The 56,495-nt window shown below is 72.9% G+C and carries 51 protein-coding genes and 2 pseudogenes; 21 read left to right on the top strand and 32 right to left on the bottom strand.

From position 1 onward, the window contains the following. Nucleotides 1–77 precede the first annotated feature (77 nt). Nucleotides 78–1,478, bottom strand: a complete 1,401-nt coding sequence (locus RKE29_RS02960; protein ID WP_312003464.1) for an extracellular solute-binding protein — start codon at nucleotides 1,476–1,478, stop codon at nucleotides 78–80. Nucleotides 1,479–1,781: 303 nt separating this feature from the next. Here RKE29_RS02960 and RKE29_RS02965 point away from each other — a divergent pair, with 303 nt between their 5' ends. Further along, nucleotides 1,782–3,248: a hypothetical protein gene (locus tag RKE29_RS02965; RefSeq protein WP_312003465.1), complete on the top strand. Its 1,467-nt coding sequence runs from the start codon at nucleotides 1,782–1,784 to the stop codon at nucleotides 3,246–3,248. 209 nt (nucleotides 3,249–3,457) lie between these two features. On the opposite strand, the gene dusB is transcribed toward RKE29_RS02965, so the two are convergent. Then, nucleotides 3,458–4,597, bottom strand: a complete 1,140-nt coding sequence (gene dusB / locus RKE29_RS02970) for a tRNA dihydrouridine synthase DusB (RefSeq protein WP_312003418.1) — start codon at nucleotides 4,595–4,597, stop codon at nucleotides 3,458–3,460. 137 nt (nucleotides 4,598–4,734) lie between these two features. On the opposite strand from dusB, the gene RKE29_RS02975 reads away from it, so the two are divergent. Further along, nucleotides 4,735–6,216: an MFS transporter gene (locus tag RKE29_RS02975; RefSeq protein ID WP_312003419.1), complete on the top strand. Its 1,482-nt coding sequence runs from the start codon at nucleotides 4,735–4,737 to the stop codon at nucleotides 6,214–6,216. A 108-nt stretch (nucleotides 6,217–6,324) separates the two neighbouring features. Here RKE29_RS02975 and RKE29_RS02980 read toward each other — a convergent pair whose 3' ends face one another. The 4 genes from RKE29_RS02980 to RKE29_RS02995 form a co-directional block, all read right to left on the bottom strand. Continuing rightward, a complete protein-coding gene (locus tag RKE29_RS02980; RefSeq protein WP_312003420.1) occupies nucleotides 6,325–7,356 on the bottom strand; it encodes a hypothetical protein in 1,032 nt (343 codons plus the stop codon). 152 nt (nucleotides 7,357–7,508) lie between these two features. Next, nucleotides 7,509–8,249, bottom strand: coding sequence for a hypothetical protein (locus tag RKE29_RS02985; RefSeq protein ID WP_312003421.1), 741 nt, complete (start codon nucleotides 8,247–8,249; stop codon nucleotides 7,509–7,511). A gap of 340 nt (nucleotides 8,250–8,589) precedes the next feature. Then, nucleotides 8,590–8,910 (bottom strand): MazG-like family protein, encoded by a 321-nt coding sequence (locus tag RKE29_RS02990; RefSeq protein WP_312003422.1) that lies wholly within the window; start codon nucleotides 8,908–8,910, stop codon nucleotides 8,590–8,592. 53 nt (nucleotides 8,911–8,963) lie between these two features. After that, entirely contained in the window at nucleotides 8,964–9,635 is a 672-nt protein-coding gene (locus tag RKE29_RS02995) for a hypothetical protein (RefSeq protein WP_312003423.1), read from the bottom strand. Between the two features lie 268 nt (nucleotides 9,636–9,903). Here RKE29_RS02995 and RKE29_RS03000 point away from each other — a divergent pair, with 268 nt between their 5' ends. The 5 genes from RKE29_RS03000 (at nucleotide 9,904) to RKE29_RS03020 (ending at nucleotide 13,657) form a co-directional block, all read left to right on the top strand. Next, the gene (locus tag RKE29_RS03000) at nucleotides 9,904–10,776 is read left to right on the top strand and encodes a helix-turn-helix transcriptional regulator (RefSeq protein ID WP_312003424.1); all 873 of its coding nucleotides are present in this window, start codon (nucleotides 9,904–9,906) and stop codon (nucleotides 10,774–10,776) included. Beyond that, nucleotides 10,773–11,009, top strand: a complete 237-nt coding sequence (locus RKE29_RS03005) for a DUF397 domain-containing protein (RefSeq protein WP_312003425.1) — start codon at nucleotides 10,773–10,775, stop codon at nucleotides 11,007–11,009. The genes RKE29_RS03000 and RKE29_RS03005 overlap by 4 nt, the downstream gene beginning before the upstream one ends. A 297-nt stretch (nucleotides 11,010–11,306) precedes the next feature. Next, nucleotides 11,307–11,429, top strand: a complete 123-nt coding sequence (locus RKE29_RS03010; RefSeq protein ID WP_312003426.1) for a hypothetical protein — start codon at nucleotides 11,307–11,309, stop codon at nucleotides 11,427–11,429. 171 nt (nucleotides 11,430–11,600) lie between these two features. Further along, nucleotides 11,601–12,812 carry a cupin domain-containing protein gene (locus RKE29_RS03015; RefSeq protein ID WP_312003427.1) on the top strand — a complete coding sequence of 404 codons (1,212 nt, stop codon included), beginning with the start codon at nucleotides 11,601–11,603 and terminating at the stop codon, nucleotides 12,810–12,812. After that, nucleotides 12,746–13,657 carry an aldo/keto reductase gene (locus tag RKE29_RS03020; protein WP_312003428.1) on the top strand — a complete coding sequence of 304 codons (912 nt, stop codon included), beginning with the start codon at nucleotides 12,746–12,748 and terminating at the stop codon, nucleotides 13,655–13,657. The genes RKE29_RS03015 and RKE29_RS03020 overlap by 67 nt, the downstream gene beginning before the upstream one ends. Here RKE29_RS03020 and RKE29_RS03025 read toward each other — a convergent pair. Together RKE29_RS03025 and RKE29_RS03030 are read right to left on the bottom strand one after the other, a co-directional pair. Further along, nucleotides 13,585–14,406 carry a hypothetical protein gene (locus RKE29_RS03025; protein WP_312003466.1) on the bottom strand — a complete coding sequence of 274 codons (822 nt, stop codon included), beginning with the start codon at nucleotides 14,404–14,406 and terminating at the stop codon, nucleotides 13,585–13,587. The genes RKE29_RS03020 and RKE29_RS03025 overlap by 73 nt on opposite strands. Nucleotides 14,407–14,562: 156 nt before the next feature. After that, nucleotides 14,563–15,513: a helix-turn-helix transcriptional regulator gene (locus RKE29_RS03030; RefSeq protein ID WP_312003429.1), complete on the bottom strand. Its 951-nt coding sequence runs from the start codon at nucleotides 15,511–15,513 to the stop codon at nucleotides 14,563–14,565. A 200-nt stretch (nucleotides 15,514–15,713) separates the two neighbouring features. Here RKE29_RS03030 and RKE29_RS03035 point away from each other — a divergent pair. Then, nucleotides 15,714–17,123 (top strand): annotated as a pseudogene (locus RKE29_RS03035) (MFS transporter); the annotation flags it as partial. Between the two features lie 165 nt (nucleotides 17,124–17,288). Here the strand turns inward: RKE29_RS03035 and RKE29_RS03040 are convergent. Then, complete coding sequence (locus tag RKE29_RS03040) at nucleotides 17,289–18,671, bottom strand: glycine--tRNA ligase (protein ID WP_312003430.1); 1,383 nt, start codon at nucleotides 18,669–18,671, stop codon at nucleotides 17,289–17,291. Nucleotides 18,672–18,870: 199 nt separating this feature from the next. On the opposite strand from RKE29_RS03040, the gene RKE29_RS03045 reads away from it, so the two are divergent. From RKE29_RS03045 to RKE29_RS03060, 4 genes are all read left to right on the top strand, one after another. After that, entirely contained in the window at nucleotides 18,871–19,830 is a 960-nt protein-coding gene (locus tag RKE29_RS03045) for a metal ABC transporter substrate-binding protein (protein ID WP_312003431.1), read from the top strand. Nucleotides 19,831–20,158: 328 nt separating this feature from the next. Next, the gene (locus RKE29_RS03050; protein ID WP_312003432.1) at nucleotides 20,159–20,923 is read left to right on the top strand and encodes a metal ABC transporter ATP-binding protein; all 765 of its coding nucleotides are present in this window, start codon (nucleotides 20,159–20,161) and stop codon (nucleotides 20,921–20,923) included. Between the two features lie 7 nt (nucleotides 20,924–20,930). Continuing rightward, nucleotides 20,931–21,881: a metal ABC transporter permease gene (locus RKE29_RS03055; protein WP_312003467.1), complete on the top strand. Its 951-nt coding sequence runs from the start codon at nucleotides 20,931–20,933 to the stop codon at nucleotides 21,879–21,881. Between the two features lie 89 nt (nucleotides 21,882–21,970). Next, nucleotides 21,971–22,387, top strand: coding sequence for a Fur family transcriptional regulator (locus RKE29_RS03060; RefSeq protein ID WP_312003433.1), 417 nt, complete (start codon nucleotides 21,971–21,973; stop codon nucleotides 22,385–22,387). A gap of 169 nt (nucleotides 22,388–22,556) precedes the next feature. Here RKE29_RS03060 and RKE29_RS03065 read toward each other — a convergent pair whose 3' ends face one another. Together RKE29_RS03065 and recO are read right to left on the bottom strand one after the other, a co-directional pair. After that, nucleotides 22,557–23,381 carry an isoprenyl transferase gene (locus RKE29_RS03065; RefSeq protein WP_312003435.1) on the bottom strand — a complete coding sequence of 275 codons (825 nt, stop codon included), beginning with the start codon at nucleotides 23,379–23,381 and terminating at the stop codon, nucleotides 22,557–22,559. Nucleotides 23,382–23,560: 179 nt separating this feature from the next. Then, entirely contained in the window at nucleotides 23,561–24,307 is a 747-nt protein-coding gene (gene recO, locus RKE29_RS03070) for a DNA repair protein RecO (protein ID WP_312003436.1), read from the bottom strand. 33 nt (nucleotides 24,308–24,340) lie between these two features. On the opposite strand from recO, the gene RKE29_RS03075 reads away from it, so the two are divergent. After that, nucleotides 24,341–24,496, top strand: coding sequence for a hypothetical protein (locus RKE29_RS03075; protein WP_312003437.1), 156 nt, complete (start codon nucleotides 24,341–24,343; stop codon nucleotides 24,494–24,496). Nucleotides 24,497–24,533: 37 nt separating this feature from the next. Here RKE29_RS03075 and RKE29_RS03080 read toward each other — a convergent pair whose 3' ends face one another. From RKE29_RS03080 to leuA, 3 genes are all read right to left on the bottom strand, one after another. Next, nucleotides 24,534–24,908 (bottom strand): DUF4180 domain-containing protein, encoded by a 375-nt coding sequence (locus RKE29_RS03080; protein WP_312003438.1) that lies wholly within the window; start codon nucleotides 24,906–24,908, stop codon nucleotides 24,534–24,536. 86 nt (nucleotides 24,909–24,994) lie between these two features. Further along, a complete protein-coding gene (locus tag RKE29_RS03085; protein ID WP_312003468.1) occupies nucleotides 24,995–25,675 on the bottom strand; it encodes a TerB family tellurite resistance protein in 681 nt (226 codons plus the stop codon). Between the two features lie 197 nt (nucleotides 25,676–25,872). Next, nucleotides 25,873–27,654 carry a 2-isopropylmalate synthase gene (leuA, locus tag RKE29_RS03090; RefSeq protein ID WP_312003439.1) on the bottom strand — a complete coding sequence of 594 codons (1,782 nt, stop codon included), beginning with the start codon at nucleotides 27,652–27,654 and terminating at the stop codon, nucleotides 25,873–25,875. Nucleotides 27,655–27,963: 309 nt separating this feature from the next. Here leuA and RKE29_RS03095 point away from each other — a divergent pair, with 309 nt between their 5' ends. Both RKE29_RS03095 and RKE29_RS03100 read left to right on the top strand, forming a co-directional pair. Beyond that, the gene (locus tag RKE29_RS03095) at nucleotides 27,964–29,028 is read left to right on the top strand and encodes a M4 family metallopeptidase (protein ID WP_312003440.1); all 1,065 of its coding nucleotides are present in this window, start codon (nucleotides 27,964–27,966) and stop codon (nucleotides 29,026–29,028) included. Nucleotides 29,029–29,058: 30 nt separating this feature from the next. Continuing rightward, complete coding sequence (locus RKE29_RS03100) at nucleotides 29,059–29,325, top strand: protealysin inhibitor emfourin (protein ID WP_312003441.1); 267 nt, start codon at nucleotides 29,059–29,061, stop codon at nucleotides 29,323–29,325. Between the two features lie 103 nt (nucleotides 29,326–29,428). Here the strand turns inward: RKE29_RS03100 and RKE29_RS03105 are convergent, their stop codons facing one another. The 4 genes from RKE29_RS03105 to RKE29_RS03120 all read right to left on the bottom strand — a co-directional run bounded on the left by RKE29_RS03105 (nucleotide 29,429) and on the right by RKE29_RS03120 (nucleotide 33,141). Beyond that, a complete protein-coding gene (locus tag RKE29_RS03105) occupies nucleotides 29,429–30,490 on the bottom strand; it encodes a GTPase Era (protein WP_312003442.1) in 1,062 nt (353 codons plus the stop codon). A gap of 113 nt (nucleotides 30,491–30,603) precedes the next feature. Continuing rightward, nucleotides 30,604–31,602: an aldo/keto reductase gene (locus RKE29_RS03110; protein ID WP_312003443.1), complete on the bottom strand. Its 999-nt coding sequence runs from the start codon at nucleotides 31,600–31,602 to the stop codon at nucleotides 30,604–30,606. A 183-nt stretch (nucleotides 31,603–31,785) separates the two neighbouring features. Then, complete coding sequence (locus RKE29_RS03115; protein WP_312003444.1) at nucleotides 31,786–32,136, bottom strand: cytidine deaminase; 351 nt, start codon at nucleotides 32,134–32,136, stop codon at nucleotides 31,786–31,788. A gap of 114 nt (nucleotides 32,137–32,250) precedes the next feature. Next, nucleotides 32,251–33,141 carry a helix-turn-helix transcriptional regulator gene (locus tag RKE29_RS03120; protein WP_312003445.1) on the bottom strand — a complete coding sequence of 297 codons (891 nt, stop codon included), beginning with the start codon at nucleotides 33,139–33,141 and terminating at the stop codon, nucleotides 32,251–32,253. A gap of 362 nt (nucleotides 33,142–33,503) precedes the next feature. Here RKE29_RS03120 and RKE29_RS03125 point away from each other — a divergent pair, with 362 nt between their 5' ends. After that, the gene (locus tag RKE29_RS03125; protein WP_312003469.1) at nucleotides 33,504–34,904 is read left to right on the top strand and encodes an MFS transporter; all 1,401 of its coding nucleotides are present in this window, start codon (nucleotides 33,504–33,506) and stop codon (nucleotides 34,902–34,904) included. 87 nt (nucleotides 34,905–34,991) lie between these two features. Here the strand turns inward: RKE29_RS03125 and RKE29_RS03130 are convergent, their stop codons facing one another. The 11 genes from RKE29_RS03130 to hrcA form a co-directional block, all read right to left on the bottom strand. Then, complete coding sequence (locus RKE29_RS03130; protein WP_312003446.1) at nucleotides 34,992–36,338, bottom strand: hemolysin family protein; 1,347 nt, start codon at nucleotides 36,336–36,338, stop codon at nucleotides 34,992–34,994. A gap of 7 nt (nucleotides 36,339–36,345) precedes the next feature. Continuing rightward, nucleotides 36,346–36,843, bottom strand: coding sequence for an rRNA maturation RNase YbeY (gene ybeY / locus RKE29_RS03135; RefSeq protein ID WP_312003447.1), 498 nt, complete (start codon nucleotides 36,841–36,843; stop codon nucleotides 36,346–36,348). 187 nt (nucleotides 36,844–37,030) lie between these two features. Then, complete coding sequence (locus RKE29_RS03140; RefSeq protein WP_312003448.1) at nucleotides 37,031–38,053, bottom strand: PhoH family protein; 1,023 nt, start codon at nucleotides 38,051–38,053, stop codon at nucleotides 37,031–37,033. Nucleotides 38,054–38,224: 171 nt separating this feature from the next. Next, nucleotides 38,225–39,346 carry a PfkB family carbohydrate kinase gene (locus RKE29_RS03145; RefSeq protein ID WP_312003449.1) on the bottom strand — a complete coding sequence of 374 codons (1,122 nt, stop codon included), beginning with the start codon at nucleotides 39,344–39,346 and terminating at the stop codon, nucleotides 38,225–38,227. Between the two features lie 310 nt (nucleotides 39,347–39,656). Next, nucleotides 39,657–40,577 (bottom strand): ribonuclease Z, encoded by a 921-nt coding sequence (locus RKE29_RS03150; RefSeq protein ID WP_312003450.1) that lies wholly within the window; start codon nucleotides 40,575–40,577, stop codon nucleotides 39,657–39,659. Nucleotides 40,578–40,648: 71 nt separating this feature from the next. Then, nucleotides 40,649–41,008: a histidine triad nucleotide-binding protein gene (locus tag RKE29_RS03155; RefSeq protein ID WP_312003451.1), complete on the bottom strand. Its 360-nt coding sequence runs from the start codon at nucleotides 41,006–41,008 to the stop codon at nucleotides 40,649–40,651. 82 nt (nucleotides 41,009–41,090) lie between these two features. After that, entirely contained in the window at nucleotides 41,091–41,528 is a 438-nt protein-coding gene (locus RKE29_RS03160) for a hypothetical protein (protein WP_312003452.1), read from the bottom strand. Between the two features lie 89 nt (nucleotides 41,529–41,617). Further along, nucleotides 41,618–42,397 carry a 16S rRNA (uracil(1498)-N(3))-methyltransferase gene (locus RKE29_RS03165; protein WP_312003453.1) on the bottom strand — a complete coding sequence of 260 codons (780 nt, stop codon included), beginning with the start codon at nucleotides 42,395–42,397 and terminating at the stop codon, nucleotides 41,618–41,620. Further along, nucleotides 42,394–43,449, bottom strand: coding sequence for a nitronate monooxygenase (locus RKE29_RS03170; protein ID WP_369016018.1), 1,056 nt, complete (start codon nucleotides 43,447–43,449; stop codon nucleotides 42,394–42,396). Before RKE29_RS03170 ends, RKE29_RS03165 begins: the two co-directional genes overlap by 4 nt. A 342-nt stretch (nucleotides 43,450–43,791) precedes the next feature. Then, complete coding sequence (dnaJ, locus tag RKE29_RS03175; RefSeq protein ID WP_312003455.1) at nucleotides 43,792–44,928, bottom strand: molecular chaperone DnaJ; 1,137 nt, start codon at nucleotides 44,926–44,928, stop codon at nucleotides 43,792–43,794. Further along, the gene (gene hrcA / locus RKE29_RS03180; RefSeq protein WP_312003456.1) at nucleotides 44,929–45,945 is read right to left on the bottom strand and encodes a heat-inducible transcriptional repressor HrcA; all 1,017 of its coding nucleotides are present in this window, start codon (nucleotides 45,943–45,945) and stop codon (nucleotides 44,929–44,931) included. A gap of 351 nt (nucleotides 45,946–46,296) precedes the next feature. Here hrcA and RKE29_RS03185 point away from each other — a divergent pair, with 351 nt between their 5' ends. Next, complete coding sequence (locus RKE29_RS03185; RefSeq protein ID WP_312003457.1) at nucleotides 46,297–47,031, top strand: MBL fold metallo-hydrolase; 735 nt, start codon at nucleotides 46,297–46,299, stop codon at nucleotides 47,029–47,031. A 166-nt stretch (nucleotides 47,032–47,197) separates the two neighbouring features. Next, nucleotides 47,198–48,025: a DUF3097 domain-containing protein gene (locus tag RKE29_RS03190; protein ID WP_312003458.1), complete on the top strand. Its 828-nt coding sequence runs from the start codon at nucleotides 47,198–47,200 to the stop codon at nucleotides 48,023–48,025. Nucleotides 48,026–48,196: 171 nt separating this feature from the next. Here RKE29_RS03190 and hemW read toward each other — a convergent pair. The 3 genes and pseudogenes from hemW to lepA all read right to left on the bottom strand — a co-directional run. Further along, nucleotides 48,197–49,405, bottom strand: a pseudogene (gene hemW / locus RKE29_RS03195) (radical SAM family heme chaperone HemW); the annotation flags it as partial. Between the two features lie 181 nt (nucleotides 49,406–49,586). Then, nucleotides 49,587–51,473, bottom strand: a complete 1,887-nt coding sequence (locus RKE29_RS03200) for a long-chain fatty acid--CoA ligase (RefSeq protein WP_312003459.1) — start codon at nucleotides 51,471–51,473, stop codon at nucleotides 49,587–49,589. A gap of 248 nt (nucleotides 51,474–51,721) precedes the next feature. Continuing rightward, a complete protein-coding gene (gene lepA, locus RKE29_RS03205; RefSeq protein ID WP_312003460.1) occupies nucleotides 51,722–53,596 on the bottom strand; it encodes a translation elongation factor 4 in 1,875 nt (624 codons plus the stop codon). Between the two features lie 354 nt (nucleotides 53,597–53,950). Here lepA and rpsT point away from each other — a divergent pair, with 354 nt between their 5' ends. The 3 genes from rpsT to RKE29_RS03220 all read left to right on the top strand — a co-directional run bounded on the left by rpsT (nucleotide 53,951) and on the right by RKE29_RS03220 (nucleotide 56,354). Beyond that, nucleotides 53,951–54,217: a 30S ribosomal protein S20 gene (rpsT, locus tag RKE29_RS03210; protein ID WP_312003461.1), complete on the top strand. Its 267-nt coding sequence runs from the start codon at nucleotides 53,951–53,953 to the stop codon at nucleotides 54,215–54,217. Nucleotides 54,218–54,452: 235 nt separating this feature from the next. Then, the gene (locus RKE29_RS03215; protein ID WP_312003462.1) at nucleotides 54,453–55,538 is read left to right on the top strand and encodes a hypothetical protein; all 1,086 of its coding nucleotides are present in this window, start codon (nucleotides 54,453–54,455) and stop codon (nucleotides 55,536–55,538) included. Nucleotides 55,539–55,793: 255 nt separating this feature from the next. Beyond that, nucleotides 55,794–56,354 (top strand): hypothetical protein, encoded by a 561-nt coding sequence (locus RKE29_RS03220; protein WP_312003463.1) that lies wholly within the window; start codon nucleotides 55,794–55,796, stop codon nucleotides 56,352–56,354. Nucleotides 56,355–56,495: the final 141 nt, after the last annotated feature.

The raw sequence follows: 56,495 nt of genomic DNA on the forward strand, positions 1-56,495 counted from the left end.
CGGCTCGGGCGCCGCGCCCCGGCGCAGGGCCCGCAGCACGCGGGCGGCCAGCGGCGCCCGGCGGGGCGGCGGGCCGCTCACCGCAGCGACTTCGCGATCTCGGCGACCTCGTCCGCCGCGTCGCGCGCCGCCTGCCGCGGCGAGGTCTGCCCGCTCGTCATGGCGCCGACGGCCTTGGCCACCGGCAGCTCGCCGCTCAGCGCGCCGACCAGCGTGCCCTGGCCCTCGGCGATGCCCCAGCGGCGCATCCTGCCGACGCCCTCGACGAGCTGGTCCAGGAGGCGGCGCGGATAGACCTGGTCCATCGGCCTCCTGGTGTCGACACCCATGTCGGCGCCGCGCCAGGCCCGGGTGTACCTGCCCGGGTCGTCCGCGGTGCCGGTCCGTACCGGGATCTTGCCCTCGGGCGCCATGCCGAACCAGTCCTCGTAGCCGGTCGTCATCATGTAGGTCAGGAACCTCTCGGTGGCCTCGGGCTCCGCCGTCCGGGTGGCCGTGAAGGACACCACGTCGCCGTACTGGGCGGGCGCGGCGGCGTCCGGGCCCTTCAGCGCCGTGGTGATCCCGCTGTGCGCGGCCAGGTACCCGTGGTCGCGGCGGCACTGCGGGCAGCTGGGCAGGGCGTCGTCGCGCAGCCCGGCCAGCTCGTCCAGCAGGAAGGACGACCAGATCACCATCGCGGACCGGCCGGCGAAGTAGGTGGCGCGGGTGGAGTCCACCGTCTGGGTGCCGGGCGCGCCGTGCGCGCGGGCCAGCTGGTCGTACGTGCGGAAGGCGGTGCGGCAGGGCGGGGAGTCCAGGGTCACCCGGCCGCCGCGGTCGATGAGCCGGCAGCCGTTGGCCAGCGCCAGGTCCTCGAAGCTCTGCTGGGTGAAGGCGTCGCCGGGGTCGGTGGCGGCGGAGACGCCGACGCGGTCGCCGGTCTGGAGCCGGTCGGCGGCGCGCAGCAGGTCGGCGTACGTGTCCGGCGCGCGCAGGCCGGCGGCGCGCAGCAGGTCGGAGCGGTAGACCAGGAGCTGGAGCCAGGCGTCGGAGGGCACGCCGAGGCGGGTGCCGTGGTCGGAGGCGAGCCCCAGGGCGTTCGCGTCGAACGTGGCCGGGCCGAGCCGGTCGACGACGCGCCCGGCGATGCGGGTGTTGACCAGACCATTCCCATACATTTGCCATATTTGGGACAGCGGCAGGGCGGCGATCGCGTCCGGCATGTCGCCCGCGGCCGCCGCCGACATGATCATCTGCGGCAACTGGGCCTCGGTCACACCCACGAGACGGACCGTGACGCCGCTGGCGCGCTCGAACCGGTGGACGACGCGCCGGGTCGCCGCCATGCGCGGCGGCAGGCTCTCCAGCGACCACACGGTGATCTTGTTGTCCGGCCTGCCGCTCCCCTGGGCCGAGCACCCGGCCAGCAGGCCCAGGCCCAGGGCGGTGGCGAGTCCCGCCGCGGTCACCCTTGACCGCCGCGTCCAGATCCGCATGGTGTATCTCACGCCACCTTTCGCTTATCTGATACGCATCCCAGCACTACTTTTGTAGGTTGACAAGGCATAACTGGCCGCCGACAGCGCCCCCTACCCCCGCCCGCCCCGGCAAATCCCGTGACAGACACCACACACCACACCTCCGACCAGCACCCGTATCCAGCCCCTGACCAGCACCGGAACCCGGCTCCCGGCGCGAGCCCCGGCCCGCACCACGGCCGGGCCCGCGGACCGGCACCAGCGACCTCACCCGCAGACATGGCCCGTACGACACCCGCAGAGAGGCTCGACGTGATGTTCATGACCGGCAGCGAGGACCAGTCCTCCGAGGAGTCGGACCCGTCGTCATCCCCGCTGCGCGCCCGCGCGCAGCGGGTGCTCCTCGGAAACTGGACCGGTTCCTCGACGGTGCCCTCCCACGGCCTCTACCCGCATCAGTGGAGCTGGGACTCGGCGTTCATCGCGATCGGACTACGCCATCTGTCGGTGGAGCGGGCGCAGACGGAGCTGGAGACGCTGTTCGCCGCCCAATGGGGTGACGGCCGGGTGCCGCACATCGTCTTCAATCCGGCCGTACCGCTGGGACTGTACTTCCCCGGCCCCGACTTCTGGCGCTCCTCCACCACCGGAGCGGCGGCCGGCGCGCCGGAGCGCATGGAGACCTCCGGGATCGTGCAGCCGCCCGTGCACGCCCTGGCCTGCTGGCTGGTCCACCAGGCCGACCCGCGGCTGTCGGCGCGGCGCGGCTTCCTCGCCCGGCTGTACCCGAAGCTGGTCGCCTGGCACCGCTACCTGACCGGGTCCCGGGACCTGGGCGGCGGCGGGCTGGTGTCCGTGGTGCACCCGTGGGAGCCCGGCATGGACAACAGCCCGTGCTGGGACGCCCCGCTCTCCCGCGTCAAGCCCGCGCCGCCGGGCACCTTCCGCCGGGCCGACCTGGACCACGGCGCGGCCTGCGACCGGCCGACCGACCTGGACTACGGCCGGTACGTGCGGCTGGCGACCGACTACCGCGACAGCGGGTACGAGGACGGCGCCTTCTCTCCCGACTTCGCCGTCGAGGACCCGGGCGTGAACGCGCTGCTCATCGCCTCGGAGTGCGCGCTGGCCGGCATCGCGGCGGCCATCGGCAGCGACCCGGGCGTGCACCGGGCGCGCGCGGCGCGGCTGACGGAAGCCCTGGTCAGACGGCTGTGGGACCCGGAGACCGAGATGTTCCTGTGCCGGGACCTGCGGGACGGAGCCGACGGCGGCCTGGTGCCGGAGCGCAGCGCGGCGGGCCTGCTGCCGCTGATCGTCCCGGTGCTGCCCCGCGAGATCGCCGCCGCCCTCATGCGCACGGCCTGCGGCGAGCACTTCGGGCTCGGCTCGTCCGTGCGCCTGGTGCCCAGCTACGACCTGCTCGGACACGCGTTCGACGCGTCGCGCTACTGGCGGGGCCCCGCCTGGTTCAACGTGAACTGGCTGCTGGAGCGGGCACTGCGGCAGCGCGGCGCCCTGCGCCGGGCCGACGCGCTGCGCAACCAGGCCCTGACCTGCGCCCTGTCCTCCGGCTTCGCGGAGTACGTGGACCCGCGCACCGGCCGGGCGCGCGGCTCGCGGAACTTCAGCTGGACCGCCGCGCTCGCCCTGGACCTGCTGGCGGCGGCGGAGAAGGACCACCGGGCCGCCCGGACCGCCGACGCGGAGGTCCGCGGACTGGACGGAGCGCGCCTCTCGGGCAACCCCACCGGGTCGGGGTCGGCCCAGCGGGAAACCGCGGGCTGAGGGCGCGGCCGGCCGGCTGCCCACTCCGGGGCCGGCCGGCCGCGCTCGCCCCGGGGCAACGGCCAGGCGCTCGCGCGACCCCGCATGCGGGGTCGCGGGGCTGTGCGCACGTACGGGTACGGGCCGCGGCGGGCGCCGGGCGGGACGTCCAGGCCGGGAGCGTTTCGGAGCGGCCGCCCCGGACGGCGCCCGGACGGCGCCCGGACGGTTCAGCCGCCGGAGGTGGCCAGCTCCGCGTCGGCGCCCACCGCCGCGCAGTCGTACGGGTCGGCCAGCCAGCCGTCCGGCAGCACCACCCGGCTGCGGCCCGAGGTGCGCCCGCGCGGGCCGTCGGCGCCCGGCGGCCACGGCTGGTCGAGGTCCAGGGCGGCCAGCCGGTCGGCCAGCTCGGCCAGGGAGCCGACCACAGCCAGCCGCCCGCGCGCCTCGGAGCCGACCGCGAAGCCCTTGGTGTACCAGGCGACGTGCTTGCGGAAGTCGATCACGCCGCGCTCCTCGTCGCCCAGCCACTCGGCCAGCAGCCCGGCGTGCCGCAGCATGACGTCCGCGACCTCCCGCAGCGTCGGCCGCGCGAACCCGGCCCCACCGCGGCCCTCGAACGCCGCCGCCAGGTCCCCGAACAGCCACGGCCGCCCCAGGCACCCGCGCCCGACCACCACCCCGTCACAGCCGGTCTCCCGCACCATGCGCAGCGCGTCGTCCGCCGACCAGATGTCGCCGTTGCCGAGCACCGGCACCTCGGGCACGGCGTCCTTCAGCCGGGCGATCGCCTCCCAGTCGGCCGTGCCCCCGTAGTGCTGAGCGGCGGTACGGCCGTGCAGCGCGATGGCGGTGACGCCCTCCTCGGCGGCGATCCGGCCGGCGTCCAGGTAGGTGAGGTGGTCGTCGTCGATGCCCTTGCGCATCTTCATCGTCACCGGCAGGCCGCCCGCGCCCGTCACCGCCTCGCGCAGGATCGCGCGCAGCAGCGGCCGCTTGTACGGCAGCGCGGAGCCGCCGCCCTTGCGCGTGACCTTGGGCACCGGGCAGCCGAAGTTCAGGTCGACGTGGTCGGCCAGGTCCTCCTCCACGATCATCCGGACGGCCTTGCCGACGGTGGCCGGGTCCACCCCGTACAGCTGGAGCGAGCGGGGCCGCTCGGCCGCGTCGAAGTGGATCAGCCGCATGGTCTTGGCGTCGCGCTCCACCAGCGCCCGGCTGGTGATCATCTCGCTGACGAACAGGCCGCGGCCGCCCGAGAACTCCCGGCACAGCGTCCTGAACGGCGCGTTCGTGATCCCGGCCATGGGCGCGAGCACGACCGGGGGCGAGACCGTGTGCGGTCCGATGCGCAGCGGTGTCGTCGTCATGGGCGTGGGGCGTCCTCGGGAGTCACGTCGGGACCGGCTGGGACCGGTGGCTGCTCCCCCAATTGTCGCATCGGCGCGCACGTCCGGTAGGCGGTCACAGATCACCCTTCGCGACCCGGCGGGGTAGCGTGCCAGGTATGTCCGAACTGACCCGCGGGCGGCGTCTGCTCGTGCTGGCGATCTGCTGCATGAGCCTGCTGATCGTCAGCCTCGACAACACCGTGCTCAACGTCGCCCTGCCGTCGATGCGCCGCGACCTGGGCGCCTCGGTGTCCGGAATGCAGTGGACCATCGACGCCTACACCCTCGTGCTCGCCGCACTGCTGATGCTGGCGGGCTCCACCGCCGACCGGCTGGGGCGCAAGCGGGTCTTCGTCACGGGCCTGGTGGTCTTCACGCTGGGCTCGGCGCTGTGCAGCCTGGCGCCGAACCTGGCGTGCCTGGTCGCCTTCCGCGCGGTGCAGGCGGTGGGCGGCTCGATGCTCAACCCGGTCGCCATGTCGATCATCACCAACACCTTCACCGACCCCCGGGAGCGGGCTCGCGCCATCGGGGTGTGGGGCGGAGTGGTCGGCATCAGCATGGCGGCGGGCCCGGTGGTCGGCGGCCTGCTGGTGGAGTCGGTCGGCTGGCGTTCGATCTTCTGGATAAACCTGCCGGTCGGACTCGCCGCCATGGCGCTCACCGCCCGGTACGTACCGGAGTCGCGCGCGCCGCGCCCGCGCCGGGTCGACCCGGTCGGGCAGGCGCTGGTGATCGTGCTGCTCGGTACGGTCACGTACGCGATCATCGAGGCGCCGACGCACGGCTGGAACTCGCCGCTGATCACCGGCTGCGCCGCCGCCGGGGCGGTGGCGCTGGCCGCGCTCGTCGGCTACGAGCGGCGGCGCGAAGAACCCCTGATCGACTTGCGGTTCTTCCGCAGCGCGCCGTTCAGCGGGGCGACGGTGGCGGCGGTGGCCTCGTTCGCGGCACTGGCCGGATTCCTGTTCGTGAACACCCTCTACCTCCAGGAGGTACGCGGCCAGTCCGCGCTGCGCGCGGGCCTGTGGATGCTGCCCATGGCCGCGATGACCGGCCTGTTCGCGCCGCTGTCCGGACGGCTGGTGGGCGCGCGCGGGCCGCGCGTTCCGCTGCTGCTGGCCGGGGTGGCGATGGGCGGGTGCGGCGTGCTGTTCGCGGCCTTCGACGCCGAGACGCACGACGCCTCGCTGCTGGCCGGGTACGCGCTGTTCGGCATCGGCTTCGGCCTGGTCAACGCGCCGATCACCAACACCGCCGTGTCCGGCATGCCGCGCGCCCAGGCAGGCGTGGCCGCGGCCGTCGCCTCCACCAGCCGCCAGGTCGGCCAGTCCCTCGGCGTGGCCGTCATCGGCGCCGTACTGGCCTCGGGCACGGCCGCCGCCGCGCGCCACGGCAGCCTGGGCGGCGCCGCGACGTACGCCGACGCCAGCCGCCCGGCCTGGTGGATCATCGCCGGGTGCGGGGCGGCGGTGCTGCTGCTCGGCGTGCTGACCACCGGCGGCTGGGCGCGCCGGACGGCGAGCCGCGCGGCGGAGCTGTTCGAGGAGGAGGACGCGACGCCCTCGGGCCGCCCGTCGGCGAGCGCCAGCGCGTAGGGTCACGGCGCGGAAACCCGGCGGGAGCGAGCCGTTCTCACCTGTCATGGTGGCGCCGTCGGCCTTCCGCCACACAGGTGATCCAGCGCTGGTGACGAGCGCATGCTTTTAGACGGCTTCGTAGCGGTTCTTCCAGAGATGCTCGCGACCTGGCGCATATGCGTCCTTATGTGACAGAACGAGTCCGTTCGCCCGGAGAGAGTCCAGCGTGCGTGACTGCGCAGACTTCGCGGACATGCGGGAGTCGAACAGTTCGAGTACCTGACGATAGCCTCGAATCGGCGCTTCTCCGGTATGAAATTGATACCACCATTGCCCGTTCAGGTACTTCGCCACCTCCTCCGCCAATCTCCCGTCGTTTTTCAGGCCGGTCAGAGCGCTGATCTGGCCACGCAATCCAAGGGAATCCATAACGTGATCCACCATTTCCCTTGAGGTCATCGAAGGAAGGATGCGGTCAGTAGCGGAAAGCAGCGAATACGCTACAGGAGTTTCGTGGACAGGGGAAAGCCATACGCTTTGGTTAGCCGCATACCCCAGGGCGGAGAACGGTTGCGGCAAATCGTCAACCAGAACTTCGGGGATCACAGCCAGTTCGTACAGACCCGCGCCGACACCTTCGCTCTGGTTGAGAACAGCCAGTTGTTCGAGGTCGACCAGGCAGACGTAGACCTCAAGCTCGACGTTCTTGCACAGACTGTGCCCCAGCAGAATCTCTCCGTACAGGTAGCCATGACCGTGGAACCGGCAGGCGGCAACGTCAGCTCCTTGGATGCGCCCTTTGAGCACCGGCAGGCAGTGTCCATTCGTTCCGCCGTCCCGTGAGGAATAGTTGAGCAGTTTGGTATACAGGGTCGACGGGTTGCGGTTGGCTCCGTAGGCCAGCACTGGAAACCTTTGTTCCAGGCCGGGAAGGCGTAGCTCTCCGAGCAGGTCTTCCAGGAGCAGACGAGAACTTCCCAGCGTGACCAGGTACTCGCCGTATTCTCCGGTCGAGATCGGCAGGACCCGATCATGCCAGAGGAGGTAGCTCCGGTCCACGGAGAGCCCCGGGTAAGTCTCAGGAAACTTGCGAGCCGGACGCCAGTCGTCTACGGAAGTGCCTAGCGCGCGCATTTCCATGAGTTCGACGCGGTTCACCACGGGGAGGCCCCTTCTCTGAGAGCTTGACGTGCATATCTTTCGCGGGGCAGCGTGGAGGCGCTGCCGAAGAAACCGGGCCCGTACGCCGACCGCGTATCAAGTCGGCCCTTGCGCCGATATTCCTCGCGCTTACGTCGCCCAGTGCGTACTCAGGAGCCTGTGTCACCCCCTCTCCACTTCCAGCGGACACGGTACCGGGCATGAATGGGAAGCCAATCGGTCTTGACCGGAGTGACATGCCAGTAGACGACACGACCGTCGTCGAGGACCATAGGCTTGTCCCGTGCGGGCTCGACTCTCGACCTGCCACCCGTCTGAATCAATCCGAAGACTTCGGTACATCGATACTCCTGAGCGAAGACCAGAATGATGGTCAGGGATCTTGTGGGTCTTTCTATGTGGGTCTCGAAAAAATCCTCAGTCTCTCCGTCGTATGCCCCCTCAAAAGAGACTCTATTGACCACCCGGCAGGTGACGCCCTGCGGCAGGCCGGAAAGCGGAACAGCCACTGCCCGATTGATGGCCATGTGCGTGGAGTCGTACTCGCCGGACTCATAGGGATGGCTCGTCGAGCAGGCAGATAACTGTCCACGAGTGCTGTATATGGCAACAAGGCCGTTCCCCTCCTCTGATTCCCGCTGTATCAGATACGCATCGGTGAGGAGTGCGGATCCGGGGCTTTGAGGGTCACGGCCCGGACTGCCTTGAAGGTTCACGACCTTCACCAGATCCTGGACGCTGAAGGATCTCCCCTCATCGATGTCCCCATACCTGAGAGGGCTGTCGTGATCCGGGAGCCTTCGCCTTCTCCAACTCCACGTCCCCTGGGCCGATGCAATCGCGATCGACACCAGCACCGCGATCGCTGCCACAATTGCTTCTGCGCTCATCTCAGATTCCCGTAGCTCCCTGTCGGACTGGTCAGTGCAAGCGTGGAGTGCAGCCCCGTAGAGGGGGGAGCGGGGCACTCACTATCATGGTGGACCAGCCACGCCAGGGCACCGGGATTTGCAGAATTGGTGACCATGGGGCCGCGGGGCGGGAAGTTGAGTGTGGCAGGGCAAACTGTTACGCAGGCTGCGACCGCGCGGAGCCGTGCACGTCCCGGGACGGGTCGTAACCGATCTGTCGGTGATGCTCGCCGACGACGGCCAGACCACAGCCCCTCCGGCCAGCCCGCCGACTCCTCGGCCGGTCCGGGGCGCTGGACCTGGCGGGAGCGAGCCGTTCCTACCTGGTCGGTGCCAGGTCACGGTCGACGATCTTCTCCAGGTGTGCGGCGAACGTCTGCCGCGCCTCGGGGGTGAGGCGGGCCAGCGCGACCATGGCCGTGATGATCACGTCGCATACTTCCGACTGGACGTCCTCCCAGGTGTGGGACTGGCCCTTGCGGGGGTTCGCGCCCGTGGCACCGATCACGGCCTCGGCCACCTCACCGGCCTCCTCGGTGATCTTGAGGATCTGGAGGAGGCGGCGCTGCTCCACGGGCAGCGTGCTGTGCGCTTCCAGACGGGCGGAAAGGCGTTCGATGACGTCCCAGGTGTCGTGCACAAATCCTCCAGCGGCGGAATCGGTCCGGTCGGGAATCTATCGGCGTATCCGAGTCAGGCGCCGACCATTCCGAAGGGCTCGCATGCCGACCAGCAGCGGGTGAGTTCGATGACGAGCTGGGAGGCGAGGAACCAGCAGGCCGCCGAGTGGCCGTAGGGCAGGGTGTGGTCGTCCGGGGAGGGGACGAGACCGCCGTCCGCGTCCGGGACGACGAAGCCGCCGAACACGCCCCAGACCCGGGGCTTGCGCACGCGGACCGCGACGGGGTCGGTCAGGTGCGGGCAGTACCGCGCGGCGAGGGCCGCACACGGCTCGCAGACCGGGGGCTTGGTGGACAGCAGCCCCTCCGGCCAGTCCGCCGACTCCTCGGCCGTCTCGGGCCGCTGGACGAGGAACAGCCAGCCCCGTGAGGTCCGGCTGGCCGGGCCGCCGCAGACCTGGCAGAGCATGTCGAACATCGCGCGCCGCTGGCGGACGGTGTGCAGCGAGCCGAAGTCCGGCCGCCCCTCCCCCTGCGCCTCGGTGAGACGCGCCCACAGCACGCCGTGGCGGTCGCGGTCGGCGGGCGCCTCGTCCCGGTAGGCCAGCCCCCGGCCGTCCGGACGAACGGTGAGTACGCCGCGCATGGCGGCGCGCTCGGCGCTCCAGCGGGCGGCGTAGGGGACGGGCAGGTTGTTGCGGCCCCACAACAGCGGTAGTGCGGGCGTGGCGGGAGCAGCGGCCATTACCTGTGTCGCCTCCGGTCGTTGACATGGGTGGGGTGGGAAATCGCCCGCTGTCTTTGAGGGTTGGGGGCGGTCGCGGATTTCCCCGGACTCAACAAAAGTCGCCCACAGGGGGGTTCACAGGCAATAGAGTTCGCTGAGAGTCAGCCTCAACAGAAGAATTGGCACGTGCCCCGGCATGCGCACCGGCTCTTTCTCCGTGCGTAACGCCGGTAAGGCTGATCACAAGGCAACGACCGGCGCGCACATGCGCCAGAGGGGAGGAGTCATGGCAGGACGACCGCGGCCGACCGCGCGGCGCATCGGGCTCGGCCACGAGCTGCGTCAGTACCGCAAGGCGGCCGACCTCACCATCGCGCAGGCGGTGGAGGGGATGCCGTTCGACGACAGCACGCTCCAGCGCATCGAGGCGGGCTGGAAGTCCTTCCGGCAGGCCGGGCACCTGCGGATGCTGCTGGAGCGCTACGGCGTCGCCGAGGACGAGATCGAGCGGCTGATCGCGGCGCAGCGCGAGGCGTCCAGCCGCGAGTGGTGGACCGGCGTGGGCACGACGAACCTGCTGTCCGGGATGCAGCGGTTCCTCGGCGTCGAGTCGGCGGCCCGGGAGATCCGCTTCTTCCACCCGACCGTGGTTCCCGGGCTACTGCAAACCGAGGACTACGCGCGGGCCCTCCACGAGCTGCACAAGCCCATCAACGAGACCACCACGGAGTTCGGCCAGGCCACTGTGCGGATCCGCATGCAGCGCAAGGAGGCCATCACCCGTGACGAGGACCCGGTGAAGATCTGGGGGATCCTGTACGAGCCCGCGCTGCGCTACGCCATCGGCGGCGCGGAGGTCATGCGCGAGCAGTACGCGGAGCTGACCGAGTTGGCCGCCCTGGAGAACGTGACGCTGCAAGTTCTCCCCCAGGCCAGCAACGGCTATATCGCCTTGCATCACATCACTATCATGATCCTCGGCCGCGGCCTGCCCACGACGGTGCAGACGGACACCGCTTGGCACACCGTGGCCGTCACGGACAAGTTGCGCGATGTCGGGCGGTTCACCCGCATGTTCGACGCGATGGTGGCCGGAGCCCTGCCACCTGGTGACACCCCGAAGTTCCTGCACCGACTGTCGAAGGAGCTCACCGAATGAACACTCGCCCCGCCACGGTGACGGCCTCAGAACTGGAGGGCGCCCGCTGGTTCACGTCGTCTTACAGCAACGACGGGGGTGAATGCGTGGAGGTCGCCGACCTGACCAACACGGCCCACGGCGCGGTCGCCGTCCGCGACTCCAAGAACCCCGAGGGCCCGGCGCTGCTCCTGGCCCCCGAGCAGTTCGCCGCGTTCATCACCGGCATACGGGCGGGCGGCCTCGGCCGCTGACTCCGGTCCGTACGGCAGAACGAGGCCGCGTTCCCTCAGCCCAGCCGAGGGAACGCGGCCTCGCGCCGTTCGTCGGCACATGGAGCTGGTGCCCAAGGCCGTGGCGTAGAGAGCCGAGGCAGGCACGGGGAGACGTGGCGAGAAGTTCACCGTTGATCCGTCGCACCCTTGCGGGCGTACGCACACTCGGAGAACAGTTGCCAGGAGTGAGCCCATTCTGTGACGACTGATCACAAGTCGAGCGACTGACGACGGAGGCTACTCATGGGTGACGAGCTAGACGCCGACGATCTGTTGGTGGCAGTCGAGACTCTGTCGAGTGTCCATGACCGCTACGACAGCAGCATGTCCGACCCACCCACCGACGCCACGGGCGATACCCCGTGGCCGGGAGGTGACACCTTCGGGCACACCGCCTAGCGGCGCGTTCCGCGACCAGGTCGCCGCGCCCATCGGCTCCGCCCTTGCACTGAGGGGTGGGCCGAAGGCCGCCGACGGTCGCAGTAGGGCAGCGTGGCCGCCCGACGAAGGAACCGTGTGGCCACCGCTGTCTGCCCACCATAACCGGAGACAGGGGGAGGACTCACAGCAGTGGATCACAGGGTGGTCACCGGCATTGAAAGTGCGCTGGGATGGGACGGACCGAGCCATCTCGGCAAGCAGTTTGCCCGAGGTAGTCTCGCCGACCTTGGCTTAGTCGGGCGGATACTCACACCCGCCCGACTCCTGGACCTGATCATGCGCCGGAGCCTGGCGAACCCGCAGGTCCGATGCTTCCGCAAGGGCACCGAGCTGCACCCTGACACGTACCTGAGTCAGGACGTGACGAGCCGTGGCCAGAGCATTCGCATGGTGAACATGCGCCGACTGCGGAGTCACCTACGAGAGGGCGTAACGCTGATCCTCGACCGAGCGCATGTCTTCGATCCGACCTTGGAGGTCGTCTACCGAGCAATTCAGTGGTGGTCGGGGGAGCGGGTATCGATCAACCTTTATCTCACCACGAACGCCGACGAGGGCTTTGGCCTGCACTGGGATGATCACAACGTGCTCGCTATCCAGCTCTCAGGTGAAAAGGAGTGGGAGGTACGCGGCGCGTCACGCGCCGCGCCGATGTTCCGCGACGCGGCCCGCAACGACGAGCCGAGCGATGACGTCATCTGGTCGGGGACGACAAGGGCGGGCGACGTGATCCACATTCCGCGCGGCTACTGGCACAAGGCCAGCCGCAGCGGTCGCGACTCCGGCCACAGCCTCCACATGACCCTCGGGTTCACCAACCCTACCGGGGTGGGCTGGCTGTCCTGGATGGCCGACTGGTCCCGGGAGTTCGAACTCTTCCGTCACGATCTGGACCCGTCAGCCGACCCCGACCAGCAGCAGACCCAACACCGCAAGCTGACTGACACCGCCGTCCAACTCCTTGGCTCACGCAGTCCTGCTGACTTCCTTGCCGCCCGCCACAAGGACGCCGTTCCTGCACGGCATGTGCCGTTCGTGGAACCCCTCGGGCCGTTGGAGAGCGTCGTATGCGTCACGGAGTTCCCTCCTCGAATCAACGAGCAGGGCGCGAACGTCGAAGTTGTCGCCGCCGGGAGGAAGCTCACCCTTGCGGCGAAGGCTCTACCTGCGTTGCGACTGCTCCTGAGCGGTCAACCGGTGAACCTGGACGAAGCGGTCGGCATGGTCGGTGACGTGGTCAAGCAGGTTGCGGAGATCCTGACGGAGGAGGAGATGTGCGCGAGCCTCACCCCCGAATTGTCCTCGGGCTACACCGGTCTAGTTACCAGCCCTGTTCGCTAGCCGCCGCGCTTGACCTGGGCATAGAAGCGATCGACACCGCTTTCAACTACCAGGAGTTCACCGCACATCAGACGTTGGCGAGGTTCGTTGACCTCCTGGCCGAGTTCCGGGTGTCCACCAAGGTCGGATACTTCCCCGGGCCGAGTGGCGCCATCCATTCCCTCGATCCCGGTCGGTTGCGCTACGCGCTGGAGAAGACGAACCAGGACCTGGGGCGAACGCCTGACCTGGTGTTCCTGCACAACCCAGAACACACGCTCGCGCAGCTCGCCCCGGGGCAGGCACGGGACTGCCTGACGCAGGCGTGCACGGTGCTGGCACGCGCGACGAAAGAGGGGCTGTGCGGTGCCTGGGGCATCGCCTCATGGCGCCCGGGACCTCTGCTGGGCGTGATCAACGGGGGCGCGCCGAGACCGGACGTGCTCATGGTCCGCTCTGGTCTGCTGGTCGGTACCGACACGATAGATGCTGCGGAGTCTCTTGCCAGACAGTGGAACCTGCCTGCGGCTGCGATGTGGGGTATGAGCCCCTTCGGGGGCAGCGCCACAGACCCCGTATGGGGCAGGCTCAACCCCCGCGTCTTCCTTCGCCCCGACGCCGCGCAAGCATGCTCGCCGATCCAGGCGGCGTTTCGGGCGGCCTACCACCTGCCCCGCGTCGCCACTGTCGCCGTAGGTTCCGACGACCCCGCGCACATCCGGGAGCTGATCGACTCCCTTGGCGTCGAGGCGGACGAGAGCACCATTGCGCGGTATCGGGGCCTGTTGCGAGATCAGCGCACGGTCTCCAACTCGTCAAGCAGTCGGAGGGCTTCCTTTCGCACCGGTGCCCCCTCATCGACGTAAGGGACGAGCTTGGAGCAGCAGAACAGCGACATGAGCTTGCCGGTCTGGCTCCCGAGGTCGTTCCGTCGTTCGTGCCGTACCCGCTCGGCCACTTCCGGGACATCAAGGGAGCTGGCCCACAACTTCGCGGAGTCCAGTCCGCGCGGGGCCATTCCCCAGTCTTCCCAGTCCAACAGGTAGCAGGCTGGCGTGGTGAGGTTGGCCCAGCTCAGGTCAGCGTGCGCCGCCGTCCAGTCGTTGAGGCTCGTATCAACGGTGGCATCGGGGAATGCTCGGCGGATGACCTCGTCCACGCTCGCCTGCGTGACGGTCACGGTGTCCGGCGTCGCCACCCGGGTCGTCTTCTGAGCGGCCAACGCGTCAAGCGAAGCGTTCAACGTCGCCCACCACGCGTCAGACAAGGCCGTCCTGTCGGCGGGCTTCATGGGCGCGGCGCTGATCAGTTCGGTTTCGTCGGCTCGCCACATCGCGGCGTCGTCCGGGTCCCTCCAGGCCGTGCCCGCGAACCACTTCGGCATGGCGATTCCGCGCAACGCCGCCGCGCACTCGATGCCGTTCCATCCCTGCCCGTCGATTCGTTCCAGCGCTCGCCGTTCGACCCGCACCCACGTGCCCCGGTCGGTACGCGCACCGACCGAACGCCGCTTGCGCACTGCCGTACCTCGGTCCAACCGCACGCCTAGAGACCGCTCCACGCGGTTGAGCGCTCCATCGACGGACTCAGCTTCAGCACGCAAGTCGACGGCCATGGCAGCGGACACGGACATACGGGCTCCTCGGTGGATCTCGGCGGGCGCCTCCAGTATGGGGGATGGCAACTCAACGCATCCGACCTGTCACCGCATGCACGTCACCCGCGTCCCGTCTGTCATGAGGCCGCCCCCACGCAGGGAGGTCAGGCCGCGTCAGGCCCGGTCGGACGCGAGGGCCGGGGCGGGCACGGCCGGTGCGGGGGCACCGGCCAGGTCGGCCGGGGCCGGGGCCGCCGGTCCGGCTTCGGCGAGCGCCAGCGCGTACAGCTTCTCCAGGCGCTCGCGGGCCTCCTCGTCGGCCGGGGTGTAGGCCAGCAGCCGGGGTCCGCCCTCGGGGCTGGTCCACAGGCTGGTGCCGACCAGCCGCAGCAGGCCCACGCGTGGGTGGCGGAAGGTCTTGGTCTTGTCGCCGGGCCGCACCACCTCGTGCCGCGCCCAGACCTCCCGGAACTCTGGTGAGGCGTCGTGCAGCCGCTTGACCAGGGCCTTCCACGGCGGTTCGGCGAGGTGTCCGGCCATGGAGGCGCGGAACTTGGCCGCCATCGTGCGGATCGCCTCCTCGCGGTCGGTCTGGGTCGCGCGCCACTGCTCGTTGGTGAACGACAGCCACAGGCAGTTGCGGTCCTCCGGCGGCACGGCGTCGAGGTCGCACATCAGGCGGGAGTACGTGCGGTTGTAGGCGAGGATGTCGTAGCGGCTGTTCTGTACGCAGGCCGGGATGGGCTCCAGTTGGGCCAGCAGTGTGCGGAGGCTGTCGGGGACTCCGGTGCACTCGCTGCCGGGGCTGGGGTCGACCGCCCCGGCGAGCGCGAACAGGTGCGTGCGCTCGCTGCGGTCGAGCTGGAGCCCGCGGGCGATGGCGTCGAGGACCTGCGCGGAGACGTGGATGTCTCTACCCTGCTCAAGCCACGTGTACCAGGTGACGCCGACCGCGGCGAGCTGCGCGACCTCCTCGCGGCGCAGGCCGGGCGTGCGCCTGCGGCGGCCGCGCGGCAGGCCGACCTGCTCGGGGGCGATCCGCTCGCGGCGGCTGCGCAGGAAAGCGGCCAGCTCGCTTCGGCGGATGTCGGATTCCGCTGCCGCCTGGTGGGCCGTGGTCGTCATGGATTCCAGGGTGCCGGACAGCTCATCCCGTTGCCAGGTAGTTCTTGTACCAGGATAAGAAAGCTCTGGTACCACGCTGCGCCGAGGCTGATCGTCGTGGGGTGAGTGAAACACGATCCTCGATACCTGTCACCCCGCCGACGCCGTCACCCCGGCCCCCGGCGGCATCCGCGCGTGGCGCGGCCGGACCGGCCGCCGCGCTGAGCCCGCTCGGCCTGTTCACCCTGCTGGTGGGCGCGGCCCTGCCGATGATCGACAACTTCATCGTCAACGTGGCCCTGCCCACCATGGAGCGCGACCTGGACGCCGGGCCCGCGCTGCTGGAACTGGTGGTGGCGGGGTACGGCGTCGCCTACGCGGTGCTGCTCGTCCTGGGCGGCCGGCTCGGCGACGCCTTCGGCCGCCGGCGGCTGTTCATCGGCGGCATGGCGGCCTTCGGGCTGACCTCCGCGGCCTGCGGGTTCGCGCCGGACGCGGGCACCCTCGTGGCCGCGCGCGTGGCCCAGGGCGCCTCCGCCGCGCTGCTGCTGCCCCAGGTGCTCGCGACCATCCAGTCCACCACCGAGGGGCAGCGCCGGGTCCGCGCGCTGAGCATGTACGGCGCCACGGGCGGCGTGGCCATGGTGGCGGGGCAGATCCTCGGCGGCCTGCTGGTCGCCGCGGACATCGCGGGCAGCGGGTGGCGCGCGGTGTTCCTGGTCAACGTGCCGGTCGCGGTGGCCGGTCTGCTGCTGGCGGTGCGCGCGGTCCCCGACACGCGTTCCGCGCGGCCCGCGCGGGTCGACGGCGTCGGCACGGTTCTGCTCGCGCTCACGCTGATCACCCTGCTCCTGCCGCTGACCGAGGGGCGGGCGGCGGGCTGGCCGACGTGGACCTGGGTGGCCCTGGGCTCGTTCCCCTTCGTCGCGGCCGCCTTCTGGGCCGTGGAGCGGCGCATCGAGCGCACCGGGCGGACGGCGGGCGAGGGTCCGGTGGGTCGGCGGGGCGCCGAGCGGATTCCGCTGGTGCCGCCGAGCCTGTTCGCGCTGCACGGCCCGCGGCGCGGTCTGGCGGCGCTGGTGCCGTTCAGTCTGGGCTTCGGCGGCTTCATGTTCGTCATGGCCGTGGGGCTTCAGCAGGGCCTGCACTACGGGCCGGTGGGGGCCGGCCTGGCGCTGTCTCCGATGGCCGTCGCCTTCCTGGTGTCCTCGCTGTCGAGCCCGCGCCTGGTGGGCCGGTACGGCAGCCGGGTGGTGACCGCCGGTTCGGTGCTCCAGGGCGTGGGCATCGCGGGCGTGCTGCTGAGCCTGCTGCACGGCTGGCCGCACCCGCCGCTGGCGCCCCTGCTCGCGGGCATCGCGCTGGCCGGCTTCGGGCAGGGCCTCCAGCTTCCGGTGCTGTTCCGGATCGTGCTGGCGGACGTGCCCGCCGACCGCGCCGGAGTGGGCGGCGGCGTCATGGTCACCACCCAGCAGGCGTCGGTCGCGCTGGGCGTGGCGTCGCTCGGCTCCCTGTTCCTGGCGATCGAGCCGTCCGCGGGCATGCGGGACGCGCTGGTCGACACGCTCGGCGTACAACTCGCCGTCATCGCGCTGACCGCGCTGCTCAGCCTGCGCATGCCGCGCCGGGTGGACGGCCCGACGGTCGGCTCCGGGCCGGGGGCGGAAGGCCCGCGCGGCGCCGCGCGGGCGGCGGAGGCCGCCGGGTGACGGGTGGGCACACCCGCCATCGGCCGACCGCTCGGCCGAAGGCGCGGGCGGGGCCCGGAAGGACCCCGCCCGCGCCGTGCGCGTGCCTCAGCAGCCGATCAGGCGCCCGCCGAGGTAGGACTGGATCTGGTCGAGCGAGACGCGCTCCTGCTTCATGGTGTCGCGCTCGCGCACGGTCACCGCGTTGTCCTCCAGCGTGTCGAAGTCGACGGTGACGCAGAAGGGCGTGCCGATCTCGTCCTGGCGGCGGTAGCGGCGGCCGATGGCGCCCGCGTCGTCGAACTCGATGTTCCACAGCTTGCGCAGGTCGGCGGCGAGGCCCTTGGCCTTGGGCGACAGCTGCGGGTTGCGGGACAGCGGCAGCACGGCGACCTTGACCGGGGCCAGTCGCGCGTCGAGCCGCATCACGGCGCGCTTCTCCATCTTGCCCTTGGCGTTGGGCGCCTCGTCCTCGACGTACGCGTCGAGCATGAAGGCCAGCATGGCGCGGTTGAGGCCGACGGCGGGCTCGATCACGTACGGGGTCCAGCGCTCGCCGGCCTCCTGGTCGAAGTACGACAGGTCCTGGCCGGAGGCGGCCGAGTGGGCCTTGAGGTCGTAGTCGGTGCGGTTGGCCACGCCCTCCAGCTCGGCGAACTCGGTGCCGCCGAAGTTGAAGCGGTACTCGATGTCGGCGGTGCGCTTGGAGTAGTGGGAGAGCTTCTCCTTCGGGTGGTCGTACCAGCGCATGTTCTCCTCGCGCAGGCCGAGGTCGCGGTACCAGTTCCAGCGCTGGTCCATCCAGTACTGGTGCCAGTGCTCGTCCTCGCCCGGCTTGACGAAGAACTCCATCTCCATCTGCTCGAACTCGCGGGTACGGAAGATGAAGTTGCCCGGCGTGATCTCGTTGCGGAAGGACTTGCCGGTCTGCGCGATGCCGAACGGCGGCTTCTTGCGCGAGCTCTGCTGGACGGCGAGGAAGTTGGTGAAGATGCCCTGCGCGGTCTCCGGGCGCAGGTAGGCGAGCGAGCCGGAGTCCTGGGTCGGGCCGAGGTGCGTGGCCAGCAGGCCGGAGAACTGCTTGGGCTCGGTGAAGCCGCCCTTGGCGCCGCAGTGCGGGCAGTTCAGGTCGGCGAGGCCGCCCGCGGGCTCCCGGCCGTGCTTGGCCTCGTACGCCTCGATCAGGTGGTCCGCGCGGAACCGCTTGTGGCAGGAGGTGCACTCGGTGAGCGGGTCGGTGAAGGTGGCGACGTGCCCGGACGCCTCCCACACCTCGCGCGCCAGGATCACCGAGGAGTCCAGGCCGACGACGTCGTCCCGCGAGGTGACCGTCGCCCGCCACCACTGGCGCTTGAGGTTCTCCTTCAGCTCCACGCCGAGAGGTCCGTAGTCCCAGGCGGCGCGCTGGCCGCCGTAGATCTCGCTGCACGGGTAGACGAAGCCACGGCGCTTGCTCAGGCTGACGATGGTGTCGATCTTGTCGGCGGCCACGGTGCTCTCTTCATGGTGACGTGGTGACGGCTGTGAACGGTGATGGCCGGTGTGCGGCCGAAAGGCGGCGTGCCCCGGGAATGCCTCAGGTTACCGGCGATGGCACCCCCCGGATCAAATCCGTAACCGGGCCGGGGCGCCGCGTCGCCACCGTCCCGCTTGTTGACAATCGTTTCCATTTTTGTTGAAAATGGGAGTCATGAACATACGTACGACAGTCCTGCCTCTCGGCGTCGCCACGGCCGCCGCACTCGGCCTGGTCACGCTCGCCGCCTGCTCCTCGTCCGACGACGCGGCGGGCGGGCACCACAACGGCAAGCTGGACGTCGTGGCGTCGTTCTACCCGATGCAGTACCTCGCCGAGCGGATCGGCGGCGGCCACGTCGCGGTGACCGGCCTGACCAAGCCCGGCGTGGAGCCGCACGACCTGGAGATCAGCCCCAAGCAGACCGCCCGGCTCGGCGAGGCGGGCCTGGTGGTGTACCTCAAGGGCGTACAGCCGTCCGTGGACGAGGCGGTCGAGCAGGCGAAGCCGAAGCACGTCGCCGAGGCCACCTCGTACACCACCCTGGAGGACCACGGCACGGAGGTCGACGGCCACGGCCACGACGAGCACGAGGACCACGGCGAGGACGCCGGCGCCGATCCGCACGTGTGGCTGGACCCGGTCCGCTACGCCGAGGTCGCCAAGGGCGTCGGCAAGGCCCTGGAGAAGGCCGACCCCGACCACGCCGCCGACTTCCGGAAGAACGCCGCCGCCCTCGTCAAGGAGCTGGGCACGCTCGACCGCGAGTACCGCGAGGGCCTGCGCGACCGCACCTCGGACACGTTCATCACCACCCACGCCGCCTTCGGCTACCTCGCCGAGCGCTACGGGCTGGAGCAGGAGGCCATCTCCGGTATCGACCCGGAGTCCGAGCCCAGCCCCGCCCGCATCCGCGACCTGCACGCGACCGCGAAGAAGGACAAGGTCGGCACGGTCTTCTTCGAGACGCTGGCCAGCCCGAAGACCGCGCAGACCCTGGCGGGCGACCTCAAGCTCAAGACGGACGTGCTCGACCCGATCGAGGGCATCACGGACGAGTCCCGGGGCCGCGACTACCTGGCGGTGATGCGGTCGAACCTGAAGGCGCTGCGCACGGCGCTCGGCGCCGGGTAGCAGCGGCCGCCGGTGGCCGCGCGCCGGCCGGGGCGCACCCGCCCATACGGCGGGACGGACCGGGCGCGGCCACCGGGGCGGCCGACGACGGTCGGGGACGGCCGGGAACCCGAAAGGCGGGACGGGCGGGTCGCCGCCGCAGCACCGAAAAGCCGTAAAGTAGCGAGAAGGACCAGGGGAAGGCCAGACAATGCCGGAAGCGGGTTCATCAGATATAGCGGGCATACCGGATTCCGGTCGTCCGGTTCCGGGTTCTCAGGGTCCGGGTGCTCAGGGTCCGGGTGCTCAGGGTCCCGGGCGGAGGTCCGGTGCCCCCGGTGAGCCGGTCGTGTCGCTGCGCCGCGCGACCGCCTCCCTCGGCGCGCGCCCGGTGCTGCGCGGCGTCGACCTGAGCGTGCGGCGCGGCGAGGTGGTCGCCCTGCTCGGCGCCAACGGCTCGGGCAAGTCCACCGCCGTGCGCGCCGTCGTCGGGCAGGTCCCGCTGACCGGCGGCGAGCTGGAGCTGTTCGGCCTCCCGCGCCGCCGCTTCCGCGACTGGGCCCGCGTCGGGTACGTACCGCAGCGCACCACCGCGGCCGCCGGCGTGCCCGCCACCGTCCGGGAGGTGGTCTCCTCCGGGCGGCTGGCCCGCAGGCGGCTGGGCCCGCTGCGCGGCGACGACCGGGCCGCGGTGCACGCGGCCCTGGAGCGGGTGGGCCTGGCCGACCGGGCCCGGGACTCGGTCAACGCGCTGTCCGGGGGCCAGCACCAGCGGGTGCTGATCGCCCGCGCGCTGGCCGGCCGCCCCGAGCTGCTGATCATGGACGAGCCGATGGCCGGCGTGGACCTGGCCAGCCAGGACGTACTCGCCGCGACGCTGCGCGAGGAGGTGGCCGCGGGCGTCACCGTGCTGCTGGTACTGCACGAGCTGGGCGCGCTGGAGCCGCTGATCGACCGGGCCGTGGTGCTGCGCGACGGCCGCGTCGTGCACGACGGCGCGCCGCCGCGGGCCGTGGGCCAGCACGCGCTGCCCGGCCACGAGCACATCCACCCGCACGCGGGCCCGGACGCGGTGCGCGGCGGCCGGCCGATCTCGACGGGACTGCTGACCTGACATGCCTCTGGAAGTCCTCGACTACGCGTTCATGCAGCGGGCCCTGCTCGCCGCCGTGCTGGTCGGCGTCACCGCGCCCGCCGTCGGCATCTACCTGGTCCAGCGCCGCCAGGCGATCATGGGCGACGGCATCGGGCACGTGGCCCTCACCGGCGTGGCCCTCGGCTTCCTCACCGGCGCCGACCCGGTGTGGACGGCCGTGGCCGTGGCCGCGCTCGGCGCGGTGGCGATGGAGCTGATCCGCTGGTACGGCAAGACGCGCGGCGACCTCGCGCTCGCCATGCTCTTCTACGGCGGCATGGCGGGCGGCGTCATGCTGATCAACCTCGCGCCGAACGGCTCCAACGCCAACCTCACCACCTACCTCTTCGGCTCGATCACCACCGTCTCGCCGCAGGACGTGCAGACGGTGTGCTGGCTCGCCGGGCTCGTCGTGCTGATCACCCTGGGGCTGCGGCGGCAGCTGTTCGCGGTCTGCCAGGACGAGGAGTTCGCGCGGGTGACCGGCCTGCCGGTGCGGCTGCTGAACCTGCTGCTCGCCGTCACGGCCGCGGTGACCGTCACCGTCGCCATGCGGGTCGTGGGCCTGCTGCTGGTCAGCGCGCTGATGGTGGTGCCCGTGGCCGCCGCCCAGCAGGCCACTCGCGGCTTCGGCGCGACGCTGGCGTTCGCGGTGGGCATCGGGGTGGTGGTGACGCTGTCGGGCACGGTGTTCTCCTTCTACCAGGACGTGCCGCCCGGCGCGAGCATCGTCGTGCTGGCCATCGGCGCCTTCGTCGTGGTCACCGCGCTCGCCGCCCCGCTGGCCAGAAAACGCGCCCGCCGGGCCGCGGCGGCCGAGGAGGCGGCAGCCGCGTCCGGGGCGCGGACCGGCGCACCGGCAGCCGTGGCGCGCGCCGAGGTGCCCGGCGCGCGCTCCGGAGCCGACGGAGCGGGACTCCCGCCCGGCGTGCGGTGAGAACAGGCCCTGTCCCGGACCGACGGCATTAGCTGGCACAATGGCCAGGCAGATGTGCGACGGGGGCAGGCGACGTTGAGGAGGCAGTCGTGGCGACCGCAAATCCCCCAGTGCGCGGTCGTGCCACCCGACAGCGCGCGGCCGTTGCGGCGGCGCTGGACGAGGTGGACGAGTTCCGCAGCGCTCAGGAGCTGCACGACATCCTCAAGCACCGCGGCGAGTCGGTCGGTCTGACCACGGTCTACCGCACGTTGCAGTCCCTCGCCGACGCGGGCGAGGTCGATGTCCTGCGCACTTCGGACGGCGAGGCCGTGTACCGCAGGTGCAGCAGCGGCCACCACCACCACCTGGTCTGCCGCAGCTGCGGCAAGGCGGTGGAGGTGGAGGGCCCGGCGGTGGAGAAGTGGGCCGAGGCGATCACGGCGGAGCACGGCTTCGTGGACGTGGCCCACACCATCGAGATCTTCGGTACGTGCGAGGACTGCGCGGCGGCGGCCGCGCGGTAGCACGCAGGGGCAGCACGAGCGCGTACGGGCAGCGGAGACCGCATACGGGCAGCAAGGACCGCGTACGGGCCCGGGAAGCACGTACGGGCCCGGGCGCGGCCCGTACGCACGTGCGCCGGACGCCGGACGCCGCCGGGGCGGGCCGCGCTCCCCCGTTCCGGCCGACGGGTCAGCGCTGCTCGTCCGGCGGCACCTCGTTCGGCACCGCGCCGCCGAAGCGGCGGTCCCGGGAGGCGTACTCCACGCACGCGCGCCACAGGTCGCGGCGGTCGAAGTCCGGCCACAGCACGTCCTGGTAGACCATCTCCGCGTACGCGCTCTGCCAGAGCAGGTAGTTGGACGTGCGCCGCTCGCCCGAGGGCCGCAGGAAGAGGTCCACGTCCGGCATGTCGGGGTAGTACAGGTACTTGGCGATGGTCCGCTCGGTGACCTTCCGCGGGTCGAGCCTTCCGGCCCGTACGTCCGCGGCGATGGCGGCCGCCGCGTCCGCGATCTCCGCCCGGCCGCCGTAGTTGACGCAGAAGTAGAGCGTCATGGCGTCGTTGTCGCGGGTCTGCTCCTGCGCGATCTGGAGCTCCTGCACGACGCTCTTCCACAGCTTGGGCATGCGGCCCATCCAGCGGATGCGGATGCCGAGTTCGTCCATCTGGTCGCGGCGGCGGCGGATCACGTCGCGGTTGAAGTTCATCAGGAAGCGCACCTCGTCGGGCGAGCGCTTCCAGTTCTCGGTGGAGAAGGCGTACAGGGACAGGTTCTTGATACCCATCTCCAGGCAGCCGTTGAGGACGTCGAGCACCACCCCCTCGCCGACCTTGTGCCCCTCGGTGCGCGGCAGCCCGCGCTGCTTGGCCCAGCGGCCGTTGCCGTCCATGACGACGGCCACGTGGCCCGGCACCAGCTCGCCGGGGATCTTCGGTGGCCGGGCGCCGGACGGGTGCGGATCCGGGGTCCGGTACGTCCGCCGATGGCGGCCCAGTACGCCGCGTCGTGCCATGGGTGCCACGTCTCTCCTCGTGCTCGTCGCTCGCTCGTGTCCGACCGTACCGCCGGGCCGGGCCCCGCCGCGCCGCTGCCGCGCGGCGGCCGTCCGTCACCGCACAACCCTGCCCGCCTACCGCACAATCCTGCCCGCCTACCGCACAGCCTTGCCCGCTGTCGCACTGCCTGGGCCCGCTACCGCTCGACGTAGCGCAGCGACCTCAGCCCCCGCTCCAGGTGCCAGTGCAGGTAGGCGGCGACCAGGCCGCTGCCCTCCCGCGCGTGCCGCGGTTCGCACGCGTCCGCCGTCTCCCAGTCGCCCGTCAGCAGCGCGCCCAGCAGCACCAGCGCCTCCGCGGAGGGTACGACGCTGCCGGGCACCCGGCAGTCCCCGCACACGGCCCCGCCCGCGCCCACCGAGAAGAACCGGTTGGGTCCCGGCAGCCCGCACCGGGCGCAGTCGCGGAAGCTGGGCGCGTACCCGTTGACGGCGAGCGACCGCAGCAGGAACGCGTCGAGCACCAGCCCGGGCTCGTGCGCCCCGCCCGCCAGCGTCCGCAGCGCGCCGACGAGCAGCAGGTACTGCTGCACGGCGGGCTCGCCCTCGTGGTCGGTGAACCGCTCGGCGGTCTCCAGCATCGCCGTGCCCGCCGTGTAGCGGGCGTAGTCGCCGACCAGGGCGCCGCCGTACGGGGCTATGGTCTCGGTCTGCGTGCACAGCGGCAGCCCGCGGCCCACCAGTTCGCCGCCGCGCGCGAAGAACTGCACGTCGACGTGCGCGAACGGCTCAAGCCGCGCCCCGAACTTCGACTTCGTGCGCCGCACGCCGCGCGCCACCGCCCGCACCCGGCCGTGGCCGCGGGTGAGCAGGGTGATGATCCGGTCCGCCTCGCCCAGCTTCTGGGTGCGCAGCACGATGCCGTCGTCGCGGAACAGGCTCATGGGCCCATTCTTCCGCACGCCGGACGCCCGCCGGTGCGGGCCCCGCCCGGCGGTGCGCACCGGCGGGGCGTACCGGTCGGCCGGTACGGGCGGCCGGAGGAGGTGGCCGACCTGGCCATGGCCGTCCTGCGCAACGGCTACCTCACCAACCAGGTGCTGAGCCTGGACGGCGGCATCCACCCCCGGTAGGCCCCACCAGGCACCCGGCAGGCCCCCGGGCAGGCCCTCACCCGGCGGCGGCCGCCAGCCGTCCGCCGAGCGCGGCCAGGTCGGGCAGGAACCACAGCTGGTTTCCCCGGTCGCATTCGCGGACGAAGTCCCGCAGCGCCGTGCTGGCGGCGGTGTGCCGGGAGACGTCGCCGAGGACGGCCAGGCGCAGGCGGTAGTTGGCGAACTTCTGGACGATCTCCCCGGCGACGCCCGTACGCAGTTGGAAGAAGTCGTCGGCCAGGCGGGCGGCGGGCAGGGCGACCCAGTCGGCGCCGAGGTATCCGGCCTCGCCGATGACGTCCAGCGCGTCCCGGGCCGTGCGCAGCGGTTCGCCGTCATCCGCGCACACGAAGACGGGCGTGCCGTGGAGGCTCTGGAGAGTGCCGGACATGGCGGGGCTCCTTCCGTGTCGCGTGCCGTGTGCACGGCGCGCGACACGTACGGTACGCGGTCCGTCCCGGGAGCCCGCCGGTGCGCCTACGACGGCGTGCGCGGGGCGGCCAGCAGCCGGGCGACGTCGTCGGGCCCGAGCATCAGCGCCCCGCCCACCGTCTCCAGCACCGCCCGCTCGGCGGGCCGGTACGGGCCGTCGGCCACCGCGATCCGCGCGCCCTGGAGCAGGATGCTCTCCCGCCCGGTCGGCGCCAGGTGCGGGGCCAGCGGCTCCAGTGCCTCGTGCAGCTCTATGGCCAGCGCGGTGCCGCACGGCGTCAGGCCGCCCGGCGCGTCCGGACACGCGCCGGGCAGCCGGCCGGTGTCGGCGGCCAGGGCCTCGATGAGGGTGAGCAGCTGCTCCTCGGTGCAGTCCGGGAAGCCCGCCGCGCGCACCGCGTCGACCGCCGCCGCGCGCACCGGGGCGGAGCCGGTGCCGCCCGCGGTGAGCACGGCGAGGGCGACGGTGTGCACGGCGTCGCGCAGCATCGCGGAGAAGCGGGTGGTGGTGGGGTGGCCGAGCACGTCCGTGCCGAACCGGCCGCGGCAGGCGGTGCACTCCACGACGGGAGCGGCGGGCCCGCGCGGGATGAGCGGCAGGCCCAGGACGACGATGCGGCGGTGGCCGGTGCGGCGGCGGTAGTTGCGATCGCCCCCGCACTCGGGGCAGAAGAACTCTCCGTCGCCCACGGTCCGCCACTGAGTGCGTACGCCTACCACACACAGGGCCCGACGACGTGGGTCTTGCGCGTGCACCACGTTGCACCTCCATAACGCTTCGGCCACAGTGCCGCGTGACGTGATGCTAGCCACATCGGGGAGGTGCCGTCAGTACCCGTGCGTAGACAACCAGCCACATGCGGAACCCCGCCCCCCACATGGGGGGACGGGGCGTCAACGCGGTGGCGCGGGTTCCGGTGGCCTCAGCGGTGGGCGCGGTTGACCGCGGAGACCACGGCCTTCAGGGAGGCGCGCACGATGTTGGCGTCGACGCCGACGCCCCACAGCACCTGCCCGGCGACCGCGCACTCGACGTACGCCGCGGCCTGCGCCTCGGCGCCCTCGCTGAGGGTGTGCTCGCTGTAGTCCAGCACGCGCACGTCCACGTCGAGCGCGGACAGCGCGTCCACGAAGGCGGCCAGCGGGCCGTTGCCGGAGCCGGTCAGCACCGCGTCGGCGCCGTCCACCACGGCCTCGACGGTGAGCGCGTCCGTGCCGTCGCTGGTGGTGGAGGTCTGCGCGGTGCGCAGCGCGACCCGGCCCCACGCCTGTCCGGGGACGGGCAGGTACTCGTCCTGGAAAACCGACCAGATCTGTGCCGCAGTGACCTCGCCGCCCTCGGCGTCCGTCTTGGCCTGAATAATCTTCGAGAACTCGATCTGCATCCGGCGCGGCAGGTCCAGCCGGTGCTCGTTCTTCAGCACGTACGCCACGCCGCCCTTGCCGGACTGCGAGTTGACGCGGATGACCGCCTCGTAGCTGCGGCCCACGTCCTTGGGGTCGATGGGCAGGTACGGGACCTCCCACGTCAGGTCGTCCACGGCCGCGCCGCGCTCCTCGGCGGTGGCGGCCATCGCCTCGAAGCCCTTCTTGATGGCGTCCTGGTGGGAGCCGGAAAAGGCGGTGTAGACCAGGTCGCCCGCGTACGGGTGGCGCGGGTGGATCTCCATCTGGTTGCAGTACTCGGCGGTACGGCGGATGTCGTCGATCCGCGAGAAGTCGATCTGCGGGTCGACGCCCTGCGAGAAGAGGTTCATGCCCAGGGTGACCAGGTCCACGTTGCCGGTGCGCTCGCCCTGTCCGAACAGGCAGCCCTCCACCCGGTCCGCGCCCGCCATGACGGCCAGCTCGGCGGCGGCGACGGCCGTGCCCCGGTCGTTGTGCGGGTGCGTCGACAGGCATACGTACGCCCGGCGCGACAGGTGCCGGCCCATCCACTCGAAGCGGTCGGCGTGCGTGGACGGCGTGGAGCGCTCCACGGTGGCGGGCAGGTTGAGGATGATCTCCCGGCCCTCCTCCGGCTGCCACACGTCCATCACGGACTCGCAGACCTCCAGTGCGAAGTCCAGCTCGGTGTCCGTGAAGATCTCGGGGCTGTACTGGTAGCCGAAGACGGTGCGGTCGCCGAGGATCTTGTCGGCGTACTCCATCACCAGCCGGGTGCCGTCGACGGCGATCTGCCGCACCTCGTCGCGGGAGCCACGGAAGACGACGCGGCGGAAGACCGGCGCCGTGGCGTTGTACAGGTGCACGGTCGCGCGGCGGGCGCCGCGCAGCGAGTCCACGGTGCGCTCGATCAGCTCGTCGCGCGCCTGCGTCAGGACGGAGATCGTCACGTCTTCCGGGATCGCGTCCTCCTCGATGATCGACCGTACGAAGTCGTAGTCGGTCTGACCGGAGGAGGGGAAGCCGACCTCGATCTCCTTGAAGCCCAGGCGCACCAGCAGGTCGAACATCTCACGCTTGCGGGCGGGGGTCATGGGGTCGATCAGCGCCTGGTTGCCGTCCCGCAGGTCGGTGGACAGCCAGCGCGGGGCCTTGGTGATGCGCCGGTCCGGCCAGGTGCGGTCGGGCAGGTCCACGGCCTCGTACGGCCGGTACCTGCGCACCGGCATGCCCGAGGGGCGCTGGGTGACGGTCGCGGCGGTGACGGGCGTGGGCCGGCCGACGGCACGTCCGCCGAAGGTCTGCTCGGAGGTACTCATGATCGGGTGGGGTTTCCTCGTGGTCCGGGACCGAAGTCCGCTGGGGCCGACGAGGCGCCGCCAGGCAGCGCCGGACTCCGCGGGGAGGGGGTCGGCCGTCGACTACAGGCCCTCGCCGCGGCAGCTAAGAAGAAGCAGCCCGAAACGCATGATGCCCGCCACACTAGCCGAGTCGCGCGACAGCGGCCACTCGTATCACGATTCGGACCGCAGGATCCCGTCAATCGTACCGGGCGCCTCTCACTCTTTCGCTGCATTCGCGGCAACGCCGTGTTTACCGGTGCGCAACGCAGGGCGACATTCACCCGCATGGACGCCAAGGGAAATCCCGTCTTCTGCACCATCATTCCGCCGCATGTCCTGGACAAGCTGGCCGGCGCCGACGACGCGGCCCGGTACGAGCGGGCCCGCCGCACCCTCGAACACGACGCTCTCCAGCGCACCCGCCGCCGCATGACCACGGTCCGCGGCGTCGCCGCCGCCGCGCCTAGGCCCGGGCCGGCCGACCAGCCGCGGCGCACCATCTACGACGCCAAGCACCACGAGACGCTGCCGGGCAGGAAGGTGCGCGGCGAGGGCGACAAGCCCACCAAGGACGCCACCGTCAACCGCGCCTACGCCGGGCTCGGCGCCACCTTCGAGCTGTACCTGAAGGCGTACGGGCGGCACTCCATCGACGGCTCGGGCCTGCCGCTGGACGCCACCGTCCACTACGGCCACGAGTACGGCAACGCGTTCTGGGACGGCGAGCGCATGGTCTTCGGCGACGGCGACGGCGACCTCTTCCTGGACTTCACCATCCCGGTCGACGTGGTCGGCCACGAGCTGACGCACGGCGTCACCCAGTACAGCGCCAACCTGGAGTACTACGGCCAGTCCGGCGCGCTCAACGAGTCGATGTCCGACGTCTTCGGCTCCCTGGTCAAGCAGTACCAGCTCGGCCAGACCGCCGACCAGGCCGACTGGCTGATCGGCGCCGGGCTGCTCGCAGAGGCCGTCAGCGGCGTGGCGCTGCGGTCCATGAAGGCCCCGGGCACGGCGTACGACGACGACGTGCTCGGCAAGGACCCGCAGCCCGCCACGATGGCCGACTACGTGCGCACCTCCAGCGACAACGGCGGCGTCCACATCAACTCCGGCATCCCCAACCACGCCTTCTACCTCGTCGCCCAGGAGATCGGCGGGCACGCCTGGGAGAAGGCCGGGCAGATCTGGTACGACGTGCTGACCGGCGGCGACCTGGCCGCCGACGCGGAGTTCGCGGACTTCGCGCGGCTGACCGCGGCGGCGGCCACGACGCGCTACGGCGGCGACGGCGCCGAGCGCGAGGCCGTACTCAAGGCGTGGTCCCAGGTCGGCGTCCCCACCGGGTGAGGCGGGGCCCAGACCGGGTATTCGTGGGCCATGCGCATCCGAGTCATCCGCACCGGGGGCTTCGCGGGCATCCCGCGCCGGGCCGAGCTGGACACCGCCGGCCGGCCCGACGAGCGGCACCTGCGCGCCCTGGCGCAGCAGGCCGTCGAGACGGGGCGGGCCGGGCCGGTCCGCGGCGTCCCGGACGGCTTCAGCTACGAGATCACCGTCGACGGCCGCACGGCCCACTGCGCCGACCCCCACCTGACCGACGCCCAGCGGGAGCTGGTGCGCACGGTCCTGAAGGAGGGCGCCTAGCGGCGGCCCGCCGCCGCGTACGTCCCGGACCCCGGCCCGCCGCCGCGTACGTCCCGGATCCCGGCGCGGCGCCGGGGTCCGGGCCGGGGCGTGCCGTGGGGCTTCAGAAGCCGAGCCTGCGCAGCTGCTTCGGGTCGCGCTGCCAGTCCTTGGCCACCTTCACGTGCAGGTCCAGGTAGACCGGGGTGCCCAGCAGGGCCTCGATGTGCCGGCGCGAGGTGGTCCCGACGTGCTTCAGGCGGGCGCCCTTCGGGCCGATCACGATGCCCTTCTGGCTGGGGCGCTCGATGTACAGCGTGGCGTGCACGTCCAGCAGCGGCCGGTCGGCGGGCCGGTCCTCGCGCGGCACCATCTCCTCCACGACCACGGCGATCGAGTGCGGCAGCTCCTCCCGTACGCCCTCCAGGGCCGCCTCGCGGATCAGCTCCGCGACCATGACCTGCTCGGGCTCGTCGGTCAGGTCGCCCTCGGGGTACAGCGGCGGGCCCTCGGGCAGCAGGGGCACCAGCAGGTCGGCGAGCAGCCCGACCTGGCCCGCCCCGCGCCCGGCGCCCCGGCCGCCGCCTTCCCGGCCCTCGGCCGGCCGTCCGCCGGCCCCGCGCTCCCCGCCCGCGGCCCGCTCGGCGTCCACGGCGGACACCGGCACGATCTCGGCCCACTCGATGCCCAGCTCCCTGCCGAGCTGGTCGACGGCCAGCAGCCGCTCGGCCAGCCGCTCGGGCTCGACCAGGTCGGTCTTGGTGACGACGGCCACCTTCGGCGTCTTGCGGATGGCGGCCAGCTCGGCGGCGATGAAGCGGTCGCCGGGGCCGGTGCGCTGGTCGGCGGGCAGGCAGAAGCCGATGACGTCGACCTCGGCCCAGGTGGTGCGCACCACGTCGTTCAGCCGCTCGCCCAGCAGGGTGCGCGGCTTGTGCAGGCCCGGCGTGTCCACCAGCACGAGCTGCGCGTCGGGGCGGTGCACGATGCCGCGCACGGTGTGCCGGGTGGTCTGCGGGCGGTTGGAGGTGATCGCGACCTTCGTGCCCACCAGCGCGTTCGTCAGGGTCGACTTGCCCGCGTTGGGGCGGCCGACGAAGCAGGCGAAGCCCGAGCGGTGCGGTGCCGTCCGGGGCGTGGGCCCGGACGCGGGCGGGGCGGCGGACGGCGGGGTGGGGTCGCTCATGCCGCCCATTCTCCCCGATCACGGGCCCGGCCAGTGCCCCGCCCGGCCGGGCCCGCGGCCGGGGCCCGCCGGGCCCGTCCCACGGCCGTGGGACGTGAACCGGGCCGGCGGGTTCAGCCGAGCAGGGTGCCGGTGCCCTCCGGCGCGAATCCGGCCAGCGCCTCGTCGACGCGGGCCAGCGTCTGGGGGGTGAGCGCGACGCGTGCGGCCGCCAGGTTCTCGGCGATGTGGGCGGGGGTGCGGCTGCCGGGGATGGGCACGACGTGCTCGTCCGCGTGCAGCAGCCAGGCGAGCGCGAGCTGCCCCGGGGTGATGCCCAGCTCGCCGGCGAGGGTGCGCAGCGGCGCGAAACGGTCGTTGTTGGCCTTGAGGTTCGCGTCCTGGAAGCGGGGGATGAAGCGGCGGAAGTCGTCGCCCTGGATGTCCTGGACGGTGCCGGTGAGGAAGCCGCTGCCGAGCGGGCTCCAGGCCACCACGCCGACGCCCAGCTCGCGGGCGGCGGCCAGCAGGTCGGGGTCCACCGGCGTCCACATCGACCACTGGGCCTGCACGGCGGCGACCGGGTGCACGGCGTGGGCGCGGCGCAGTTGGTCGGCGGTGACGTTGGACAGGCCCAGGTGCCGCACCAGGCCGTCGTCGATCAGCTCGGCGACCGCGCCGACGGTGTCCTCGATGGGCACCGTCGGGTCCGGGAAGTGCGGGTAGTACAGGTCGATGTGGTCGGTGCCGAGGGTGCGCAGCGAGGTCTCGGCGTAGCCGCGCACGTACCGGGGTTCGGCGTTGACGGCCAGCTCGCCGAACTCGTAGCGGACGGGGAAGGTGTGGCCCGGCACGCCCTCGGGGAGGCGGAAGCCGAACTTGGTGGCGATGACGACCTCGTCGCGGCGGCCCTTGACGGCCTCGCCGACCAGGCGCTCGTTGTGGCCGTCCAGGCCGTAGCCGTCCGAGGTGTCGATGAGGGTGGCGCCCGCGTCCAGGGCGGCGCGCAGGGCGGCCAGGCCGCGCTCGTCGTCGGTCTGCCCGTACATGCCGGGTGACAGGACCATCGCGCCGAAGCCGATGGCGGAAGCCGTCAGGTCGTCGCCGAGGGTACGGGCGGGGATCGCGGTCACGGGTGGCTCCTCGTCTCGGGGTGCGGGACCGGCGGTGGTCCGCCGGGGCGCGTCCCCCGGCGGGTAACCAGCCTCGCCCGCGGGTCCGGCCGCCGTCCAAGACCTGGGTCCATAACCATCGGCTATGGAGCGGGCCGGAGAGCAGGCGGCCGGATGCCCCGTCAGGCCGGAGTCAGGCCGGAGTCACGCGGGAGTCGTGGCGCGCCAGGTCCCGTCCGGGCCCGCCAGCAGCACCGGGGTGCCCGGCCCGCCCAGGTCCCGCACGGCCGCCAGGTCCTCGGCCGCGGGCTGCTCGGCCCCGGTGACGACCGCCGCGGCCTCCAGGGACTTCGCGCCGCTGGCGACGGCCATCGCCACGGCCGTGCGCAGCGCGCTGAGCCGGAGGGAGTCCAGCGCCACGGTCGCGGCCACGTACGTACGGCCGGTCTCGTCGCGCACGGCCGCGCCCTCGGGCACGCCGTTGCGGGCGCGGGCGGCGCGGGCCAGCGTGATGATCTTGCTGTCTTCGGGGTCCAGGGGTGCGGCTTCGCTCATGCCTCCCGAGCATAGGCGGCCGCACTGACACCGCCGGTCCCGGCGGCCCGCGGCGGCGGGTTCGGGCGGGCGGTACGGGCCGGCTCCCGGCGGCGGCGGGTTCCTGGCGGCCGGTCAGCCCGCGACCGTGGAGAGCCCGCCGCGCCGGCCCTCAGGCGAGGCGAGCCACCGCAGCTTCGCGGCGGTCCCGGTGCCCGGCATCGGGTTCTGGAACGCGATCACCAGGTCGGGTCGGGACGGGATGCGCAGCGGGCTGCTCTCCAGGAACAGCGTGCCGACCAGCGGGTGCTCGATCTCCTTGACCAGCTGCCCGCCGGCCCGTACGTCCCCGCGCGCCCACAGCTCCACGAACTCCGCGCTCTGCTCCGACAGCTCGTCCACCACGGCGGCGAAGCCCTCGTCGTCGGGGTGCTCGGAGCAGGCGAAGCGGAACTGGGCGACGACGCAGGGGGCGTTGCGCTCCCAGCTCGTGACGCGCGAACGGTAGACGGAGTCGGTGAAGTAGGACATCAGGCAGTTCTGCGGCATGCCGGGGCGGAAGCCGAGGACCATGGCGGCCGCCTCGTTGTACGCGACCTGGTTCCAGTACCGGTCCATGATGACGGCGGGGTAGGGCATCCAGTTCTCGATCAGCCGGTGCAGGCCCTCGCACAGGTCGTCCGGGTCGTGGACCGGGCGCGGCAGCGGGGGGTTGAGCCCGGCCAGCACGTACAGGTGGCGGCGCTCGTCGTCGTCCAGCCGCAGCACGCGCGTGATGGCGTCGAGCACCTGCGGCGAGACGGTGATCTCCCTGCCCTGCTCAAGCCACTGGTACCACGAGGCGCCGACGCCGGCCAGCACCGCGACCTCCTCCCGGCGCAGCCCGGGCGTACGGCGCCGGCCGCCGCTGTCGGGCAGGCCCGCCTCGGCCGGGCTGACCCGGGCCCGGCGGCTCACGAGAAAGTCCCGGAGCTCCTGCCGGCGCCGGGACCTGCCGGTGGTGGTCGTCTCGGTGGCCTGTGCCACGCCTCTCCCCCGTTCTGGTCTGCTCTTTCCGCCGCGGTCCGCTGTTGGTCTGGCCGAGTCGGCCGTCGGTCTGCGCCCGCCCGCCGCCACCGGCCGCGGACCCGCTCCGGCGGCGGCGGAGGCTGGTGGTGCGGCCACCAGCACAAGCGCCCGCTCCCCACATCCTCGCCGATCGTTGGAACCTGTCGGTCATGGCGATCGATTCCCCTGCCACACCCCCGACTCCTACCCACGGTACGGGCCGGCCGTCGGCCCGTACCGAGCCCACCGCCGGAGAGCCCACCGCCCAGAAGCCCACCGGAGGCAGGTCCACCGGCGGCGGGTCCACCGGCGGCGAGCCCGGCGCGGGTCCCGCCGAGCGGATGACGCGCCGCGCGAAACTGGTGCTGATGGTGCTGTGCGCCGCGCAGTTCATCATCGCGCTGGACTTCTCGATCCTGAACGTCGCGCTGCCGGCCCTCGGCGACGACCTCGGCATGGGCCAGGCGGACCTCCAGTGGGCGGTCACGGCCTTCGCCCTGCCGTCCGCCGGCTTCCTGCTGCTGTTCGGCAGGATCGCCGACCTGTACGGGCGGCGCAAACTCTTTCTCACCGGGCTCGTGCTGTTCTCGGCGGCGTCCCTGCTGGCCACGCTCGCCTGGAACCCGCCGGTCTTCCTCGCGGCACGCGCCCTGCAGGGCCTCGGCGCGGCCGTGATCGTACCGACCGGCATGTCGCTGATCACCACGACCTTCCCCGAGGGGCCGCAGCGCGCGCGGGCGCTGGGCATCAGCGGCACCCTGCTGTCGCTGGGCTTCACCGTCGGCATGGTGCTGGGCGGCGGCATGACCGACACGCTCGGCTGGCGCTCCACCATGGGCCTGCTCGCCGTGGCGGGCGTGCTGGTGCTGGCCGTGGCCCCGGTGGTGCTGGCCGAGTCGCGGCACCCGGAGCGGCCGCGGGTGGACGTGCCGGGCGCGGTGACCGTCACCGGCGGCCTGCTCGGCGTGGTCTACGGGCTGTCCAGCGCCGCCGAGCGCGGTTTCGGGCGCCCCGACGTGGTCGCGGCGCTCGCGGGCGGGGCGGTGCTGCTCGCCGCGTTCGGCGTGGTGGAGTCGCGCGCCCGCCAGCCGCTGGTGTCGCTGCCGATGCTGCGCCGCCGCACGGTGGCCTGGGGCAACCTGGCGGGCCTGACCACCTTCTCCATGATGGGCGCGGTGGTCTTCCTGCTGACTCTTTATCTCCAGGAAGTGCTGGAACTTTCCGCCCTGACCACGGGTCTCATCTTCGGAGTGCAGGGGGTGCTGTCGGCGGTGGCGGGCCTGGTCGCGCCGCGGGTGATCGGGCGCTTCGGGGCGCGGGCGACGCTGGTCGGCGGGCTGCTCGGGCAGGCCGCGTTCACCGCCGCGCTGCTGGGCATCGGGCGGCAGCAGGGCGGCGCCTGGCTGGCCATGGCGGCGGTCAGCCTGGTCAGCGTCGTCCACCTGTGGGTGATCATCTCCTACGGGGTGATCGCCACCTCCGGCCTGTCGGACGCCGAGCAGGGCCTGGCCACCGGCCTGGTCACCAGCTCCCAGCAGGTCGGCATCACCCTCGGCGTCCCGCTGCTCAGCTCGCTCGCCTCGGCGCACGTCGCCTCCCTGCGGGACGGGGGCGCGAGCTTCGCCGCGGCGACGCTCGGCGGCGTGCGGCTCGCGCTCGGCGTGGACACGGCGGTGCTGGCGGCCGTCGCCGTGCTGGTCGGCGTCGGCCTGCGCGCCCACGGCCGTACGGGGCGGGGGTAACGGCCGGGGGGGGTGACCGCCGGGGTGGCGACGGGCCGGGGAGGGCCCCGGCGTGCGCCTTGGCCGCGTCGCCGCCCCAGCGCCGGGCTACGCCGCGTCGCCGCCCGGTACGCCGTCGGCCGTCGCCTGCGCGGCCGCCACCGGTTCGACCAGCACGGTCACGATGCGGTTGCGGCGGCCCGCGGGCGACTCGGCGGTCAGGCGCAGCGCGGTCGGGCCGGGCACGGCGGGCGCGGCCCCGGCCGCCTCCGCGGGCACGGGCACCTCGGCCGTCGCGCCCGGGATGGGCACCCGGCCCAGGGCCTTGGCCAGCAGCCCGCCGACCGTCTCCACGTCCTCGTCCGCCAGGTCGGTGCCGAACAGCTCGCCGAGGTCGCCGAGCCCCAGTCGGGCGGTGACCCGGTAGGAGCCGTCGCCCAGGTCCGTCACGGGCGGCAGCTCGCGGTCGTACTCGTCGGTGATCTCGCCGACGATCTCCTCCAGGATGTCCTCAATGGTGACGATGCCGGCCGTGCCGCCGTACTCGTCCACGACGACGGCGACGTGGTTGCGCGCCTTCTGCATCTCGCGCAGCAGGTCGCCCGCGTTCTTGGTGTCGGGGACGAAGACCGCGGGCCGCATCGCGGTGGACACCAGGTCGGACTCGGCGTCCCGGTTGATGTGCGTCTTGCGGGCCAGGTCCTTCACGTAGACGATGCCGACGACGTCGTCCTCGCTCTCGCCGGTCACCGGGATGCGGGAGAAGCCGGAGCGCAGCGCGAGGCTGAGGGCCTGGCGGATGGTCTTGTAGCGCTCGATGACGACGAGGTCGGTGCGCGGCACCATCACCTCCCGTACGAGCGTGTCGCCGAGTTGGAAGACGGAGTGCACCATGCGGCGCTCCTCGGCCTCGATCAGCGACTCCTGCTCGGCGAGGTCGACCATCGCGCGCAGCTCGGCCTCGGACGCGAACGGGCCCTGCCGGAAGCCCTTGCCCGGGGTGAGGGCGTTGCCCAGGAGGATCAGCAGGCGGGGCACGGGCCCCAGGACCCGGGCGAGCGGCAGCAGCACGTACGCCGCGGCGGTGGCCGTGCCCAGCGGGTGCTGGCGGCCGATGGTGCGCGGCGAGACGCCGATGGCCACGTAGGACACCAGCACCATGACGCCGATGGCGACGGCCAGCGCCTGCCCGGTGTCCTCGAAGGCGCGCACGCACGCGTAGGTGACGACGGCGCCGGCCGCCACCTCGCAGGCGACGCGCAGCAGCAGGGCGAGGTTGAGGTAGCGGGTGGGGTCCTCGGCGACGGCCATCAGCCGCTTGGCCCCCCGCCGCCCGGAGCGGACGGCCTCCTCGGCGCGGAACCGGGTGGTACGGGCCAGGCCCGCCTCGGCGCAGGCGGCCAGCCAGGCGACGACGACCAGCAGGACGGCCGCGGTGATCGCCTGAGCGCTCATCGGCCGGTCACCGGGTGGTGGGGGCCGGGGACGGGCCGGTGAGGCCCTGCTCGGCGCGCCAGCCGTCGATGATCGCCGCTTGGAGGCCGAACATCTCCGCCCGCTCGTCCGGCTCCTCGTGGTCGTAGCCGAGCAGGTGCAGCACGCCGTGGACGGTCAGCAGCTGGAGCTCCTCGTCCATCGTGTGCCCGGTGGGCGCCTCCTGGCTCTGCTTCCTGGCCACCTCGGGGCACAGCACGATGTCGCCCAGCAGGCCCTGCGGCGGCTCGTCGTCGTCCTTGGCGGGCGGGCGCAGCTCGTCCATGGGGAAGGACATCACGTCGGTGGGGCCGGGCAGGTCCATCCACTGGAGGTGCAGCTGCTCCATGGCGTCGGCGTCGACGGCGATCAGCGACAGCTCGGAGAGCGGGTGGATGCGCATCCGGGCCAGGGCGTAGCGGGCGACGTCCAGGATCGCCCGCTCGTCGAACTCCGTGCCGGATTCGTTGTTGACGTCGATCGCCATGGAGCCTTGGATCTTCTTCTCTCGGGTTGTCTCGGTGGTCCGACCGGTCTGGCTGGTCTGACTGGTCTGACTGGTCGGGTGGTCTGGGGGTGGTCTGCGGTGTCTCAGGCGGGCCCGGGCGGCTCAGGGTGCCCGGAGCCGCCCGGGGTCGCCGACGGCCGGAGGCGCCGCGCGCGGCTCGGCCGGGTCACAGTCCGTTTCGGCTGTCGTACCGCTCGTACGCGTCCACGATGCGGCCGACCAGCTTGTGCCGGACCACGTCGGTGCTGGTGAGCTGGGAGAAGTGCACGTCCGCCACTCCGTCCAGGATCTTCTGGACCTCACGCAGGCCGCTGCGGGTGCCGTTGGGCAGGTCTATCTGCGTCACGTCGCCCGTAATGACGATCTTGGAGTCGAAGCCGAGCCGGGTGAGGAACATCTTCATCTGCTCGGCGTTCGTGTTCTGCGCCTCGTCGAGGATGATGAAGGCGTCGTTCAGCGTGCGGCCGCGCATGTACGCCAGCGGCGCGACCTCGATCGTCCCGGCCGCCATCAGACGGGGGATGGAGTCGGGGTCGAGCATGTCGTGCAGCGCGTCGTACAGCGGGCGCAGGTACGGGTCGATCTTCTCGTAGAGCGTGCCGGGCAGGAAGCCGAGCCGCTCCCCCGCCTCCACCGCGGGCCGGGTCAGGATGATCCGGTTGACCTGCTTGGACTGGAGGGCCTGCACGGCCTTGGCCATGGCCAGGTACGTCTTGCCGGTGCCCGCCGGGCCGATGCCGAAGACGATCGTGTGCTTGTCGATGGCGTCGACATAGCGCTTCTGGTTCAGCGTCTTGGGGCGGATGGTGCGGCCGCGGTTGGAGAGGATGTTCTGCGTGAGCACCTGGGCCGGGGTCGGGTCGGCGCCGCCGCTCTCGCCGTCCTCCGCCGAGCGCAGCATGGCGATCGAGCGCTCCACCGCGTCCTCCGTCATCGGTTGACCGGTGCGCAGCACCAGCATCATCTCGTCGAACAGGCGCTGCACCAGGGCGACCTCGCCCGGGTCGCCGGTCGCGCTGATCTCGTTGCCCCGCACGTGAATGTCGGTGGCCGGAAACGCCCGCTCTATCACCCGCAGAAGGACGTCACCGGAGCCCAGGACCATCACCATCGGGTGTTTGGCCGGGACGGTGAACCGCGCGCTCGCCTGCTGTGCTGGGGCCTGCCGTGCTGTGGTTGATTGCGTCATGGGCCGGCTCTGTGGCCTCCTCCCACCTCCTCAAGGTCTGGTTCTCGCCGCTCGACAACCTCTGCGTACCAGCGTACGACGGGGCACTGACAAGGCCCGAGTGGTTTACCACCCCCGGACCCGCCCGACCTCCCGGAACCCGGCCGGATCCGCCGTAGCGCCACCCCGCCGCTACCCGTGCCGGAACCCGATGGTCGGCACCGCCCGGCGCAGCGGCGAGGGGCGCGCGGTCCCCGGCAGGACGCCGTCCAGGAAGGCGTACCGGCGCAGGGCGGCCGGGTCCTGGTCGTCGTAGGACGTCACGTGGCTCCACCAGGCCGCGATCTCCACCCACCCGGGCGCGGACAGCGAGCCGCCGAACTCCTGCACGGACAGCGCCGCGGTCAGGCCCGCGAAGGCGAGCCGGTCCGCGAGCGGCCAGCCCGCGAGCGTGCCGGTGACGAAGCCCGCCACGAACACGTCCCCGGCGCCGGTGGGGTCCAGCGCCTCCACGGCGATCGCGGGCACCTGCGCGGTCTCGCCGGTGCGCCCGTCGACCGCGTACGCCCCCTCGGCGCCCAGCGTGACGACGGCCAGCGGCACCCGGTCGGCCAGCGCGTGGGCGGCGGCGAGCGGGCAGTCGGTGCGGGTGTAGCGCATGGCCTCGGCCGCGTTCGGCAGGAAGGCCTCGCAGTACTCCAGGCCGGCCAGGTCGGCCGGGTCCCAGCGGCCCGAGTCGTCCCAGCCCACGTCGGCGAAGACCCGGCTGCCGCGGCGGGCGGCCTGCGCCACCCACTCCTCGCGGGCGCCGGGCACCAGTGAGGTGATGGCGGCCCGCGCGGGAGGCGGGCAGTCCGGGGCGGGCTCCTCGGGCGGCGGGGCCTCGTGGCCGTGCGAGACCATCGTGCGCTCGCCCTCGTAGGCCATGGAGACGGTCACCGGGGAGTGCCAGCCGGGGATCGTGCGGGACAGCGACAGGTCGATGCCCTCGCCGCGCTCCAGAGCCTCGCGGCAGTAGTCGCCGTACATGTCGTCGCCGAAGGCGGCGGCCAGCGAGGTGCGCAGGCCGAGGCGGGCGAGCGCGGTGGCCATGTTGGCGACGCCGCCGGGGCTCGACCCCATGCCCCGCGCCCAGGTCTCGGTGCCGCGCACGGGCGCGGCGTCCAGGCCGGTGAAGATGATGTCGAGGAAGACCGTGCCGGTGAGGTAGACGTCCCAGGGCGGGTCGTCCGGTCCGCGCACGGCCGCGAGCGGGTCGAGCAGCGCGCCGCCACCGCGGGCCGCCGGCTGTTCGCCGTCGTGCGTCGTCGTCACCGTGGGCTCCAGGACGGTAGGGGGTGCGGGGGTGGGGGAACGGGCTGTGCCGGGGATACGGCCCGGCGCGGCCAGGTGGTGGATGGGGCCAGTGTGCACGATGCCGCTGACAACGCCGCGCCGTCGTCCGTACGCGCGGGCCGGGGGCGGCGGCGCCGGGGCGGGCGGCGGGTCCATACACGCGGGCGGGCGGCGGCACGCGCGTACGGACGGTCCGCCGGGCGTTTCCCCGCGTCCGTACGGCGGCCGTGCGGGCGGGCCCCGGCAGGGCCTGCCGCCGCCTCAGACGCGCGCGGGCACCGGACGCGCCTCAGACGCGCGCGGGCACCGGAATCCGGTCCAGGTCGCGCGCCACGGACAGCCCGCCGCCGTAGCCCGCCGCCCGGGCCTGGCGCGCGAAGGCGTCCGGGTCGGTGTACCGCTGGGAGAAGTGGGTCAGCACCAGGTGCCGCACGCCCGCGCGGGCCGCGACCAGACCCGCCTGCCCGGCCGTCAGGTGCCCGTACTCCTCGGCCAGCCCCGCGTCCTCGTCCAGGAACGTGGCCTCGATGACCAGCAGGTCGCAGCCCTCCGCCAGCTCCAGTGCGCCCTCGCACATCCGGGTGTCCATGACGAAGGCGAAGCGCTGGCCGCGCCGCACCTCGCTGACCTCCTCAAGGGTGACCCGCCGCCCGTCGGTCTCCAGCACGCCCTCGCGCTGGAGGCGCCCGACCGCGGGTCCGCGGATGCCGCGCGCGGCCAGCCGGCCGGGCACCATGCGCCGTCCGTCCGGCTCGGTGAGGCGGTAGCCGTAGGACTCCACGGGGTGGGACAGCCGGCGCGCCTGGAGGGTGTACGCGCCGGAGTCGGCCAGCACGCAGCCGTCCCCGGTGGCGGGCCGCTCGGCCAGCCGCACCGTCTCGCGGTAGGCGGTCGCGTACCGCATCCGGTCGAAGAAGTGCTGCCCGCTCGCCGGGTAGTGCGCGGTGACCGGGTGCGGCACGCGGTCGAGGTTGACGCGCTGGATCACCCCGGCCAGGCCCAACGAGTGGTCCCCGTGGAAGTGCGTGACGCAGATCCGGTCGACGTCGTGGGCGCTGACCCCGGCGAGCAGCATCTGGCGCTGGGTGCCCTCGCCGGGGTCGAAGAGGATGCCCTCGCCGTCCCACCGCAGCAGGTAGCCGTTGTGGTTGCGGTGCCGGGTCGGCACCTGGCTCGCGGTGCCCAGGACGACCAGTTCTCGCGCCGACACGGGGGCCTTTCGTGCGTGGGGGAGTACGGGGCCGCGCCCCGGGCCGGGCCGCGCGCCGGTGCCCGCCGCGGCTATCCGGGCGGCCACTCCAGGCCGCGGCCGCCGAGGACGTGCGCGTGCGCGTGGAAGACGGTCTGGCCCGCGCCGGTGCCGGTGTTGAACACGATGCGGAAGCCCGTCCCGTCCACCTTCTCGTCGGCGGCCACCGCCCCGGCCTCCCGCAGTATGTCCGCGGCGACGCCGGGCTGGGCCGCGGCCAGCGTGGCGGCGTCCGGGTAGTGGACCTTCGGGATCACCAGGACGTGCGTGGGCGCCTGGGGGTTGATGTCGCGGAAGGCGACGGTCGTCCCGGTCTCGCGCACGACGGTCGCGGGCACGTCCCCGGACACGATCTTGCAGAACAGGCAGTCGGCCTGTGGTTCTCCCGCCACGGGCAGGCTCCTTCGCTCGGCGGCGCTTCACGGCGCGTACGGCCCGGCCCGGATGCCCCGCGCCGCGCGTACGGACCGGATGCTACCGGGCGGACCGGCCGCCTCCGCTGTCGCACTTGCCGATGGCCCGCGTCCGGAACACCCGGTGGCCGTCCACGGCGGCGGTCAGTTCGCCGCGTACGCACCGGCTCTCCTCGGCGTACCGCACCACGCCGGTGATCCGGATCTTCCGGTCGTCGTCGGTCCGGCCCCGGCAGTCGATGGACACGTCGGGACTGCGCGAGGCGGACGAGCCCGCCACCCGCTCCTCCTTCGGATCCCCGGTGCACGTCAGCCACCGCACGCTCAGGCCGCCGCGCTCCAGCGCGCGCGTACTGAGCTTGTCGGTGGTGAAGGCCACACTGGCCGGACCGAGACCGCTCTCGTCCGGATCGCAGCCCGTCAGCGCGACCGCCGCGGCGGCGGCCGCGACCGCCGCGAGCAGAAGCCGCCCGTGCCCTACCCGCCGTACTCGTTTCATTGCCCCCATAGACGATCAGCGTCCCATCTGGCCACGCGGACGGGAAGACCGCCACGCGGGCGGCCGCGCACCGGGGCGGCCCGGCGCGGTCAGCTCCAGCGGCCGGTGCGGCCCAGCAGCAGCGCGGCCGCCGCGGTCCCGGCCGTGGAGGTGCGCAGCACGCTGCGGCCCAGCCGGTACGGGCGCGCGCCCGCCTCGGCGAAGGCCGCCAGCTCCTCCGGGGCCACGCCGCCCTCCGGCCCGATCACCAGCACCGCGCCGTCGCCGGCTGCCCGCGCGTGCGGCTCGCCCGCGCCGCCCGGCCACGGCAGCGGCGCCGTCGCCAGCGGCACGGTCGCGTCCTCGTGCAGGACCGCCGCGAAACCCGCCGCCGCGAGCAGGCCGGCCACCTGCGCCGTGGTCATCGGGTCGGCCACCTCCGGAAAGGTCAGGCGGCGGGACTGCTTGCCCGCCTCCCGCGCGGTCGCACGCCACTTGGCCAGGGACTTCCGCCCGCGCTCGGCGCGCCACTGGGTGACGCAGCGGGCGGCGGTCCACGGCACGATCGCGTCGACCCCGGTCTCCGTCATGGCCTCCACGGCCAGCTCGCCCCGCTCGCCCTTCGGCAGCGCCTGCACGACGGTCAGGCGCGGCTTCGGCGGGTCCTCGGTGCGGACCTCGGCGACGTCCACGTCGAGCCGGTCCGGGGCGGCCACGGCGGCCACCGTGCCGTACGCGCCGGTGCCCGCGCCGTCCGTCAGCACGATCTGCTCGCCGACCCGCAGCCGGCGCACGGCCACCGCGTGCCGCCCCTCCGGCCCGTCGAGCGTGACCCGGTCGCCGACGGCGGCGCTGGCCAGCGAGGCGGCCACGAACACGGGAGCGGTCACGAGGCGGCCCCGCCCGGTACGTCCTGCGCGCGCCGCGCGTCCTGTGCGGCCTGTGCGGCCCGGGCCGCGGCCAGCTCGGCCGCGAGCACGCCGACCAGTTCGGCGGCGGGCAGCGGGCGCGCCAGCCGGTGGCCCTGGCCCGCCCACAGCGCGACGGCCTGCGGGTCGCCCGCCGAGGCCGCCGCGCGGCGCAGTCCAGCGGTGAGGTGGTGCACCTGGGGGTAGGCGGCGGGAGCGTACGGGCCGTACGCGCGTACGAAGCGGTTGACCAGCCCGCGGGCCGGGCGGCCGGAGAAGGCGCGGGTCAGCTCGGTGCGGGTGAAGGCCGGGTCGGTCAGCGCCCGTTTGTGCGGCTCGCTCGCCGCCGACTCGGGGCAGGCCAGGAAGGCGGTCCCGAGCTGGGCGGCCGCCGCGCCCGCGGCCAGCACGGCGGCGATCTGAGCGCCGCGCATCAGCCCGCCCGCCGCGACGACCGGCAGCCGCACGGCCTCGCGGACCTCGGCCAGCAGCGTCAGCAGCCCGCGGCCCGTGCCGTCGGCGAGCGGGTCGTCGCGGTGCGTGCCCTGGTGGCCGCCGGCCTCCACGCCCTGCGCGCACACGGCGTCGGCGCCCGCCTCCTCGGCGGCCCGCGCCTCGTCGGCGGAGGTGACGGTGACGACGGTGGCCGTGCCCGCGCAGGCGAAGTCCGCCAGGACGGCGGGGTCCGGGCAGCCGAAGGTGAAGGAGACGACCGGCACGGGGTCCGCGAGGAGCAGCGCGATCTTGGCGTCGTAGGCGTCGTCGGCGGGCCCGTCCGGGTCGCCGAGCGGCACGCCGTAGCGGTCGGCCTCGGCCGCGAGCCGTTCCGCGTAGACCTTCACGGCCGACGGGTCGGCGGCGATCGGGTGGGGCATGAAGAGGTTCACGCCGAAGGGCCGGGACGTCCGCTCGCGCACCGCCGCGATCTCCGCGCGCACCGCCTCCGGCGCCTTGTACCCCGCGGCGAGGAAGCCGAGCCCGCCCGCGCCGGAGACGGCGGCGGCCAGCGGCGGGCCGGAGGCTCCCCCGGCCATCGGAGCCTGCACGATCGGGTGGCGCAGACCGGCGGCCAGGGACGTGAACGGGGTCGGCGGCGTGGCCGCGGTCGGTGCGGAGCACATGCGCCCATCGTGTCACGGCCCGGAATCCGCCCGGCGAGGGGACGTACGGCACGGCGGTACGGCCCAGGGCGCGCGGCCCGGGCGTACGGCGCGGGAGGGCCGGGTCCGGGTTCGCGCGGCGTCCGGACGTACGGCTCGGCGTACGCCGCAGGGTGCGGTCCCGTGCCGTACGGGCGGCGCACGGTCGGCCACGTCCGCCGGACGGCGCGCGACCCGGCGCGCGCCCAGCGGCCCGCGCCCGGCGCACGTCTGCCGTCACCTGCCGTTGAACGCGTCCTTCAGCCGGGAGAACAGGCCCTGCTGGCCCGGCTTGAACTCGCCCATGGGCCGCTCCTCGCCGCGCAGCTTGGCCAGCCGCCGCAGCAGCTCCTCCTGCTCCGGGTCGAGCTTGGCCGGCGTCTGCACCTCCACGTGCACCACCAGGTCGCCCCGGCCGCCGCCGCGCAGGTGGGTGACGCCGCGCTGGTGCAGCGGGATCGACTGGCCGGACTGGGTGCCGGGCCGGATGTCGACCTCCTCCAGGCCGTCCAGCGTCTCCAGCGGCACCTTCGTGCCCAGGGCGGCGGCCGTCATGGGGATGGTGACCGTGCAGTGCAGGTCGTCGCCGCGGCGCTGGAAGACCGGGTGCGGCACCTCGTGGATCTCCACGTACAGGTCGCCGGCCGGGCCGCCGCCGGGGCCGACCTCGCCCTCGCCGGCCAGCTGGATGCGGGTGCCGTTGTCCACACCGGCCGGGATCTTCACGGTCAGCGTGCGGCGCGAGCGGACCCGCCCGTCACCCGCGCACTCCGGGCAGGGGCTGGGCACCACGGTGCCGAAGCCGTGGCACTGCGGGCACGGCCGCGAGGTCATGACCTGGCCCAGGAAGGACCGGGTGACCTGGGAGACCTCACCGCGGCCGCGGCACATGTCGCAGGTCTGCGCGGACGTGCCGGGCGCCGCGCCCTCGCCGCGGCAGGTCGTGCACACCACGGCGGTGTCCACCTGGAGGTCCTTGGTGGTGCCGAAGGCGGCCTCCTCCAGCTCGATGTCGATACGGATCATGGCGTCCTGGCCGCGCCGGGTGCGCGAGCGCGGGCCGCGCTGCGCCGCGCCGCCGAAGAAGGCGTCCATGATGTCGGAGAAGTTGCCGAAGCCCGCGCCGAAGCCGCCGGCCCCGCCACCGCCGCCGTTGGCCGACAGCGGGTCGCCGCCGAGGTCGTAGACCTGCTTCTTCTGCGGGTCCGACAGCACCTCGTAAGCGGCGTTGATCTCCTTGAACCGCTCCTGGGTCTTCGGGTCCGGATTCACGTCCGGGTGCAGCTCGCGCGCGAGCCGGCGAAACGCCTTCTTGATCTCGTCCTGCGAGGCATCGCGCCGCACACCGAGAACCGCGTAGTAGTCCGTCGCCACTTAAGACTCCGCCAGGATCTGTCCGACGTAACGTGCCACTGCCCGTACCGCTCCCATCGTTCCGGGGTAGTCCATGCGGGTTGGTCCGACCACACCGAGCTTGGCGACCGCCTCGTCGCCCGAACCGTAGCCCACCGAGACGACCGAGGTGGAGGTCAGCCCCTCGTGCGCGTTCTCGTGGCCGATACGGACCGTCATCCCGGAATCCTTGGCCTCGCCGAGCAGCTTCAGGAGCACCACGTGCTCCTCCAGAGCCTCCAGCACCGGCCGGATCGTCAGCGGGAAGTCGTGCGCGAAGCGCGTGAGGTTGGCGGTGCCGCCGATCAGCAGCCGCTCCTCGGTCTCCTCGACCAGGCACTCCAGCAGCGTGGCCAGCACGGCCACGACCGCGCCCCGCTCCTCCTGCTCGAACGACTCCGGCAGGTCCTGCACCAGCCGCGGCACGTCCGAGAACCTCCGGCCCACCACCCGGCTGTTCAACCGGGCCCGCAGGTCCGCCAAAGCCTCGTCGCCGACCGGCCCGGGGCAGTCCACCATACGCTGCTCGACCCGCCCGGTATCGGTGATGACCACCAGCATGATCCGGGCCGACGCCATCGACAGCAACTCCACGTGCCGGACCGTCGAGCGGGTCAGCGACGGGTACTGCACCACGGCGACCTGCCGGGTCAGCTGCGCCAGCAGCCGGACCGTGCGGGCCACCACGTCGTCCAGGTCGACCGCGCCGTCGAGGAAGTTCTGGATGGCGCGGCGCTCGGGCGAGGACAGCGGCTTGACGTCCGCGAGCTTGTCGACGAAGAGGCGGTAGCCCTTGTCCGTGGGGATGCGGCCGGCGCTGGTGTGCGGCTGGGCGATGTAGCCCTCCTCCTCCAGCACGGCCATGTCGTTGCGCACCGTGGCCGGCGAGACGCCGAGCCGGTGCCGCTCGGTGAGCGCCTTGGACCCGACCGGCTCCTCCGTGCCGACGTAGTCCTGGACGATGGCGCGCAGCACTTCCAGCCTGCGTTCACTGAGCACCTGCACACCTCCAGTCCTGCCGGTCCACCGGGTCCCTCCCGCGGATCGCCGGTGGCGGGCCCTTCCCCGGGCCCTCCCCCGGGCGCCTTCCTGGCACTCACCCGGCCCGAGTGCCAGAAATCCTCCAGCCAGTGTACGGCCGTGTGCCGTGGCGTGGGCAAGACCGGATGCCCCACCGCCTTCCGCCGCGGTCTTGGCCCACCGCCTTCCGCGGCGCGCTTCGCCCACCGCCTTCCGCCGCGGTCTTCGCCCACCGCCTTCCGCGGCGCGCTTCGCCCACCGCCTTCCGCCGCGGTCTTCGCCCACCGCCTTCCGCGGCGCGCTTCGCCGCCACGGGTTTAGCGTCGGCGCATGGAGACCTGTCGGGAAGAGCCGGGAACGGAATCCGAGGCGGAGCGCCTGGCGCCCGGGGTGGTGCGGTGGCGCCTGCCGGGCTGGGACGCGACGGCCGGGGCGGTCGCGGGCGCGGCGGGCGTCCTCGTGGTGGACACCGGCTCCTCGCTGCGTGAGGGGGCGTGGATCCGCCGCCGGGTCACCCGGCTCCTGGGCCGCCGGCCCACGCACGTCGCGCTCACCCACGCCCACTTCGACCACGTCCTGGGCACGGGCGCCTTCGCGGGCTGCGCGGTGTACGGGGCGGCGGGGCTGGCCGGGCCGCTGTGCGAGGGGCGGGAGGCGGTGGGCGCGGACGCCGTGCGGTACGGCGCCGACCCGGCCGCCGCGGCCGAGGCCGCCGACCTGCTGGTCCACCCGCCGCGTCCGGTGACCGGGGAGCTGGCCGTGGACCTGGGCGGCCGGAGCGTGCTGCTGGCGGACGTGGGCCCCGGCCACACCGCTCACGACCTGGCCGTGGTGGTACCCGGCCGGCCCCGGGTGGTGTTCTGCGGCGACCTGGTGGAGGAGTCCGGGCCGCCGCAGGCGGGGCCCGACGCGCTGCCCGACCGGTGGCCCGCCGCCCTGGACCGGCTGCTGGCCCTGGGCGGCGAGGACGCGGTGTACGTGCCCGGGCACGGCTCGGCCGTGGACGCGGACTTCGTCCGGACGCAGCGCGACGCTCTGGCGGCCCGCTTCGGCGGGCGCGGCTGAGGCCGCTACGAGGAGCGGCGGACCGTACGGCTGAGGCGCGGCTGACGTACGGCTGAGGTCGCTGTGAGGCGCGGTGACAGGTCCGGGGGTGAAAGGTCCGGGGACGGTGGGGCGGGGCCGAGGCCCGGCCGGGTCCGGGCGCCGTGGGGCCGCTATCGTCGGGCGGATGCGGAGCCGACAGTACGACCCGGACCTGACCCCGCCGTGGAAGCGGCCCGCGCCGGTGCCGGAGCTGCCCGCCGAGCCGGGGCTCGTGGTGGAGGAGGCCACGACCGGCTTCTGCGGCGCCGTGATCCGGTGGGAGAAGTCGGCGCAGGGCCTGACGGTCACTCTTGAGGACCGTTTCGGTAAACATCGGGTCTTTCCCATGACGGAGCGCGGCTTCCTGCTGGAGGGGCGCGTCGTCACGCTCGTACGCCCTCCTGCCGCGCCCGGCGCGCCGCAGGGTCCGGGGCGTACGGCGTCCGGCTCGATCGCCGTCCCGGGCGCCCGCGCGCGGGTGGCGCGCGCCGGGCGGCTGTACGTGGAGGGCCGCCACGACGCGGAGCTGGTCGAGCGGGTGTGGGGAGACGACCTGCGCATCGAGGGCGTCGTCGTGGAGTACCTGGAGGGCGTGGACGACCTGCCCGAGATCGTGCACGCCTTCTCCCCCGGGCCCGGAGCGCGCCTGGGCGTGCTCGTGGACCACCTGGTGCCCGGCTCCAAGGAGTCCCGCATCGCGGCGCAGGTCACCGGCGAGCACGTGCTGGTCACCGGGCACCCCTTCGTCGACGTGTGGCAGGCGGTGAAGCCGTCGTCGCTCGGGATCGAGGCGTGGCCGGCCGTGCCGCTCGGCCAGGACTGGAAGACGGGGGTGTGCCGGGCGCTGGGCTGGCCGGAGAACACCGGGGCGGCGTGGCGCCGGGTGCTGGGCGCGGTCCGCTCGTACAAGGACCTGGAGCCGGAGCTGCTGGGCCGGGTGGAGGAGCTGATCGACTTCGTCCTCGCCGGCTGAGGTGACCCGACGGGGCGCGGCAGCGGCGCCGGACGACCTGGTCGGCTGACCGCCGGTCGACCAGGTCCGTCCGCCGGTCAGTCGACCAGGTCGCGGACCACCGCGTCCGCCAGCAGCCGCCCGCGCAGCGTCAGCACGGCCCGGCCCGCCGCGTACGGGCCCGGCTCCAGNCGCGTCCGCCAGCAGCCGCCCGCGCAGCGTCAGCACGGCCCGGCCCGCCGCGTACGGGCCCGGCTCCAGCAGCCCGTCGGCCACCGCACGCGCCGCCGCGGCGGCCCCGGCCGGGCGCAGGATCTCCAGCGGGCAGCCGTCGGCCAGGCGCAGCTCCAGCAGGACGCGCTCCACGCGCCGGTCCTCGTCCGACAGCACCTCCCGCCCGGCGCCCGGCGAGGCGCCCGCGGCGAGGGCACGGGCGTACGCGGCCGGGTGGCGCACGTTCCACCAGCGCACGCCGCCCACGTGGCTGTGCGCGCCGGGTCCGGCGCCCCACCAGTCGGCGCCGCGCCAGTACAGCTCGTTGTGGCGGCAGCGGGCCGCGGCGGAGGCGGCCCAGTTGGACACCTCGTACCACTGGAGACCGGCCGCCGACAGCGTCTGCTCGGCGATCAGGTACCGGTCGGCGTGCGCGTCGTCGTCGGTCGTCGGCAGCTCGCCGCGCCGCACCCGCCGGGCCAGCCGCGTGCCCTCCTCCACGATCAGCGCGTAGGCCGAGACGTGGTCGGGCCCGGCGCCCAGCGCGGCCTCCAGCGAGGCCCGCCAGTCGTCGTCGCTCTCCCCCGGCGTGCCGTAGATCAGGTCGAGGTTGACGTGCTCGAACCCGGCCGCGCGCGCCTCGGCGACGCACTGCTCGGGCCGGCCCGGGGTGTGGGTGCGCTCCAGGACGCGCAGCACGTGCGGCCGGGCGCTCTGCATGCCGAAGGAGATCCGGGTGAAGCCGCCTTCCCGCAGCGCGGCCAGGTAGGCCGGGTCCACCGACTCGGGGTTGGCCTCGGTGGTGACCTCCGCGCCGTCGGCCAGGCCGAACTCCTCCCGGACGGCCGCGAGCATCCGCACCAGGTCCCGCGCCGGGAGCAGGGTCGGCGTGCCGCCGCCGACGAACACGGTCTGGACCGGGCGCGGGTCGTCGCCCAGCACCTTGCGCGCGAGCCGGACCTCCTCGGTGAGCGTGTCGGCGTAGCGGTCGCGCGAGGCGGTCGTGCCGTCCGGGCCGCGCAGCTCGGCGGCGGTGTAGGTGTTGAAGTCGCAGTAGCCGCAGCGGGTGGCGCAGTACGGCACGTGCAGGTAGAAGCCGAGCGGCCGGCCCGCGGCGCCGGCGAGCGCGGCGGCGGGCAGCACGCCGCCCTCGGGCACGGGCTCGCCGTCGGGAAGTGCGGAAGGCATGCGCCCATTGTCCGCCATCGGCGCGGGCCGCCGGCACGGCCGGCGCCGGGGGCCGCGGGCGGCCCCGGTCCCGTAGGCCTGCCGCCGTGTCCGACGGGGGCGGGCGGCGGCGCCGCGCGCCTCCCGGCCCGTACGCCGCCGCCCGTGGACCCGGCCGGGCGCACCGCCCGGCCGGCGCCGGTCAGTCCTCGCGCGTCCCGGTGTACATCTCCTCCAGCAGCGCGCCGTACTTCTCCTCGACCACCGGCCGCTTCAGCTTCAGGCTGGGGGTCAGCTCGCCGTGCTCCACGTCCAGGTCGCGCGGCAGCAGCCGGAACTTCTTGACCGTCTGCCAGCGTTGCAGGCCCTCGTTGAGCTCCTGGACGTAGCCGTCGATCAGCTCGCGCACCTCGTCGCTCGCGACCACCTCGGCGTACGGCCGGTCCGCCAGGCCGTGCTCGGCCGCCCACGCCAGGACCGCCGGCTCGTCCAGGGCGATCAGGGCGGTGCAGTAGTTGCGGCCCGCGCCGTGCACCAGGATGTTCGACACGTACGGGCACACGGCCTTGAACCGGCCCTCGACCTCCGCCGGCGCGACGTACTTGCCGCCGGACGTCTTGATCAGGTCCTTCTTGCGGTCGGTGATGCGCAGGTAGCCGTCCGGGGACAGTTCGCCGATGTCGCCGGTGTGGAACCAGCCGTCGGACTCCAGCACCTCCGCCGTCATCTCCGGCAGCTCGTGGTAGCCCTGCATGATGCCCGGGCCGCGCAGCAGGATCTCCCCGTCGTCGGCGAACCGCACCTCCAGGCCGGGCAGGGCCTTGCCGACGGTGCCGGTGCGGTAGTCGGCGGGGTTGAGGAAGCTGGCGGCGGCGGACTCGGTCAGGCCGTAGCCCTCCAGGATGTTGATGCCGGCGCCCGCGAAGAAGTAGCCGATGTCGGGCGCGAGCGCGGCCGAGCCGGACACCGCGGCGCGCAGCCGGCCGCCGAACGCGGCGCGCAGCTTGCCGTAGACCAGCTTGTCGGCCAGCGCGTGCCGGGAGCGCAGGCCCAGCGGCGCGGACGCCTTGCCGGTGCGCCGGTAGTTGTCCTGCGTGACGCGCGCGTACTCGCGGGCCACCTCGGCGGCCCACTGGAACACGCGGTATTTGCTGCCGCCCGCCGCGCGCGCCTTCTGCGCGACGCCGTTGTAAACCTTCTCGAAGATGCGCGGCACGGCGCACATGTAGGTGGGCCGCACCACCGGCAGGTTTTCGATGATCCTGTCGACGCGGCCGTCCACCGCGGTGGCGTGCCCGACGGCGATCTGCCCGGCGGTGAGCACCTTGCCGAAGACGTGGGCGAGCGGCAGCCACAGGTACTGCATGTCGTCCGGTTCCATCAGGCTGATGGACTGGAGGGCGCGCGCCATGTAGGACCACGTGTCGTGGGCCAGCCGCACGCCCTTGGGGCGCCCGGTGGTGCCTGAGGTGTAGATGAGGGTGGCGAGCTGGTCGGCGCGCAGCGCGTCGACACGCTCCCGGACCGCGCCCGGGTGCTCGGCCAGGTAGGCGCCGCCGCGCCGCTCCAGCTCGGCGAGCGAGAGCACCCAGCCCTCCGGGTCGCCCTCGGCGGGCACCGCGTCGGCGGCCTCGATGACCACGACATGCGCCAGGTCGGGCAGTTTGTCCCGCTTGTCGCGGGCCTTGGCGAGCTGCGCGGCGTCCTCCGCGAGCAGCACCCGGCTGCCGGAGTCGGAGAGGATGAAGGCGGTCTCGTCAGTGTTGGTGCTGGGGTAGACGGTGGTGGTCGCCGCGCCCGCGCACATCACGCCGAGGTCGGCGAGGATCCACTCGACGCGGGTGGAGGAGGCCAGCGCCACCCGCTCCTCGGGGCGTACGCCGAGGGAGATCAGCCCGGCCGCGATGGCGAAGACCCGGTCGGCGCACTCGCGCCAGGTCAGGGGCTGCCAGTCGTCCGGGCCCGCTCCGGAGGCCGGCGGGACCGGGTAGCGGTACGCCTCGGTGTCCGGCGTCTCCTCGACGCGCCGGAGGAAGAGCGTCGCCAGGGACGGCGGACGGGTCTCTAGCAGGGTCTGGGTGTCGGTCACGGCTTCCTCCGGGGCCCGCCTGGCACATATGACTCGCGAGTAGCAATCGAGCCGTGATCAGGGTAAAGGCCTGGACCTCACGGCGTAAGGGGCCAAGGGCGCCCGATTCCGGCACCGTACACCGATCGCGGCGGGCGCCGGACGACGGCCGGGACGGCGGGGGCCGGGCGGGACGGGTGGGTCCCGGTGCGGCCGGACCCGGGCGGGGCCCGGCCGCGCCCGGTCCGGCCGTTTCCCCGCCCTCCGTGCTACTTCTTCGCCTTCCCCTCGCCGCCCTCGGAATCCGTGGACAGGGCCGCGATGAACGCCTCCTGCGGCACCTCCACACGCCCGACGACCTTCATCCGCTTCTTGCCCTCCTTCTGCTTCTCCAGCAGCTTCCGCTTACGCGAGATGTCGCCGCCGTAGCACTTCGCCAGGACGTCCTTGCGGATGGCGCGGACGGTCTCGCGGGCGATGACGCGCGAGCCGACGGCCGCCTGGATCGGCACCTCGAACTGCTGGCGCGGAATCAGCTCGCGCAGCCGGGAGGCCATGCGCACGCCGTAGTTGTACGCCTTGTCCTTGTGCACGATGGCGGAGAAGGCGTCGACCTTGTCGCCGTGCAGCAGGATGTCGACCTTCACCAGGTCGGCGGTCTGCTCGCCCGTCGGCTCGTAGTCCAGGGACGCGTACCCGCGGGTCTTGGACTTGAGCTGGTCGAAGAAGTCGAACACGATCTCGGCCAGCGGCAGGGTGTACCGCAGCTCGACCCGGTCCTCGGAGAGGTAGTCCATGCCGAGCAGCGCGCCGCGCCGGTTCTGGCACAGCTCCATGATCGCGCCGATGAACTCGCTGGGGGCCAGCACCGTGGCCCGTACCACCGGCTCGTACACCGCGGCGATCTTGCCCGAGGGGAACTCGCTGGGGTTGGTGACCTCGTGCTCGGTGCCGTCCTCCATGGTCACGCGGTAGACCACGTTCGGCGCGGTGGCGATCAGGTCGAGGCCGAACTCGCGCTCCAGACGCTCGCGGATCACCTCCAGGTGCAGCAGCCCGAGGAAGCCGACGCGGAAGCCGAAGCCGAGGGCGGCGGAGGTCTCCGGCTCGTAGACCAGCGCGGCGTCGTTGAGCCGCAGCTTGTCCAGGGCGTCGCGCAGCTCCGGGTAGTCCGAGCCGTCCAGCGGGTACAGCCCGGAGAAGACCATGGGCTTGGGGTCCTTGTAGCCACCCAGCGGCTCGCGCGCGGAACCGGTGAACTGGGTGATGGTGTCGCCGACCTTGGACTGGCGGACGTCCTTCACGCCGGTGATCAGATAGCCCACCTCGCCGACGGACAGGCCGTCGGAGGGGGTCATCTCGGGCGAGCTGGCGCCGATCTCCAGCAGCTCGTGGGCGGCGCCGGTGGACATCATCTTGATGCGCTCGCGCCTGCGCAGCGTGCCATCGACGACCTTCACGTACGTCACCACGCCCCGGTAGGCGTCGTACACCGAGTCGAAGATCATCGCGCGGGCGGGGGCGTCCTTCACGCCCACCGGCGCCGGGACCAGCCGGACCACCTCGTCCAGCAGGTCGGACACGCCCTCGCCGGTCTTGGCGGAGACCTTGAGCACGTCCGAGGGCTCGCAGCCGATGATGTGGGCCAGCTCGGCGGCGAACTTCTCCGGCTGCGCGGCGGGCAGGTCGATCTTGTTGAGGACCGGGATGATCGTGAGGTCGTTCTCCAGGGCCAGGTAGAGGTTGGCCAGCGTCTGCGCCTCGATGCCCTGGGCGGCGTCGACCAGCAGGATGCAGCCCTCGCAGGCGGCGAGGGAGCGCGAGACCTCGTAGGTGAAGTCCACGTGACCGGGCGTGTCGATCATGTTCAGGATGTGGGTGGTGCCCGCCCCCTCGCCCTTGCCGGGCGCCCACGGCAGCCGGACGGCCTGGGATTTGATGGTGATGCCGCGCTCGCGCTCGATGTCCATGCGGTCGAGGTACTGCGCGCGCATCTGCCGCTGGTCCACCACGCCGGTCAGCTGGAGCATCCGGTCGGCGAGGGTCGACTTGCCGTGGTCGATGTGCGCGATGATGCAGAAGTTGCGGATGAGGGCCGGGTCGGTGCGGCTTGGCTCCGGCACATGGGAGGGGGTCGCGGGCACGCGGGGTCCTGTTGGTCGGGGACTCGTGGGTACGGGTGGCTGGCTCCCACCTGGTTGCCCGGTGGGCGGCCGACGGCGGCGGGCCCGGGGGCCGCGCCTGCCGGCGGTCGGGTCCATGGTCCCACGGATGGGGGGCGCTTCCCGTTTTGGGACGCCCCGCGGCCTGCTGGTAGCCTGGCCTACTGCCCGTGTCGAGTCGGTACGCGGCGGGCGGCGCGCAGCGCGGCACGCACCCGGCGGACCCCGGTCCGGTGGTCCCGGCACTCCGGCGTGGCGGTGTGTACGCCCCGGCGGACGCACACCCGGCGGACACGGCAGCAGACACGAATCCGACGATCCCGCGAAGGCTTTTACGTGGCGAACATCAAGTCCCAGATCAAGCGGAACAAGACCAACGAGAAGGCGCGGCTGCGCAACAAGGCGGTCAAGTCCGAGCTGAAGACCGCGATCCGCCGGACCCGCGAGGCCGTGGCCGCCGGTGACTCCGAGCAGGCGACCGCCGCCGCCCGCGCCGCGTCCCGCAAGCTGGACAAGGCCGTCAGCAAGGGCGTGATCCACAAGAACCAGGCCGCCAACAAGAAGTCCGCACTGGCCCGCCAGGTCGCCGCCCTCCAGGGCTGACCGGCCCCCACTCATCCGTCGGCGCGGGAACCGCGGCCCCTCTCATCCGCCCCGCCCGGCGCATCGTCGTTCGCCACGACACGCCGAGACACCCCCGGGCCTCCCGGGGGTGTCTCGCGTTCCCGCCCGGCGGCGGGGGCGGGGTGCGGCGGCGGCGCGAACCGTGTCCCACCTGTGTCCTCTTTTCCCAGGACAGCGCGGGCTCGGAGCTGTGCGTATCGGGTATGTTCACGTCATGTCGATACAGGGGGGACAACCCAACCCTTACGAGCCGCCGCAGCAGCAGCCGCAGACCCCGCCGCCCCCGCCCCAGCCGGGCGCGCCGCAGCCTGCCGCGCCGCAGCCGGTACCGCCGCAGGGGCAGGCCGCTCAGCCGCCGCAGCCGGGGCCGCAGCCGGGCGCGGACCCGCAGTTCGGGGCACAGCCGCAGCCGGGCCTGGGGACGCCGCCCCCGCCGGGCATGCAGCCCCCGCCGGGCGCGCAGCCGGTGCCGGTGCCGTACGCTCCGGTGCCGCCGCAGCAGCCGTATCCGTACGCGCAGCCGACGATGCCCGCCATGCCGGCCGTCGGCGGGTACGGGCACCCGGCGCCGCCGGTCCCGACGGCTCCCCTGCCGCCCGGCATGGGACCGGGCGCGGGGACGGGCCCGGGCGGCGGCAAGGGCTGGCTGTGGGCCGTGGGCGGGGTCGTCGTCGCGTCCGCGGTGTGGGCGGGCGTGCTCGTGGCCACCGGCGGCTTCGGCGGGGACGACTCCGAGGCCGTACTGGGCAGCTATCGGTATGCGAGCGACCTGTGCTCCCGCACCGACCTGACGGCCTTCCACAACGTCGGCTACCAGACGGAGCCCCCCGACAGCAGCACCGACACCAACCCGACGCACAGCGGGTCCGAGGACCCGGCCATCGACGTGATGCAGTGCAACGTGGAGTTCGACCCGCCCAACTCCACTACCAGCGACTACTCCTACGTCTACCTGAACACCCACGCGGAGCTGCACCGCGAGAGCGACCCGGGACCGGAGTTCGAGCCCGGCTACCGGGCGTACGAGGACCAGAAGTTCTCCACCTACTCCTACACCGTCAAGGAGGTCTCCGGCCTGGGCGACGAGGCGTTCGTGGTGACCCGGCAGGACTCGGACTCGTCCAGCAGCAGCTCCAGCAGCCGGTACGTCATCCTCGGGGTGCGCGACGGCTGGGTGACGTACGAGACGCAGTGGTCGGAGTACAGGTCCAGCTCCTCCGGTTCCCCCGCGAGCGACAGCGAGGCGACCGAGATGCTCAAGCGCAGCGCCAAGGAGACACTGGCCCGCCTGCGCGGCTAGTGCCGAACGGAGCGCGCGGCGGCAGCGGTGACGCGCCTGGCCCGGTTGCCGCCCGGCCCGACCCGGCCCGGCTGCCGCCGCGCGCGGCCGGGGTCGGGCGGCGAGCCGGACCGGGCGGCAGCCGGGCCGGTCGGCGGGCCAGGCCAGAGGCAGCCCGACCATGCGGCGGGCCAGGCCAGAGGCTTGTCGCTCGTAGCGGATCACCATGACCGGCCGCTGCCGGGGCCACTCCGAGGGATGGATAACCTCTCCTGTGTGACGGACGAAGCAACCGTGTGGCGGACCTTCGCCGCTCTCCTTCCTCCTGCGCACGCGCAGGAGGTCATGGACGCCTGCTCCATCGGAGAGCAGGAGTCTGCCCTCGACATGGTCGTCTCTGGTCTGCTCGCCCAGGACATCCCCATCGGCGAGGACGTGCGTGCACAGCTGGCGGTCACTGCCGAGGCGTGGGGCCAGCGCGAAGCCCTCGAAGAGCGGATTTCACAGTGCCGCTCTGCTGATTCCGAACGCCTCAGCCTGCGATTGGTCGCCTCGGCAGACGCCGTCCCGCTGGACGGGGCCTCGCTCAGCTCCGCGCCAGAGCTTGCCGGTCTGCTCGTCGTCCCGTGGATCGCCTGCGTCCGCTGCGGGCGTCTTCTGGGCCGTGTCCACCTGCGGGAAGCCTGGGGCGACCTGTCCTACCTGGCCGCCCACCACGTGCTCTTCCACCCTGGACAAGCAGCGCAGACCGCGGTCTTCGGCCCCATGGCCGCGCAGGACGCGCTCGCTGTCCTCACCTTGTGTCCCGGCGCACAGCGACAACCTGCTCTGCCGTAGGAATCGGACTGCGGGCGCGGGCGAGGGCGAGGGCGCCAACCGTGTGGTGGCCGCATGGGCAGGGACGTTGGTGCCCCGGCCGCGGCTGGTCGTGAGGATGTGCCACAGCTTCTCAGCTTGTTCTTTAAGGTCTGACCTCGA

This window comes from Streptomyces sp. B1866 (genome assembly GCF_031932565.1).
In the GTDB taxonomy this organism is placed as follows: domain Bacteria; phylum Actinomycetota; class Actinomycetes; order Streptomycetales; family Streptomycetaceae; genus Streptomyces.

Coding starts and splice junctions, on each gene's coding strand:
- RKE29_RS03190 (WP_312003458.1), top strand. CDS start 47,198: ATGCGGAGCCGACAGTACGACCCGGACCTGACCCCGCCGTGGAAGCGG.
- RKE29_RS03065 (WP_312003435.1), bottom strand. CDS start 23,381: ATGGCACGACGCGGCGTACTGGGCCGCCATCGGCGGACGTACCGGACC.
- RKE29_RS03080 (WP_312003438.1), bottom strand. CDS start 24,908: ATGTCCGGCACTCTCCAGAGCCTCCACGGCACGCCCGTCTTCGTGTGC.
- RKE29_RS03095 (WP_312003440.1), top strand. CDS start 27,964: ATGGACGCCAAGGGAAATCCCGTCTTCTGCACCATCATTCCGCCGCAT.
- RKE29_RS03005 (WP_312003425.1), top strand. CDS start 10,773: ATGAACACTCGCCCCGCCACGGTGACGGCCTCAGAACTGGAGGGCGCC.
- RKE29_RS03100 (WP_312003441.1), top strand. CDS start 29,059: ATGCGCATCCGAGTCATCCGCACCGGGGGCTTCGCGGGCATCCCGCGC.
- dusB (WP_312003418.1), bottom strand. CDS start 4,597: ATGACGACGACACCGCTGCGCATCGGACCGCACACGGTCTCGCCCCCG.
- ybeY (WP_312003447.1), bottom strand. CDS start 36,843: ATGGCGATCGACGTCAACAACGAATCCGGCACGGAGTTCGACGAGCGG.
- RKE29_RS03045 (WP_312003431.1), top strand. CDS start 18,871: ATGAACATACGTACGACAGTCCTGCCTCTCGGCGTCGCCACGGCCGCC.
- RKE29_RS03115 (WP_312003444.1), bottom strand. CDS start 32,136: ATGAGCGAAGCCGCACCCCTGGACCCCGAAGACAGCAAGATCATCACG.
- RKE29_RS02995 (WP_312003423.1), bottom strand. CDS start 9,635: ATGGCCGCTGCTCCCGCCACGCCCGCACTACCGCTGTTGTGGGGCCGC.
- RKE29_RS02985 (WP_312003421.1), bottom strand. CDS start 8,249: ATGAGCGCAGAAGCAATTGTGGCAGCGATCGCGGTGCTGGTGTCGATC.
- RKE29_RS03140 (WP_312003448.1), bottom strand. CDS start 38,053: ATGACGCAATCAACCACAGCACGGCAGGCCCCAGCACAGCAGGCGAGC.
- leuA (WP_312003439.1), bottom strand. CDS start 27,654: ATGAGTACCTCCGAGCAGACCTTCGGCGGACGTGCCGTCGGCCGGCCC.
- RKE29_RS03130 (WP_312003446.1), bottom strand. CDS start 36,338: ATGAGCGCTCAGGCGATCACCGCGGCCGTCCTGCTGGTCGTCGTCGCC.
- RKE29_RS03125 (WP_312003469.1), top strand. CDS start 33,504: ATGACGCGCCGCGCGAAACTGGTGCTGATGGTGCTGTGCGCCGCGCAG.
- RKE29_RS03160 (WP_312003452.1), bottom strand. CDS start 41,528: ATGAAACGAGTACGGCGGGTAGGGCACGGGCGGCTTCTGCTCGCGGCG.
- RKE29_RS03025 (WP_312003466.1), bottom strand. CDS start 14,406: ATGGCCGTCGACTTGCGTGCTGAAGCTGAGTCCGTCGATGGAGCGCTC.
- RKE29_RS03170 (WP_369016018.1), bottom strand. CDS start 43,449: ATGGCCGGGGGAGCCTCCGGCCCGCCGCTGGCCGCCGCCGTCTCCGGC.
- RKE29_RS03215 (WP_312003462.1), top strand. CDS start 54,453: ATGTCGATACAGGGGGGACAACCCAACCCTTACGAGCCGCCGCAGCAG.
- RKE29_RS02975 (WP_312003419.1), top strand. CDS start 4,735: ATGTCCGAACTGACCCGCGGGCGGCGTCTGCTCGTGCTGGCGATCTGC.
- RKE29_RS02960 (WP_312003464.1), bottom strand. CDS start 1,478: ATGCGGATCTGGACGCGGCGGTCAAGGGTGACCGCGGCGGGACTCGCC.
- RKE29_RS03030 (WP_312003429.1), bottom strand. CDS start 15,513: ATGACGACCACGGCCCACCAGGCGGCAGCGGAATCCGACATCCGCCGA.
- RKE29_RS03105 (WP_312003442.1), bottom strand. CDS start 30,490: ATGAGCGACCCCACCCCGCCGTCCGCCGCCCCGCCCGCGTCCGGGCCC.
- recO (WP_312003436.1), bottom strand. CDS start 24,307: ATGAGCCTGTTCCGCGACGACGGCATCGTGCTGCGCACCCAGAAGCTG.
- RKE29_RS03000 (WP_312003424.1), top strand. CDS start 9,904: ATGGCAGGACGACCGCGGCCGACCGCGCGGCGCATCGGGCTCGGCCAC.
- RKE29_RS02965 (WP_312003465.1), top strand. CDS start 1,782: ATGACCGGCAGCGAGGACCAGTCCTCCGAGGAGTCGGACCCGTCGTCA.
- RKE29_RS03185 (WP_312003457.1), top strand. CDS start 46,297: ATGGAGACCTGTCGGGAAGAGCCGGGAACGGAATCCGAGGCGGAGCGC.